This window comes from Paractinoplanes ovalisporus (genome assembly GCF_016834655.1).
GTDB lineage: Bacteria > Actinomycetota > Actinomycetes > Mycobacteriales > Micromonosporaceae > Actinoplanes > Actinoplanes ovalisporus.
This window is the reverse complement of the sequence record NZ_JAENHP010000008.1, coordinates 112,974-169,469: the sequence shown is the minus strand read 5'-3', so window position 1 is coordinate 169,469 and position 56,496 is coordinate 112,974. Positions and strand designations below refer to the sequence as shown.

Below are 56,496 nucleotides of genomic sequence, written 5' to 3'. Positions count from 1 at the left end.
GACGGCTTCGCGGCCACGGGCGGCGGCACGACCGGCGGCGCCGGCGGCACCACGGTCACGGTCAGCAACCTGGCCGACCTCACCAAGTACGTCACGGCGACCGAGCCGTACGTCATCAGGGTCTCCGGCGCCATCACCGTCACGCCCAAGGGAACCGAGCTCAAGGTCAAGTCGAACAAGACGATCGTGGGCGTCGGCACGAGCGGGCACATCGTTGGCGGCGGCTTCTTCCTGGGCGAGGGCGTACGCAACGTCATCATCCGCAACCTGACCATCCGTGACACCGCGATGACCGACGACGACCCGGACGACAAGGTCTACGACTACGACGGCATCCAGATGGACACGGCCGACCACATCTGGATCGACCACAACACCATCACGCGCATGAACGACGGCTCGATCGACAGCCGCAAGGACACGACCTATCTGACCGTGTCGTGGAACGTGCTGTCGAACAACAACAAGTCGTTCGGCATCGGCTGGACCGACAACGTGACCGCGCGGATGACGATCCACCACAACTGGCTGCACGACACCAACCAGCGCAACCCCAGCGTCGACAACGTCGCCTACGCGCACCTCTACAACAACTATCTGCAGAACATCACGTCGTACGGGAATCTCTCGCGCGGCAGCACCAAGCTGGTGCTCGAGAACAGCTACTTCGACAACGTGAAGAACCCGTACTACAACGACACCTCGGCCGCCCAGCTCAAGCAGAGCGGCAGCATCGTCGTGAACAGTTCGGGCAAGCAGCAGACCAACGGTTCCGCCTTCACGCCGAGCAGCTTCTACTCGTACACCCTCGACCCCGCCGCCGACGTCCCGAGCCTGCTCAAGACGTACGCCGGACCGCAGGCGAACATCGGCCTGTGACGAGACGGCCGGCCGGGGTCGGGGAGCTCCGGCCGGCTTCTCTCGCATACGGCCGTCGGGTGAGCACCCGGCACAGGAATAACCGCAAAAGCGACGTAAGCTCACCTTTTCCGGCATAACTTCCTGGGGTGAGCTTTGCCCGGCGGATCCGACCATGGCGCGGCCTGCTCGCCCGCGTCGCGGCCGTGGCCGTGCTCACCGGGATGTGCCTGCTCCTGCCGGCGGCCCTCCCGGGCGCGGGGCCGGTGGCGACCGCGGCCACCGCCTGTCCCACGCCGGTCGCCCTGGTCAACGGCGACTTCGAGCTGCCGGTCATCAACGCGGCCTCGATGTCGCTGATCAACGAGACGAACATGCCGGGCTGGAAGACAACCGCGCCCGACAAGGTCTTCGAGCTGTGGCGGCAGGTCCGCCAGGGCGTCGACGCCGGCTCCCGCGAGCAGTTCGTCGAGCTCAACGCCAACTACGTGTCCACCCTCTATCAGGACGTCGCCACCACACCCGGGCAGGTGCTGCGCTGGCAGCTCAGGCACCGCGGCCGCCTCGGCACCGACGTCATGGCGGTCAACATCGGGCCGGCGAGCGGTGTGCAGGTGCGGCAGCGGACGATCTCGGACGGGCAGGCCTGGGGCACCTACGGCGGCAACTATACCGTGCCCGCGGGGCAGACGAACACCCGCTTCGCGTTCGAGTCGATCTCGGCGGCGCAGAACATGCCGACCCACGGCAACTTCCTCGACGGGATCTCGTTCGGCACCTCGGCCTGCCTGTTCACGACGACCACGGTCTCGCAGGCCATGGCCACCGTGGGCGATGTGGTGACGTACACCGTGACCGCTCGTAACGACGGTGGCAACCCGGCGCAGCTCAGCGTGCTCAGCGACGACCTGCCGACCGGCCTGACCTTCGTGCCCGGCTCGATCCGCTCGATCAACGGCTCGGCCACCACCACGGTCAGCGACGCGGCCGACAGCGACACCGGCGAATATGCGGCCTCGACGCGTACGGTCAGCGTCCGGACCGGATCCGGCGCGGGCTCGTCGAGCGGCGGCACGATCCCGGTCGGGGAGAGCCGTTCGTTCAGCTACCAGGCCCGGGTGACCTCGGCCGTGGCCGCCACGACGGTCGGCAACGACTCGGCCGCCACCTATACCGACGACCTGGCCGGCACCCGGCCCACCGCCACCTCCGACCCGGCCTCGACCGTCGTCGCCGCGGCGGCCGACCTGGCGGTCTCGGGCACGGTCGCGGCGCCGGGCGTGGTCGCGGGCCGCCGGGCCACCACGAACTTGACGGTCACCAACGGCGGGCCCAATTCCGCGGGCGCCGTGCAGGTCACCGCTACCGCCCCGGCCGGCATCACCAACGTCTCCGCGACCACGCCGCAGGGCACCTGCACGGTCTCCGGCTCGACGGCCGTCTGCGACGTCGGATCGCTCACCACCTCGGGCACGGCGACCGTGGCCGTGTCGGGTGACGTTCCCGCTGCCGCCACCCCGGGCGCCCAGGCCACGCTCACCGCTTCGGTCGCGAGCGGCACGTACGAGCTCAATCAGGCCGACAACGCGACGTCGATCAGTGCCACGGTCGCGACCCAGGCCGACCTCGATGTCGCGCTGACGTACACGCCGTCGACCCCGGTGGCCGGCGGCACGGTGACCTACACGGCCACCGTCGCCAACTCCGGGCCGTCCACCGCCCGTACGGTGGTGCTCACCGACCCGGTCGCCACCGGCTCGACCTTCGTCAGCGCCTCCACCCCGGGCGGTTCCTGCTCGTTCAGCTCGACCCGGACCGTCGAGTGCACGCTGCCCGACCTGAACCCGGGCGCGACGCAGGCGGTCACGATCGTCGTGCAGCTCGATCCGGGCGGCTCCGGGGCGATCAACAACGCCGTCTCGGTCAGTGCGTCCACGCCCGACCCGGTGGTGGGCAACAACAACAGGTCGGTGCAGTCGTCCGGGACCTCGGTCGCCGACGTCGGGGTGAGCCTCACCCTCGGCGCGAGCTCGGCCCAGCCCGGCGACACCGTGCCGTTCACGCTGGTGGTGACCAACCACGGTCCGTCCACGGCGACCAACGTCTCGTTCAACACGGTCGTGCCGCCCGGCATCACGGTGATCCGGCCCAGCAGCCCGTACTGCACCGCCACCGCCTGCACCTTCCCGGGACTGGCCCCGGGGCAGGTCGTGACCATTCCCGGCACCACCCGGGTCGAGGCCGACGCGGCGGCCGGGGTGCAGCAGGGCAGCACGACGGTCATCTCGCCGACCACCGACAACAACCCGGCCAACGACACCGACACCGTCACGTTCACGATCCTGCTGCGGGCCGACCTCGCCGTCACCCAGAGCCTCACCGACTCCGGCGGCTCGCCGACCCTGGTGGCCGGGCGCACCGTCCGCGGCGTCGTGACCGTCACCAACAACGGCCCGACCCGCGCCGACGGCGTGTCGTTGCGGCAACCCGTCCCGGCCGGCCGCACGATTCCGGTCGCGACGATCTCGGGCGGTGGTTCCTGCACGTTCCAGGGCACCGGCAGCCCTGGCTCGGTGACCCCGGACGGTGGCATTTACCTGTGCACGGTCGCGTCGCTGGCCGGTTCGGCGACGTGGACGATCACGTTCGCCGACGTGCCCCTGCCACCGGGATATCAGGGCACAACCTTCGCCCGTACGGCGTCGGTGTCGTCCTCCGCCCCCGACCCGGACCCGGCCAACGACAGCGTGACCACCACCGCCACGGTCGAGCACCGCGCCGACCTGCGCGTCACCATGACGACGTCGACGCCCACGGCCGTGCAGACGGGACCGGTCGCCTTCCGCGCCACCGTGGAGAACCTCGGCCCCTCCGACGCGGCGTCGGTGGTGATGCGCGAGGACACGTCCGGCGGCCTCACGCTGACCACGGGAACACCCACTTCCGGCGCGTACGACCCCACGGCGCGCACCTGGACGCTCGGCTCGCTCGCCGTGGCGGCCACCGAGCGGCTCGACCTGGCCGGTCAGGCCCAGTCGGCCGGCAGCCACACCGCCACCACCCAGATCGTCTCCTCGGCGAGCACCGACAGCGGCTCCTCGAACGACAGCGACTCGGCCACGGTCACGGTCGCGGCGGCCGCGCCCTCGCTCGGGCTCGAGGTCACCACCACGGTCGCGCCCGGGTCGGCCTCCGGTGCGGGTGCGGGCGACACCATCACGTACACGTACCGCGTCACGAACACCGGCAACCTGCCGATGAGCCAGCTCGTCGTGTCCGGCTCCCGTGGCGGGCCCGGCACCTGCGGCACGACCGTGCTGGCGCCCGGCGCCGTGACCACCTGCCCGGCCGGCAGCTATCAGGTGACCTCGGCCGACGTCACCGCCGGGCAGCCGATCGCGGACGTGGTGACGGCCGACGCGGAGAACTCGGCCACCACCGGTCCGGTGCAGTACGCCAAAGTGACCGCCAAGAACCCGGTCGCGGCGGCCCACCCGTCGCTGGTCGTCGTGGTGTGGCCGACGGTCAGCACGGCCGGTCGGCAGAACGCGGCCGCGGTGGGGGACCGCATCGACTACGCGTACGAGATCGTCAACAACGGCAACGTGGCCATGGAGTTCATCGGCCTCACCGACACCCGGGCGAGCGGCATCTCGTGCCCGGCCACGACGCTGGCCATCGGCGCCTCGATGATCTGCACGGCGGCGTCCGGCTACGTCGTCACCCAGTCCGACCTCGACGTGGGCGGTCCGGTCAGCGACGCCGTCACCGTCAGCGCCCGGCCCGCCGGCCTGACAACCGCCTCGACGTACGGGCCCTTCCACGCCGACATCTCCGTGGCCGCGCCCGTCCCGGCGCTCGAGATGCTGGTCACCGCCGACCGTTCGGCGCCGGCCGGGGCCGGCGACGTGATCGGCTACGACTACGCGGTGACCAACGTCGGCAATGTGACCGTCGGGCAGATCGACGTCACCGACGAACTGATCGACGTCATCGACTGCCCGGCGCCCACGGTGGCGGTCGGCGCCACGATGACCTGTACGTCGGACGGCGGCTACGCGGTCACCCAGGACGACGTCGACGCGGGCGTGAACATCGAGGACGACGCGGTGGTCATCGGTCAGGGTGTCGCGCCCGGCAGCGCGGTCGTGACGGCCGAGGGCTACGACCCGGTGCCGGTTGTGGCCGCGGCGCGGGCGATGAGCATCGCGGTCACGCCGACCGTGACGCCCAGCAGCCACGCGAGCGGGCTCACGCTGGGCGACCGGATCGCGTACGCCTACACGGTGCGCAACACCGGCAACGTCACCGCGCGCACGGTCACCGTGACCGACTCCCGCTTCGGCACCGCCTCGTGCCCGTCGGCCACGGTCGCGGTCGGCGCCACGATGGCGTGCACGGCCGGCGCGGCCTACACGGTCACCCAGGACGACGTGGACACCGGCGGCTCGATCGCGCTCACCGCCCGGGTGCGGGCCGGGACCACCGTGCTCGACTCCGCGACGACCGGTCTGCCCCTCGCCTCGGCCCGGGGCTCGCTGACCCTCACCGTGACGCCGGTCGTGGCCCCGGCCTCGCACAGCGCCGCGGTCGAGGCCGGCGACACCATCGGCTACAGCTACCGGGTCGTCAACGCCGGCCTGGTCACCATGCGCGGCGTCGCCGTCGACGACGACACCCTGGGCGCGGCCGCCTGCGACGCGACCACGCTGACTCCCGGCGCGTCCACCCGGTGCACGTCGCCGCGTTCCTACACGGTCACGGCCCAGGACATCGACGACGGCGAGGCGATCACCACCGAGGCCTACGTCTCGGGGCGGCTCCCCGGCGGCGCGACGGTGACCTTCGGCCCGGCCACGGCCGGCGTCGCCGTGCTCGCGCCCGCCCCCGGCCTGTCGGTGCTGGCGACCGCCACCGTGACCCCGGCCGCCCACCAGTATGCGGCCCAGCCCGGAGACACCGTCGCGTACACCTTCGCGGTCGCGAACACCGGGAACCGTGCGCTGACCGGAATCGTCGTCACCGCGACCCGATCCGGAGTGGCCCGCTGCCCCGCCGCCACCCTGGCCGTCCGCGCGACGATGACCTGCACGGGCCTGCGCGAGGTGACCGTCGGCCAGCCCGACCTGGACGCGGGCGGCCCGCTGATCGAATCGGTCCGGGCCACCGCCGGGGCGCTCGCCTTCGGCCCGTTCACGGTCGCCACCCCGCTCGAGCGGCCGGCGCCCACCCTGCAGATCGTGGCCGCGACCACGGTCACTCCCGCCGCGCACCGGTCGGGCGTGACGGCCGCCGACTCGATCGCCGTCGCCTACCGCGTCACCAACACCGGCAACGTCTCGATGACCGCCCTGACCGTGTCATCGGCGACCTGCCCGGTCCCGGCTCTCCGCCCCGGCGCGGTGGTCACCTGTCCCGTGCCCGCGGCCTACGCCGTGACCCAGGCCGATGTCGACCGCAACCAACCGCTGTCGTTCCAGGCCTCCGCGACCGCGACGTGGTCGGGGCGTGCGTTCACCTTCGGCCCGGCGGCGGCCACGGTGCCCGTCGCGGCCCCGCGCCCCCGGGTGACCGCGGTCCAGACAGCCACCTGGACGGACCGCGACGGCGACGGCCGGCTGGGTGTGGCCGACGACGTGGTGTCCACGTTCCAGGTCACCAACACCGGCAACGTCACCCTGGTCAACGTCCGGGTCACGGGCCTGCCCGCCGCCGTGACCTGCACCCCGGCCCGGCTGGCGCCCGGTGCCCGCGCGACCTGTGTGTCGGCGCCCTACCACCTGACGGCCGCGGACCTCGCGGCCGGCGAACGCACCAGCGAGGCCATCGTGACCGGTGACGTGGAGTCGATGGGCCGCCCGGCCCGGGCCGCCGCCCCGTCCACAGTGGTTGTCCCGGCCGACTCTCCGGACGCACCCGGCACCGTTCCGGTGACCGGTCCCGCGGCGGCCCGGATGGCCCTGACCGGTGGCGCGCTGCTGGCCCTGGGGGTGGCCCTGATGCTGTTGCTGACCGTGACCCCGGAGGGCGAGACCCGGCGGACGCCGGTGCGCCTGCCCGGCCGCCACCGTCGATAACGGCTGCCTTCGTCAGTGACGGCCGCCCTTGGTCAGTGACGGCCGCTCTGAAGGATGTCCAGGGCGACGGCGACCGCCGCTTCGGGATCGGCCGACTCGGCATCGGCCGACGCGGCGACCTGGAACGTCGTCAGCGCCATCCGCACCCGCAGGCGCTCCTCCGGCCCGGCGTCCCCCGGCGCGAGCGCCTGGACGAGCGACCGGGTGGCGTCGCGGACCTCGGCTCCGATCGGCAGGTCGCGGATCTCGGCGTAGTTCTGACGCACCAGCAGGACGAAGCCGGAACCCCACTGCTCCTGGAACGCGGCGTAGCGGCGCAGCAGCTCCTCCTGGTCGTCCGCGGTCAGCGGCTGCCTGACCGCGGCGTCGGCGGCCAGCGCGGCGACACCGTCGGCGTAGCCGCGCAGGAGAGCGGTGAGGATCTCCGGTTTGGTGCGGAAGTGGAAGTACACCGCGGCCTTGGTGACCCCGAGCCGCTCGGCGATCTCGCGCAGCGACGTGACCTGGTAGCCCTGGCCGGCGAAGAGATCCAGGGCGACGGCGAGGATGCGCTCCCGGGTGTCGGTGCGCCGGTTGTCCATCGGGACCCTCTCTCGGGGACGACCTACGGGATCAGGACGTGCTTGCCGCGGGCCTGTCCCGAGCGGCTGACCGCCACGGGTTCCCGCCAGTGCTCCAGAGGGTAGGTGGCGGCGACCGGCATGGTGAACTGCCCCCGGGCCGCCAGCTCGGCGTGTTCGCCGAGCACGTCATAGCGCATGTCCATGCCGGTGCTGCGCACGCCGAACTCCCGCAGCGCGGCGAAGTCGGTCGCGGTGACGATGTGGGTGGGGTCGGTGACGGTGGTCAGCAGCTCCGGCATGGTCCCGGCGGGCGCGCTGTCGAAGACGAGGTCGACCGGTCCGCCGGCCCAGGACGTCACCCGCTCGCCCAGGCCCTCGCCGTATGCGACGACCTCGGCCCCGGCCTTGTTCAGCAGGCCGGCGAAGGTGGTGCCGGCGCTGGCGACGACCCGGGCGCCGAGCCGCACGGCGATCTGGGCGGCGGCGAGACCGATCGTGGTGCCGGCCCCGCTGATCAGCACCTTCCGGCCGGCGACGTCACCCAGGGCGGCGATGCCGCGGTAGGCGGTCTCGACCGCCATCGGCAGTGCGGCCGCCTCCGCCGCGCCCAACCCGGCCGGTCGCGGGAACCAGGCGGCCATCAGGGCCTGGTCGGCGGCGCCGGCCGAGGGGCCGGTGTAGACGGAGGGGCCGAGGACGGGGTCGCCGAGCCGGACATCGGTGACGCCGGGGCCGATCGCATCGACGGTGCCGGAGACCTCGAGGCCGATGCCGCGGGGCAGGACCCCGGTGTGCAGGCCGCCGCAGATGGCCCAGTCGGCCGGGGTCAGCCCGCAGGCCTCGACTGTGATCCGGATCTGGCCGGGGCCGGGCTCGGGGGCCGTCACCTGGTCGAGCTGGAGGACGTCGGCCGGATCGCCGTAGGAGTGGAATCGGAGTGCTCGCATACAACTAGCTTGCCGACCGGCTAGCTATCTCGTCAAGGTGATGGGGGTTACGGGAGCACCCGGTGCATCGCGCTCAGCAGGTGGTCGGTCTGGAACGGCTTGTGCAGCAGCGGGGCGTCGGCCGGCAGCTCCTGGCCGCCCGGGGCCGGGCCGCTCGTGTAGCCCGACATGAACAGCACCGGCAGGTCGGGGCGGGAACGGCGCAGTTCCGCGGCGAGCTGGGTGCCCGACATGCCGGGCATGATGATGTCGGTGACCAGCACGTCCATCGTCAGGTTCTCCTCGCGGCACAGGCGTAGTGCCTCGGCCGGGTCGGCCGCGGTCACCACCTCGTAGCCGGCCCGGCGCAGGATGCGGCCGACGATGTCGCGGACGCCGTCCTCGTCCTCGACCACCAGCACCTTGCCGCCGTGCGAACGGCGACGGACCAGAGTGGACGGTCGCGCGACCAGCTCGGCCGGGGGCAGGCTGATCCGCAGGGTCGTGCCGGCGCCGACGGTCGAGTCGAGGGAGATGGTGCCGCCGGCGTCGGTCACCACGCCGTACGCGGTGGCCAGGCCCAGACCCGTACCCCGGCCCCGGCCCTTGGTGGTGAAGAACGGCTCGAACGCCCGCGCCGCGACGGAAGCCTCCATGCCGCAGCCGGTGTCGGTCATGGACAGACCGACCTGGCCGGTGGTGCGCTCGACCTCGGTGGTCAGGGTCAGACGGCCGCCGTCGGGCATGGCGGCCCGGGCGTTCATGGCGGCGTTCATGACGACCTGTTCGAGCTTGTTGCGGTCCATCCGGACCGGCGGCAGGTCGAGCGACAGCATGGTGGTCAGCTCGATGTCGTCGCCCAGGGTGCGCGACAGCAGGCGCTGCATGTCGGTGGCGACCGCGTTCAGGTCCAGGGGTTCGGGGCGCGACGGTTCGAGACCGCTGAAGATGAGCAGCTGGCGGGTCAGGCCGCTGCCCCGGGCGGCCGCCTGTTCGATGGCCCGGGCGTCGGCGTGCAGCACGTGGTCGGAGCCCAGCTCCTCGGTGAGCATCACCGCGTACCCGGAGATGACGGCCAGGATGTTGTTGAAGTCGTGGGCGATGCCGCCGGCCAGCCGGCCCAGCGAGTCGAGCCGCTCGGCCTGGCGCAGCTGCTCCTCCATGCGCACCCGTTCGGTGATGTCGCGCAGGATCCCCTCGACCGCGACCGGCCGCCCGTCCGGCCCGGCGACCGCGTTGGCCCGCTGCTCGACCCAGGCCGGCCCGCCGGAGCGGTGCCGCCAGCGGATCGTCAGCGTGCCGGGCTGCTCGGACTGCCACGACCGTTCCAGCAGCGGGCGGTCCTCCGGCTCGACCAGCCGGAAGATCAGGGCCGGGTCGGCGTAGAACTCCTCGGGGGCGTGCCCGGTGATCGCCTCGACGGCCGAGCTGACGTACTCCATCGCGGGTTCGGGGCGCAGCCGGAACCGGAAGATCACGTCGTGCGCGTGCTCGGCCAGCAGCCGCAGGGCCTGTTCGGAGCGGCGGTGCGCGCGGCGTTCGGCGGCCTCGTGCAGTTCGCGCTGCACGGCGGGGGCGAGCCGGGCCAGCCTGTCCTTGAGCACGAAGTCACGGGCGCCGGCGCGCATCAGGTCGACCGCCACCTCCTCGCCGACCTGGCCCGAGACCAGCACGAACGGGAGGTCGGAGTCGTGCTCGCGGACCTGGGCGAGCACATCCTCGGCCCGTACGGAGGGAAGGTTGTAATCGCAGATGACCACATCGACGTGGTCCTCGGCGAGCGCCCGGGTCACCCCCTCGGCCGTCTCCTCGCGCGTCACCCGCACCCGCAGGCCGGCCCGGGTCAGGGAATGGCCGATCAGCACGGCGTCGTCGTCGTTGTCGTCCACAACGAGCACGGACGTCGTCATCGCGGCCCCCGGTCGCCGAGGTTGAACCGGATCGCCGCGCCTGCTCCCGGCTCCCCGGCGGCGTCGATCCGGCCGCCGTGCCGGGCGACGATGCGCTGCACGATGGCCAGCCCGATGCCGGTGCCGCCGAACTCGCCCGCGGGGTGCAGCCGCTGGAACGGGTCGAACATCCGGTTCGCGTGGCGCATGTCGAAGCCGGCGCCGTTGTCGCGCACCACGAAGTCGTCGTTCTCGGCGGTCACGCTGATCACCGCGTCGGGCCGCTTTGAGGTGAACTTGTACGCGTTGCCCAGCAGGTTCTGCAGCACCAGCCGGATCAGGTGCGGGTCGCCGTGCGCGAGCAGCCCGTCGGCGATGTCGAACCGCACGTCCCGGCCCGGACCGGAGGCGACCAGGTCGGCCGCCACCTCGCGGGCCAGGGCGCTCACGTCGGCCGGTTCCCGGCGCAGCTGCGACCGGTCGGCCCGGGACAGCTCCAGCAGCGCGTCGAACATGTGGGTCATCCGCTCGACGTTGGCCTGGATGCGCTCGAGGTAGCGGCGGGCCTCCTCGCTCAGGCCGTCGGCGTGCTCCTCGAGCAGGATCTGGCTGTAGCCGTCGAGGCTGCGCAGCGGCGCGCGCAGGTCGTGCGAGACCGAGTAGGACAGCGCGTCCAGCTCCTCGGCCCGCCTGCGCTCGCTGTCGTCCAGGGAGAAGCCGCCGACCGCGTACGCCCGTCCGTCGTCGCCCCGCAGCGGGAACTTCACGGTGCTGCCACCGGCGACCCGCTCGTCCACCCGGATCGGCTCGCCGCGCTCGAGCGCCGCCAGGTCGTCGGCGCGCAACTGGTCGGCCACCGGCGCCGGGAACAGGTCGTGGTCGGTGCGTCCCACGACCTCGTCGCGCCGCCGGCCGGTCTGGCGCTCGAACTCGTGGTTGACCAGCAGGTAGCGCCCCTGGCGGTCGCGCAGCGAGATCGCCGCGGGGAAGTGGTCGACGAGCGCCATGAGCTGCTCGGGCCCGGCCGTGGTGCCGGTGCTCATCGTGACCTCACCGCTCCGACCGTACTGAACAAACGCCCCAAATGTGAGTGTTTTCCGGGTTGGGTGCTCAAGATGCGCGCGGGCGGCGGCGGGGCGACCATGGCGTTCCGGGCATCAAATATCGATCCTCCTGGATGGCGATCATGTTTGATCAGTTCCAGATCGTGACGGACCCCGTCGGTGACTCGGTCGCCGTCTCCGCCCTCTTCGCCGTGCTCCCGCTGCTCACCCTGTTCGTGCTGCTCGGTGTGCTGCGCATGCGGGCCTGGCTGGCGGGGGTGATCTCGCTCGCGGTGGCCCTGGTGGTGGCCGTCGCCGTCTATGCCATGCCGGCCGGTCAGGCCCTGCTCTCGGCCACCGAGGGCGCCGCCTTCGGCTTCTTCCCGATCCTGTGGATCGTCATCAACGCCATCTGGGTCTACAACCTGACCGTCGTCAGCGGCCACTTCGACGTGCTGCGCCGCTCGATGGAACGGGTCAGCCCCGACATGCGCGTCCAAGCCGTGATCGTCGCCTTCTGCTTCGGGGCGCTGCTGGAGGCGCTCGCGGGCTTCGGCACGCCGGTGGCGGTGACCGTGGTGATGCTGATGGCACTGGGCTTCCGGCCGATCAAGGCGGCGGCCGTGGCGCTCATCGCCAACACCGCGCCGGTCGCGTTCGGCGCCTTGGCCACCCCGATCACCACCCTCGGCACGGTGACCGCGGGCGCGGCCGACGATCCACGACTCAACACCGACACGCTCGGTGCGATGGTCGGGCGGCAGACCCCCGTCCTGGCCGTGGTCGTGCCCCTCGTCCTGGTCGCGGTGATCGACGGCAAGCGGGGCGTACGGCAGACCTGGCCGGTCGCTCTCGTGGCGGGCGTGGTCTTCGCGGGCGCGCAGTTCGCCGCGTCCAACTACATCTCGGTGCCGCTGACCGACATCATCGCGGCGCTGCTCGCGGCGGCCGCCGTCATGCTGCTGCTCCGCGGATGGCGGCCGGTCGAGACGCCCGATCTGTCCGCCCGGGCCGATACCGGGTCTTCGCCGGGCCGGGCCGATTCTTCACCGGGCCGGGCCGGCAACGAGCCGGGCCGGGCCGACAACGAGCCGGGCCGGGCCGACAACGAGCCGGGCCGGGCCGACGGCGAGCTGCCGAAACCGAGTGGCGTCGCGGTGGAGGCCCGGCGTGACACCGCGGCTGAGGTGCTGCGCGCCTACGCCCCGTACCTCGTCATCATCGTGATCTTCTCGATCGTGAACCTGGGCCCGGTCAAGGCCGCCCTGGCCGAAGAGCCGTGGACGGTGGCGTTCGGCTGGCCCGGCCTCGATGTGCTCGGCGCCAACGGCAAACCCCTGGCCTCCACCACGTTCACGCTCGGCTGGCTGCCGGCCGCGGGGACCTTGATGATCCTGGCCGGCATCCTCACCGCCGTCGTGCTGCGCGTCGCCCCGGGCCGGGCGGTGCGGGCCTACGGGCGTACGTACGTCGAACTGCGGCACGCCATCGTCACCGTGATGGCCGTGCTGGCCCTGGCCTACGTGCTCAACCAGTCGGGCCAGACCAACACGCTGGGCGAGTTCCTGGCCCAGGCCGGCGGCTTCTTCGTCTTCCTGGCCTCGATCCTGGGCTGGATCGGGGTCGCCGTGACCGGCTCCGACACCTCGGCCAACGCCCTGTTCGGGGCCCTGCAGGTGCAGACCGCGGCCAAGGCCGGGCTCGACCCGCTGCTGCTGGCCGCGGCCAACTCGTCGGGCGGCGTGCTCGGCAAGATGATCAGCCCGCAGAACCTGGCCATCGCCGCCTCGGCCGTCGGCATGGCCGGCAAGGAGGGCGACATCTTCCGCCGTGTGGTCGGCTGGAGCGTCGTCCTGCTGCTGGTCATGTGCGTTCTGGTGGCCCTGCAGGGAACGCCGGTGCTCGACTGGATGGTCCCGACAACGCCCTGAGCCGTTCCAGCAGCCGCGCGGCTTCGGCGGTCAGGTCGCCGCCGAAGCCCGGGAAATAGCCGTGCCCGGCCGTCCACCAGCGCAGGTAACGGCCGAACTGGCGGATCGTGGAGTCGACCGGGAACGGGTCGTCGGCCGGCCACTGGGCCCGGGTGCGGGTCACCAGCTCGGCCAGCTGCTCCTCGGCCTCGTCGAGGGCCCGGGTGCGCCCGGCGAACGGGGCCAGCAGCAGCAGCTCGGCCAGCGACCCGGGCGCCCAGGCGTCGTCGTCGGCCTCGGCGGCCTCGCGGGCGGCGTACCACTGGCCGACCCGTTCGATGCGACCGGTGAGTGCCGCCTCCAGCGACAGCGCCTGCACGCCGTGCCAGTGGTGGGACAGGTTGCGGGTGAAGCCCTGCAGATACCAGCGGCGGGCCTCGGACAGCTCGGCGCGGGCGGCGGCCTCCCACCGCTCACGGTCGGTCTCGCCGAGGCGGGCCCGGTGGAAAGCCAGCTCGGCGAACCTCTTCTGCGCGCTGCCGAGGATGCCGAGGTTCTCCAGACGGGCGGCGACGGCGGGCGCGGCCACCGTGCCCTCGACATAGCCCTTGAGCGACGCGATGCGCGAGCCCAGCTGCTCGGCCACCGTGTCGTACGCCCCGGCGTCGGTGATCCCCTCGTTGACGAGGCGGTCCGACCACAATTGCGCCGTACGCAACGAGGCCATCTCGGCCTGCATGGCGACCTCGTACAGCCGGTCCTGGTAATCCTCGGGCAGCTGCACATAGGCGACCAGGCTGGCCCAGTCGTGCGCGGTGTCGGCGCCCTCCCGATAGAGCTGGGTGCGCGTCGCGTGCAGCGCCTCCCGCACGTCGGCCCCGGCCAGCAGCGGGTGGTAGAAGCCCCGCGCGAACGTGTGCGACCCGGCGAAGGTCAGCGGGAACTGCGACGCCAGCACGACCGGCACCCCCGACACGTGCAGCGCGTGGGCCAGGCTGCCGCCGCCGGTGACGCTGTTCGACTCGTTGCCGCCGTCGCAGACCGCCAGCGTCACGACCACCGGGCTGGGCTCGATCGACTGGATCACCTCGCGCAGCATGTCGGGGGTGACCTCGGCCATCGACCGGTCGTCGTCGTCGAACAGGGCCACCCCGAACGCCGGCTCGAACCGGTCGCCGACGTCGCAGCCGTGGGCGAGCACGTGCAGATGGGTGTAGGGCCGGCCCTCGGCCGCGGCGGCCAGTGCGGCCGTGCGGATGCGGCTCAGGCTGGCCCGGTCGATCGTGGTGAGCATGCGGCGGTTGTCGCGTACGGCGTCGGCCAGCCCGGCCACCGGGAGCGGTTCGCTCCACGGTTTGAGCGCGTCGCGCAGCGCGGCCCGGTGCGCCTCGAGCGGCACCGGGCGGCCCGCGCCGGCCGGGGAGGCGGCCGCGAACAGCACCCGCGGTTTCGACCACCAGAGGTGACGCTCCCCGTGCAGGCCGGTGCGCACCCGGCGGGTCAGCACGAACGGCGGATCGGAGGCGGCGAAGACCGGCCGGCCCCCGGTGTCGACGGCCAGCTCGAACGGGAGCGCGCTGAGCTCGGCCGCGTTGGTCACCAGGTCGATCTGCACCGGTTCGGCCTCGGGCGCGCAGTCGCCGAGCACCTCGGTGACCACCCGGGAGAGCTGGTCGAGGGCGTCGTCGCGGCGGCCGGCGTCGTTCTCGACGGCGTAGCGCAGGTGGTCGAGCCGGCGCAGGAAGTCGCTGTGGGCGATCGGGATCCGCACCTCGGTGACCGGCTCGTTGCCGCGCGCCCGCAGGAACCGGTCGCCCCTCCGCAGCATGCCCGAGTTCTGGTCGTCGAAGCGGAAGAACTCGATCAGCTCGGAGCGCATCTCAGACGTCGTCCTCCAGATCGACCCCGGTATCGAACTCGACCTGGTCGTCCGTGCTGTCGGCCCGCAGCACGTCGGTGCTGCCGGTGAACAGCCGCAGCTTGAACAGCCGCAGCCCGACCACCCCGGACGCGCCGATCACCTCGAGCCCGGCCGCCCGCTCGCCCGAGAGCGTGATGCCGCCCTGCGCCTTGCCGAGCTCGAGCAGGTGCAGCACGTCGGCCGTGGCGCTCAGCTCGAACGCCGAATTCGCCTCGCGCGACGAGATGATGGTGCAGCCCTGACCCGCGTACGTCGAGAACACCACCCGGTATTTGCGGCGCCACCCCTCGGCTTTCCGGAGCGCCGCACCGACTCTGGCAACGTCCTCCATGGACTGGACGGTCAGCACGGGCGCGTCGATGTAGAACGAGTCCTTTGTGGAGAACTCGATGCGGATGGACGCCTCGAGGTCGACCTGCGGGATGTTCGGCACCTCGGCGCCGGCCAGGAAACGGGTGACACGCGTGCCGTCGGAACGGAAGCGCAGCTTGGTCGGCGCGCCGGTGGCGGGGGCGAACGTGACGCCGTACTCGGCGATGTTGCCCATCTTCACGAAGACGCCGTCGCTGATCACGCCGTAGTCGCCCAGCGCGAACGTGTTGGTCACGGGCATCCACGCGGCGTGCACGTCGAGCTCGGAATGCAGAACCTGGTTGAACTTCCGGGCCGTTCCCATGATCGCGCTCCCGCCCCCTCGGCCGATGTCGGTCCATGGTGGCCCGCGGAGGCAACCGGCACAACGGACCGTAGGTATGACCCGAATGCTATCGATTGACATCGATTAGTGGTGGTGCGAGGGTTCGGGCGTCGTCAGGTACCAGAAGGGACACCCCCATGCGCGTACGACGGTTCCTCGCAACCGCCGCGGCCACCTTCGCCGTCATCACCGGCGTCGCGGTCGCACCGGCCCCGGCCCAGGCGGTCGCCGCCACCACCCTCGCCAACACCATCGCGCTGAGCAACTGCTCGGCCTCGCTCGTGCGCTACCCGTCGTCGGTCAGCAGCGACCGGGCCATGATGCTCACCAACGGCCACTGCTACGAGGGCGGCTTTCTCAGCGCCGGCCAGGTGCTGCAGAACCGCACCTCGTCCCGCTCGGGCACGCTGCTCAACAGCACCGGCGGCGCCGTGGCCACGGTCCGGGCCGACCGCGTGCTCTACGCGACCATGACCGGCACCGACGTCACGCTCTACCGCCTGACGAGCACGTTCGCCACGCTGCAGAGCCGCTACGGCGCGACCGCGCTGACCATCGCGAGCAGCCGCCCGGCGGCCGGCACGACCATGTCGATCCCGTCCAGCTACTGGAAGCGGATCTGGAACTGCAAGATCGACGCTTTCGTCCCGCAGCTGCGCGAGGGCGAGTGGACGTGGAAGGACTCGATCCGCTACGACACCGCCTGCGACACCATCCACGGCACGTCCGGCTCCCCGATCGTCAGCGCCTCGACCGGCCAGATCATTGGGATCAACAACACCGGCAACGACGACGGCGAGCGCTGCACCCTCAACAACCCCTGTGAGGTCGCCGCTGACGGCACGATCACGGTTTCCCAGGGTCAGAGCTACGGCGAGCAGACCTACTGGTTCACAACGTGTCTGAGCGCCACGCGCACGATCGACCTGACGAAGTCGGGCTGCCTGCTCACCAAGCCCTGACCGGCGGCTAACTGTCTTCGGGGACAGCTGAGGCTTGGCCGGGGACAGATGGATGCGCAGGGTCGGTGGCGGCGGTCGAGGGGCCGCCGCCACCGACACCTGGAGGAACGCCCGATGAAGAGACGTACGTTGCTGACCGCGCCGCTGATCGGTGCGGCGGCCGGAGTCACCGGCGCGATCGCCACTGCGGCGCCGGCCTCCGCGGCCACCTACAAGGTCTCGGCCGTCTGGCAGGGGCAGCAGAACGGTTCCTGGTGCGGCCCGGCCGCCCTGCGCATGGCGATCTCGGTCCGCACCTCGTCGCTGCCCACGCAGAGCGCGATCGCATCCCGGATCGGCACCACGCTGTCGGCCGGCACCAACCGTTTCCAGATGCTCAACGGCATCAACCACTGGCTGGGCAGCCACCAGCTCGCGAACGTCGAGAGCCAGGGCGGTCTGAAGGCGTCGGTGGCGCTGCGGGAGCAGTACTGGCGGCGGCTCGAGAACAACATCGCCAACGGATTCGGCGTGCTCACCAACGTGGTCGTGCCGCGGAACAGCCCGTACAAGCCGCCGGGCTGGACCAACGACGACCCGGATCCGGTCGACCACTGGTTCATGGTCTACCGCGTCGAGACCACCCAGCGGATCGTCTACATCATCGACCCGGCGTCGGAGCGGCCCAAGTTCAACGCCAACCGTACGTACGGGATGCGCTTCGACCACCTGTGCCAGCTGGTGAACAAGGCCTATCTGTTCCGCTACTGATCGAGCCCGGTCAGGCGACGCAGAACTCGTTGCCCTCGGGGTCGAGCATCACCACGTTGCCCAGCTGGTCGCCGTAGTGCTCGGTGCGGACCTCGGTCGCGCCCGCGGCGACCAGCTCGGCCACCTTGGCGTGGATCAGGCGTTCGCGGTCGGCGGGATTCCACGGGGGCTCGCCGGCCACCCGGATGTCGATGTGCATGCGGTTCTTGGTCGTCTTGACCTCGGGCACCCGCAGGAAACCGATCGCCGGGCCGTGGCCCTCGGGGTCGACGATCGAGGCGCCGTCGGGCTCGTCGTAGCCGGGTTCCGGGACATAGCCCAGAGCCTGCGCCCAGAAGGCGGCCAGCCGGTGCGGATCGGAAGCGTCGCCGCCAAGCGTCCAGTGCATGGCCATACGCCGCACCTTAGTGCCAGACGGCGGCCACCGCAGGCTCGCTCGTGGCGGTCGTGACCGACATGCGGGCGGGCAGCAGGCGGCGGAGCTCGGCGGCGCGACCGGCCGCGATCCAGGACTCCTGGCGCAGGCTGTCGCTGGTGCGGCGGGCCAGCGTGGCGTCGTGCCGGGCGGCGGCCTCGGCCTCGACGGCCCGCTCGTAGCGGTCCCGCAGGTGGCCGGCCGCGGCCGTGAAGACCACCAGCTCCTGCTCCAGCGGGTGCAGGCGGGCGTCCCAGCCGGCCCGGCCGGCCAGCGCGTCGGCGACCGCGGCAGCCGGCAGCCAGCCGTTGTCGGCCGCGGTGCGGACGGCCTTGTGCAGGAAGCGTTCCCGGGCCGCGTACTCGGTCGGGGTCTGCGCGCTCCACGGGGTGCCGAAGACCGCCGCCGCGCGTCGCACCCGCAGCCGGGCGTCCGCGTCGAGCCACGCCTGCCACGCCTCGGTCACCTCGTCCGAGGCCGTCTCCCATCGCTCGTGCCACCGCCCGGCGGCCAGCGCGGCCCGGTCGGCGGCGACCCGCACCTCCTCGGCGAACTGGGTCGCGGCCAGCGCCTCCAGGGCGAGCTCGCGGCGCTTCTCACCCCGGCCGGCCGGCAGCCGCAGATAGCGGGCCAGCGTGCGCAGCAGTTCGCCCGGGTTGCGCATCGCCTCGGGGCTGGCCAGCAGCAGCACGGCCGGCAGGGTGAGGATCCACAGGGTGGCCCAGATGGCGGCGGGGGCGGGGGTTTCCAGCAGCATTTCGGCAACAACGTTCATCGTCAGGTGGTCCTGTTCGCTCGCAAAGTCCGCATGGGTGAAGGAGGACGGCGACCACCCGACGACCGGACGGTCGTCAGCGGATGGTCAGGCGAGAGCGAACGGCGGTGCGCGGGACCCGTGGATCCCGGCGGTGACCTGAGCGGAGAGGTTGCGGGTGCGGTCGGCGACAGGAACGCCGGGCGTACGCGCGGAGGCCGCGTCCGGCGACACGATGTCGTCCGGAGTGTCGGCAGTGGACCCTGCGGTGGCGGATGCCGTGGGGGAGCTGATGCTGTGGGTGACCCCGGCGGCGATCGGAACGGCGATCTGCTGGGGCGCGGCGAAACCGAGCGTCAGCAGCAGGAGCAGGGCAGGCAACGATCGCAGCAGAGCGCCGCGTAGAGAGATCGTTGCCATGTCGCTAATGTACAGATTTGGTAACGAAGGCCGGGGACGCCACTCCGGAGATCATTTTTCCTGCTTGTCGAGCACCTCGGGACACTCGTCGATCTCGAGGCAGCCCCAGACGACCTCCGAGACCCCGGACTGGACCTTGAGCTGGAAGGCCTCCTTGCTGTCGCGGGCGGCGCGCAGGAAGTCGGCGTCGGGCACGTACGCCTTGAACAGTTGCGGCATCGACTCGGGCCCGACGCTGGGCTTCTGCCCGATGGCCTTCTCGGCCTCGGCGTAGAACTCCTCGCGGGTCTGGAACTTCACGTTGACCACGTGCGGCACCCGCTTGATGTAGACCTCGGCCGCCGCCTTCTGCTGCTCGGTCGCGTCGACCTTCAGGATGACGATGAACCGGGGTTCCTTGTTGATCAGGGCGTCGAGGCGTTCCTGATCGGATTCGCCGAACAGGCCGCAGCCCGTGAGGCCGGTGACGAGGGACAGGGCGACGAGAGCGGGCACCAGACGACGCACGGGCCGGACTTTACAAGGCTCTGCCCGGCCCGTGTGTCCATCGATGCTCCTCAGGCCGCCCGGCAGCTCAGCGACGGCCACGTCCAGTTGCCGCCGTGCTGGATCGTGAAGCCGAACGTATTGCCGTTGCCGTTGGGGCGCGCGGTCATCACCAGGCCGGTGTTGTCCCAGCTCACCGACGTGTTCCAGGTCGCGATGACACGCTGCGGCGAGCGCAGGGTCACGGTGACGACCCAGTTGCTCGTGCCGCTCACGCTCACCGAGCCGTTGAAACGGTCGGCCCATTGCTGCCCGGCCGTGTAGGTCGTGGTGCACGAACCTCCGGTGGGCGGGGGAGTAGTGGTGCCGCCGGGGGCGACCGCCCGGCCGGTCGAGGCCGAGATCGTGCCGGCGCACAGGCCGCGCGAGGCCAGCCCGGCCGCGATCTGCGGGACGGCCGCGATGGTGGTCGCGTAGTTGTCGTGCATGAGGATCAGTTGCCCGTTGGTCAGCGTCGAGGCCGCCTGCACGATCTGCGCGGTGCTCGCGCCGTTCCAGTCCTGCGAGTCGACGTCCCAGGTCACGGTGCGCAACCCGAGCGCCGAGGCGGCCGACTGCAGGGTCGCGTTGGTTTCCCCGTACGGAGGCCGGAAGATCGTCGGTGTGCCGCCGCCCGCGTTGCGGATCGCCGTCTGGGTGCGCGACAGCTCGGACGACATCGCGGCCTGGCTCAGCGTGAGCATGTGCGGATGGGTGTAGCTGTGGTTCGCGATCCACATGCCGGCCGAGACCTGGGCCGCGACGAGGCCGGGATTGGCCGCCGCGTTCTGGCCGGTGTTGAACATCGTGGCCCGCAATCCGTTGCTGCGCAACGCGTTCAGCAGCTGATTGGTGGTGCTCGGGTTGGGCCCGTCGTCGTAGGTCAGGCCGACGTAGCCGTTGCTGCAGGCGGCGGGGGCGGCGCCGGCGGCCGGGGTCGTCAGGGGGAGCGCGATGGCGCCGGCCACGGCCACGAGCGCGGCCGTGGCGGTCAACAGGAGCGACTTCATGGGGATTCACCTTCACCTATGTCGGAGAGGGGGATCGCCCGCCGGTGGAAGCGGGCGCACGCTCCATATTGGGAGCGTTCCCAAGGTGAGTCAACCGCTAAGTTCCGGAAAACTTACGCCTGATGAAAGCGGCCTGTAAGGCACGCATTGCATCGAAACTTTCGGATCAGCGGACGGAAAGTATCTCGGTCAGACCGGCGACCGGAACGCGGCCGGCGAGGGCACCCGACGCGGCGTCCAGCCAGTACGCTTCGTCGGTGCCGCCCGCATAGAGGCGTGACCCGTCCGGGCTGAGCCGCAGCCCGCGCGCGGGCGAGGGCAGCGTCCACGTGCCGAGCACCTGGTCGGAGCCGCGGTCCAGCACGTGCACGGTGCCGCCGTCGGCCGCGAGCACCCGGCCGGGTGCGTCGAGGGCCAGGCTCGCGACCCCGCGACCGGCCGGGATCCGGGCTACCCGCTGCACCTCCAGCGTCTCGGCGTCCGCGTGCAGAACCGTGCCGGACGCGGTGTCCAGCACCGAGATCTGCGACCGGTCCACGGCCAGCGCATGCCCCTCGGCCGGCCCTTGGCCGAACGGGTCGGGCAGGTCGAGGCAGTACGCCCACCGCTCGCTCAGATGCAGCACGTGGACGAACGCGTGCACGTGGCTGCGGGTGCCGGTGAGCAGGTTGCGGGTGTGCTGGTGGTCGGGCTGGTGGGTGTAGAGCGTGTACAGCGTCTGCCGTTCCCGCGAGTAGACCGCCTGCCGGCCCCGCCCCCGCATCTGCTCCTCGGCCCCCGTCGGCACCGGCTGCTTGTCCCGCGTGAAGAGCGGATAGACCTGGCCGTCGTTGAGATCCAGCATCCGTACGCGATAGGTCTCGGGCGCCCCGGCCGGGAGCCAGTCGAGAACGAAGAGGCCCTGGCCGTCGGCGGTGAACGCGTCCGGCTCGACGCATCCCGGCAGATGGACCTTGCGCGGCCCGCCCGGCCCGATCACCAGCAGGGGCGACGTGGTGCGACCGGTGGGCGGCTCGGCCGGCGGGGTCGGCGCGAGCACGCACGCGTTTCCGGACTCGGCGACCACCCGGGGCACCCATCCATCCCCGATCACCTGTTTCACCAGGGGTGCCCCGGTCGTCGCGTCCACCCGGGCCAGGCCTTCGGCGCCGTCGAGGGCGTACGCGATCTGTCCGTCCCGGCTGAGCACCGACCGGGCGCCGAGGGGCCGCGACTCGGCGCCGGAGAGGCGGACGACACCGTTCGGGCCGGAGGCGAGCAGCACGTCGGGAACCGTGGCGGTCACGGCGGCGGCCTTCGGTTCGCGGCAACCGGCCAGGGCGGAGGCGGCGAGCACGCCACCGGAGAGGGCGAGGAACGAGCGGCGTGTGGTCATGCTCTGGTGACACCGTGGATCCGGGACAGGTTCCGGGAACCTTTCCGCGCCGGACGGTGTCAGTGCAGTGTCGGTGCGGAGGTAAGGGAGCCGGGGCTGAGAAGGGCCATCGAGATCGACGACGCGACGGCGGTGAGCCGGGCACGGCAGGGCGACCGGGAGGCGTACGAAACCCTGGTCGCTCGCTACACCGTGCCCGCGCACCGGGCCGCCGTGCTGCTCGGCGCGGGGGACGACGCCGACGACGTGGTGCAGGAGGCGTTGGTGAAGGCGTACCGGCAGTTGTCGCGCTACCGCGGCGAGTCCGGCTTCCGCCCGTGGCTGCTCGCCATCGTGGCCAACGAGACCCGCAACCTGCACCGCTCACGGCGCCGCCGGGACGGTCTGGCCCTGCGCGCCGCCGTGGCGACCGAACCCCTTCCCGACGAGCCCGACCCGGCCGACACCGTGATGGCCCACGAGCGCCGGCAACGCCTGGTCGACCAGCTGCGGCTGCTCGGCGAGCGCGACCGCGACGTGCTGGTCTGCCGCTTCCTGCTCGACCTGAGCGAGCAGGAGACGGCGGCGGCGCTGGGCGTGCCCAAGGGGACCGTGAAGTCGCGGACGGCGCGGGCGCTGGCCCGGCTGCGGGAACAGCTGCGAGCCGAGGAGGTGCCGGGTGTCTGACCGCGACGACGACCTGGTCACCGAGCTACGCGACCTCGGCGCCTGGCTGTCCGTGCCCGCGGCGGCCGACCAGCGCGCCGCCGTGCGTGCCCGGATCGCTTCCCCCGTACCGCGTAAGCCCCGCTGGCGCCTCTGGCTGGCCTCGGCCCTGGCGGCGCTGGCCGTGACCGTGACCGCCGTCGAACCGGCCCGCGCCGCCGTCGTCGACGCGGTCGTGCAGGTGCTCCAGGTGGCCGGCATCGAGGTGCGCCGGTCCGCCCAGCCGGCCCCGCCCGCCCCGACTCCGAGCCCGCTTCCGTCGACCGGGTCGGTCACGTTGGAGCAGGCACGGCAGCGCGCGCCTTTCGCCGTACGGATGCCGGCCACGCTCGGCCCGCCCGAACGTGTGGAGATCGCCGATCCGGATCCGTCCGGCGTGCCCCGGGTGGTCAGCGCGGTCTATCGCGGCGGCGCGGTGCGGTTCGACCAGTTCGCGGGCTCCGCGGCCATGTATTTCAAGCAGGCCACCGATGCCCAGTGGGTCGACCTCGGCGGCGACATGGCCATCTGGCTGCCGGAACCGCACACGTTGACCTACATCGACCGGGCCGGCGAGGAGCGTGCGGCCACGGCCCGGCTCGCCACACCCACGTTGCTCTGGGAGCGCGGCTCGGTGACCTACCGGCTCGAGGGGTTCACCAGTCTCGAGGAGGCGAAGGCAACAGCCCTGTCACTCGGCTGAAATCGACGCCTGTCCACATCGCGCCATGTCGCCTCTGCGGCACGGCGAACATCTCCCGGCCGTCCATCGACCGACTTCAGAATGCGTTCACCCGCGAACGTGAAGGAGTCGGCCTTGACGCCACGTAAAAGCCTGACCGGTGCGCTGGCCGGCCTCCTGATCGGAGCCGGCAGCGTCGCCGTGACCCCGCCAGGTCCGGCCGGCGCTGCCGTCCCGGCCGCACCGAAGACCACCACGCAGTCGATCACGCTGATCACCGGTGACGTCGTCCAGCTCGATCCGTCGGGCGACGGCCGGGTGGCGGCGTCGGTGCGGCCGGGGCCCGGGCGGGAACGCATGTCGTTCTCGACCGTCGAGACCACCGAGGGCGTACGGGTCGTGCCCGCCGACGCCGTGCCGCTGCTCGCCGCCGGGCGCGTCGACGCCGAACTGTTCGACGTCCAGCACCTGATCGCGCAGGGCTACGGCGACGCCGCCCGCGACACCCTGCCGCTGATCGTGAAGTCGGCGCAGGCCACGGAGACGGCCCGCACCCTGGGCGCCCCCGCCGGCACCGCGCTGCCCAGCCTCGGCGCCGTGGCCGTGCGCGCCGACAAGGACTCGCTCGCGGACTTCTGGCGTACGCGGGCCTCGAGCGCAAGCGGAGCACGGACCGCGACCACCGACCGCATCTGGCTCGACGGCAAGGTCAAGCCGGCGCTCGACCGCAGCACCGCCCAGATCGGCGCGCCCGAGGCGTGGAAGGCCGGGCTGGACGGCACGGGCGTCACGGTGGCCGTGCTCGACACCGGCGCCGACGCGACCCACCCCGACCTGGCCGGTCGCATCGCCGAGGCCCGCGACTTCAGCGGCAGCCCCGACACCACCGACCACTTCGGACACGGCACCCACGTGGCGGCCACGGTCGCCGGCTCGGGCGCGGGATCCGGCGGCGCCCGCAAGGGTGTCGCCCCGGGCGCGAAACTGCTGATCGGCAAGGTTCTCGACGACAGCGGCACCGGCTACGAGAGCGGGATCATCGCCGGCATGGAATGGGCCGCCGGCGCCGGGGCCAAGGTCGTCAACATGAGCCTGGGTGGCAGCGCGACCGACGGCACCGACCCGATGAGCGCCGCCGTCAACGAGCTCAGCGCCTCGACCGGCGCGCTGTTCGTGGTGGCGGCCGGCAATGAGGGCGAGAGCTACTCGGTCGGCACGCCGGGCGCCGCCCCCTCGGCCCTGACCGTCGGCGCGGTCGACCGGGAGAACCGGATGGCCGACTTCTCCAGCCGGGGCCCGCGCTTCGGCGACGAGGGCCTCAAGCCGGAGATCACCGCGCCCGGCGTCGGCATCGTGGCCGCCCGGGCCGCCGGCACGTCGATGGGGGAGCCGGTCGACGAGCTCTACACCGCGGCCAACGGCACCTCGATGGCCACCCCGCACGTGGCCGGCGCCGCCGCGATCATCGCGCAGCAGCACCCGGACTGGACCGGCGCGCGGATCAAGGACGAACTGGTCAGCACGGCCGTCACCACTCCCGATACCCCGGTCTATGCCCAGGGCGCGGGCCGGGTCGACCTGGCGCGTGCGGTGACCCAGACTGTCGCGGGCACCGGCGTGGCCGACTTCGGGCTGCACGCGCTCGGCGACCCGGCGGCGACGCGCACGGTGACCTACACCAACGCCGGCAGCGTCCCGGTCACGCTGACGCTGAAGTCGTCGCTGTCCGCAATCACTGCCTCGGCACCGACGGTCATCGTGCCCGCCGGGGGCCACGCCGACGTGACCCTGCGGTGGGACATGGTGTCGCCCGGGCAGCTCAGCGGCTGGCTCACGGCGACCGCGCCCGGTGGCGTGCTCGTCACCACCGCGCTCGGCGGAACGCTCGACAAGCAACGCCACCTGGTGACGTTCAAGGCGGTCGACCGGGCCGGGCAGCCGGCCGGGGTGCCGGTGCTCCAGGCGTTCGGCGACGACCAGCGGTTCGACGTGCTCAACTTCCTCGGCCGGGGCGAGGAGAAGACCTTCCAGCTGGCCGAGGGCGACTACCTGGTCGACGCCTCGATCCCCGACGGTGGGCCCCTCGACGAACAGGACACCCTGGTCACCATCCCCGAGCTGAAGGTCGACCGGGACCTGACGGTGCTGCTCGACGCCCGTACGGCCAAGCCGATCCGGATCGAGACACCCAAGCCGGCCGAGCAGCAGACGGTGGAGAGCTATTACGTACGCCGGGTCACCGGCACCGGACGCGGCATCATCAACGGCTTCATGAACTTCAGTGCCGTCCAGAAGATCAACGTGACCCCGACCGCCAAGCTCCGCAAGGGCAGCTACGAGTTCTCGTCGCGGTGGCAACTGGTCGCTCCGATGGTTCAGGCGAGCATTCCGGGCCTCACCGGCGAGCTCGACATCAACCTGTGCGTCTACTCACCGGCGTACGAGGGAACTCGCCGTTTTGATCTGGTCAAGGGCCTCGGCGGGAACGTGCGCGGCAAGGCGGTGGTGATCGAGGCCGACAACCCGGACGAGGCGTCGGAGCAGGCCGCGGCGGCCGGAGCGGCGGTGGTGCTGGTCGTGCTGCCGGCCGATCGCAGCGCCTGGCAGCCGTGGGACCCGAGCGGCGAGGTGCGGATGCCGATCCCGAGCGCGCTCGTGCCGAACGACGACGGCCTACGGATCCTGGCCCGGGCGGCCAAGCCGGGTGCGAGCATCGCCCTGACGCTCACCCCGAACAGCCCTTACCTGTACGACGTCTTCCAGGTCACCAGGGACAGGGTGCCCAGTCAGATCGTGCACAAGGTGACGGCGGCCAACTCGTACCGGATCACCACCCGCTATCCGGACAACGGCGGCTTCGACTGGATCCGGGAACAGCGGTTCGGCTGGCGGCCCTACCAGGAGTACTCGTGGAACGACACGCAGCGCAACGTGCGGACGCCGTCCGTGCGCGAGGAGTGGGTGTCGACCGGTGACACCGTGTGGCAGCACCAGGTGCACCACGCCTTCCCGTGGAGCAACCTGGGCGGCCAGCTGCAGGGCGGCATCACCGAGGACCCGGTCACCTACGCCCGGGCCGGGAGCTCGTCCGAGACCTGGTACGCGCCGGTCGTGCGGCCGGCCACCCCGACCGGTCACACCAGCACCCGCGCCGGCAACACGCTCAAGCTGCGGGTCGCGTCCTTCGTGGACAGCACGGACGAGCACTACCTGATCAGCGACGCCCCGGCCACGCTCACCCGCAACGGGGCCGTCGTCGCCGAGCTGCCCGACGGGTGGCGGGACGTGCCGGTGCCGGCCGGCGCCGCGACCTACCGGCTGGCGATGACGACCGCTCGGCAGAGCGACGACTGGATCTATGGGACGTCGACCTCGACGGCGTGGACCTTCAAGTCCGGGTCGGACGGGACGCTTCCGCTGCTCCAGATCTCGTACTCGGTCGTGCTGTCGAGCCTGCTGACCGTGCGGGTGCCGGGAGCACAGCGGGTCTCCGTCTCGGTCTCGACCGACGACGGGAAGACCTGGAAGCCGTCGGCCATCGTGGTACCCGTGGGTATTAAGCCGGTGTCGCTGCGGGTCACCGCTTCCGACAAGTCCGGCAATTCGGTCGAGCAGACCGTGATCCGGGCGTACGGGCGATCATGAGGCCGCTCGTCGAGGACCGCTGGCCCGCTCGCACCCAGCCGCGCCGACCTGATTACAGCCAGCCCCGCCGTGCGGCCTGGAAGGCCAGGCCGGCCCGGGTGTCCACACCGGCCGCCTCCATCAGCCGGTCGAGGCGGCGCTGGACGGTGCGGCGGCTCACCCCGAGCTGGGTGGCGATGGACTTGTCGGGCAGCCCGGCCACGAACAGCGACAACAGCAGCTTGTCGGGCTCCTCCTCGCTGCCGTCGGGCAGCAGCGGGGTGGCGCGCACCCAGTAGCTCTCGAAGAGGGCGACCAGGGCGTCGAGGAGCTCACTGGGGCGGATCAGCGCCGCGGTGGGCTCCCCGACGCCACGCGCCGCGTCGGGCACGAGCGGGCAGATGGCGAGACTGCGGTCGGCGATCGCCAGCCGTACGGGAAGGGCCGGCAGCGTACGGGAGAGCTCGCCCAGCTTCATCGCCTCGACGATGCTGTCCAGCTCGCCCGGCTTCTCGAGCAGTTCCCGCTCATAGATCGCGCGGTAGCGGACGCCGCGTTCCAGGGCCGAGGTCTCCTCGGTGTTCTCGGGGCCCTGCATCGCTATCGGGTTGGCCCGGCAGAACCAGAGGATCTCGTCGCGGGCCGAATCCTGCATCTCGCGCAGCCGCTCGCGCAGGGCGGCCGCGCCGACCACGATCTCGACGAGGTGGTCGGGGTTCCGGCGGCGGGTGTTGGTGCGGTATTCGTCGCTGAGCGAGGCCACCATCTGGCGGGCCGACTCGAGGGCCCTCTGCTCGCGCAGCAGCGTGTCGCCGAGCGCGACATCGGCCGGCAGGGCGTGGAAGACGGGTCCGGCGGTGGCCAGGCCCTTGCGGTGCAGGGCCTCGAGCCGGGCCTCGGCCTCCGCCGGCGAGACCCCGGCCTGCTTGGCGAGGTCGTCCGGCGTCGCTCCGGCCATCCGCACCAGCAGGCGGTAGACGTGCTGCTCCGGGGTGGAGGGCAGGTCGGTCCGATCATGCACGGCGCAATCTTGTCACTCTCCGGCAACGACGCAACGCATTGACGGAAGTACTCTGAGTGGCAATCGTCGCCTACCCGCCGAGGTCGTTGCCCCGTCACCGATGAGGACACCGAAGCCATGACAGTGACCGCAGATGCCGCACAGCTCTTGTCGGCCGCCCTCGACCAGACACCCTGCCTGGTCATCGACATCGGGGTGGCCCGCACCCAGTACGACCGGATCGCGAGCGCGTTTGCCGGCGCCGGCATCCACTACGCCGTGAAAGCCAACCCCGAACTGCCCCTCCTGAAAGCGCTGGTCGAGGCCGGATGCCGGTTCGATGTGGCCAGTCGGGCCGAGATCGACCTCTGCCTCGCGGCCGGAGCCTCCCCCGACGACCTCAGTTACGGGCATCCGATCAAGAAGAGCGAGGACATCGCGTACGCGTACGCCCGTGGGGTCCGCATGTTCGCCTTCGACAGTGAGGGGGAGCTCGACAAGATCGTCCAGCATGCGCCCGGCTCCTCGGTGCTGTGCCGGGTGCTGGCGTCGAGTGACGGCGCCCGGTGGCCGCTCTCCCGCAAGTTCGGGTGCGTGCCCGAGATGGCCGTCGAGCTGATGAAGGTGGCCGCGTTGCGCGGGCTCGACCCGGCCGGCATCGCCTTCCACGTCGGGTCGCAGCAGCTGCACCCCGACCGGTGGGAACCCTCGGTCGCGACCGCCGCCTGGATCTTCAAGGTGCTCGACCAGTCGGGCATCCCGCTGCGGATCCTGAACGCGGGCGGCGGCTTCCCGGTTCCGTACCGCTCCGAGGTGGCGCCGATCTCCGCGTTCGCATCGGCGATCTACGCGGCGATCGGACGGCATTTCGGCCGCCGCACGCCGTCGCTCATGATCGAGCCGGGGCGTTACATCGCGGCGCCTGCCGGGGTGCTGCACACCCAGGTCGTGCTGGTCGCCCGCAAGTCCTACGACGAGGAGCCGCGTTGGGTCTACCTCGACGTGGGACGCTTCGGCGGGCTGGCCGAGACCGAGGACGAAGCCATCCAGTACGAGCTGGCGACGACCCGCGGCGGCCCGGCCGGCCCGGTGATCCTGGCCGGTCCGACCTGCGACAGCGTCGACATCCTCTATCAGCACGCGCCCTACGATCTCCCGCTGGACCTGGCGGCCGGCGAGGTGATCCGCATTCTGGGCACGGGTGCGTACACGGCGACCTATTCGGCGGTGGGCTTCAACGGGCTGCCACCGCTGCGGACGGTGGTCAAGTCTTAGGTCTTCCCCGGGCCGGCCGATAACCGGTTCATGCGTTTCCTCCCCGTCGCGGCCCTGGCCGTCGCCGTGCTGCTGCCCGGCACGGCCCAGGCCGCGACGCCGGCCCCGGTCACCCGCACCTATTCCTACGCCGCCTCGGCCGACGTGTTCGCGAACCCCGGGCGCGGCTTCTTCACGTACACGGAAACGCATCTGGGGTCTTCGTTCGAGCCGCTGGTGGTGGCCGACCTCGCCCGGGCCCGCACCACGTCGGCCCAGAGCCTGGTCTACCGGCACTACTACCTCGACAAGTACGTGGGCGCCGACCAGATCACCGACCTCGCGCAGGTCAGCGCCGACCTGGCCGCCGTCCGGGCCGCCGGTGTCAAGATCGTGCTCCGCTTCTCGTACACCGGCTCGTCATCGGCCGACGCCCCCGTGGCCCGCGTCCTGAAGCACATCGCCCAGCTGGGCCCGGTGTGGAAGGTGAACGCGGATGTGATCGCCGCGCTCCAGGCGGGTTTCATCGGCCAGTGGGGCGAGTGGTACTACAGCGACCACTTCTCGTCCTCGCCGGGCGTGCTGACCGCCCAGAACCAGGCCGACCGCAAGGCCGTGCTGGCCGCGCTGCTCGCCGCGACCGCGCCCACCACCCAGATCCAGGTGCGGACCCCGTCGTACAAGCGCTCGACCTTCCCCGCGGTGGCCCGCATCGGCCTGCACAACGACTGCTTCCTGGCCGGCGACGACGACTACGGCACGTTCACCGCCCCCGACGACGCCAAGTGGCTGGCCGCCTCGACAACCACCCTGGTCGGCGGCGAGACCTGCGACGTCTCCAGCCGCTCGACCTGGCCCAACGCCCGCGCCGAGATGGCCCGCTACCACTGGACATACCTGAACCCGTCCTTCAACGCCGACGTCCTGACCTCGTGGGGCGCCACGGGCCGGGCCGAGGCCGCCCGCCGCCTGGGCTACCGCTTGCGCCTGGTCCGCGCGACACTGCCCACCACCGCCCGCCGGGGTGCCAAGCTGACGGCCCAGCTGACCCTGACCAACGACGGCTACGCGGCTCCGGCCGACAACCGCCCGGTCGCGCTGACCCTGACCGCGGGCACCCGCACCCAGACCGTCCGCCTGCCCGCCGACCTGCGCACCCTGACCCCCGGCCGGACGGTCACGCTGAAGGCCACGTTCACCACGCCGGCGGCCGGCACCTACCGCTTGTCCGTCGGCCTGCCCGACCCGTCCCCGCGCCTGGCCACCACCCCGGCGTACGCGATCCGCCTGGCCAACCCGTCGGTCTGGGACGCCGGCACGGGCCGCAACAACCTGAACGCCACCCTCAAGATCAGCTGACCCCGGCCCGCCGCAGCTCCAGCTCGATCGACTGCCCCTTGTGGTGCAGGCTCGCCGTGAGCGGCATCGGCCGTCCGCACTCGTAACCCTGGGCGAAGTCGACGCCGAAGGTCATCAGGAGGTCCACGGTCGGCCGGTCCTGCACGAACTCGGCCGCCACCCGAACACCGAGCTGGTGGCAGAGGTCGACCAGCATCGACACCATCGCCCGGTCGGCCGGCGACTTCCGGAGCCCGACGACGAACGTCCCGTCGATTTTGACCAGGTCGACCGGGAAGTGCTTGAGGTGGGCCAGGGCCGCGTTGCCGGTCCCGAAGTCGTCGAACGCGAGCTGACAGCCGATCTGCCGGATCCCGGTGGCGAACGCCAGGGCCGCGTTGCGGTTCTCCAGCAGAGCGGTCTCGGTGATCTCGAACGTCAGGCACTCGGGCCGCACCCCGTGCCGCTGGATCGCGTGGGACACGAAGCCCAGCAGGTCGGGGTCGGCGAGGGACTGGCCGGACACGTTGATCTGGTAGTGCGAGGTCTGTGCGCTCTGCCCGATCAGTTCGAGGGCGTGGTCGATCACCCACTTGTCGACCGCCAGGACCTCGCCGACCCGCTCGGCCATGTCGAGGAAGACCCAGGGTGCGGTGTGCTCGCCCGTCTCGCCGCGAACGCGCAGCAGGATCTCGTGCCGGGTGACCCGGTTGAGCGTGAGATCGACGATGGGTTGCGCGTAGAGGGCGAACCGGTCCGACGCCACCGCCTGCCGCACCCGGGCCCGGCAGCGGTCCATCCGTTCCCGGCTGCCGACCGGCTCGTCGAACACGTGGACGGCGACGCCCCGGCGACGGGCCTCGCGGGCCGCCTGCTCACCGTCGACGAGCAGGTCGAACCCGGTGTCCGGCACCCCACCGTCGAAGAGCACGACCCCGGCCCAGGTGTTGAGGCGCAGCGTCTCGCGTCCGACCGTGAACAGGTGCCGGCGGAGCGTGCCGGCGATCTGATCGGCCACCGCGCCGGGTGTTTCCGCTCCGTCGAGGAGCACGGCCCACAGGCCGGGGCCGGCGGGGCCACGGGTCACCTCCGTCCCGACGATCGTGCGCAGCCGACGGGCAACCGAGGCCGCCAGCTGATCGCGATCCTCGTCCGACGTCAGGCGTGTGGCCGGCTCGGCCGCCACCACGATCACGGCGCCACCGCGGGTGCGGCGGCCCCGGTCGACCTCGTCGATGAACCAGTCACGGGTCGGCAGCCCGGTGACGGGGTCCTGGGCCGCCAGGTCGTCGCAGAGCATGTCGCTGCGGGTGGCGAGCCGCCGGCGCTCCTGCCGGGCGAGTTCGAGGTCGGTCACGTCCTCCCCGGTGAGGATGACGCCGGCCGGTGCGCCGGCCCGGTCGAAGACCTCGATGCGGCACTGCAGATAACAGATGCTCCCGCCGGCCTGGACCACCCGGAAGGTGATCTCGTCGGGGTGCAGCCGTTCCCAGGCCGTTTCGACGGTCGCCCGGAACGACTCCAGATCCGACGGGTGGATGCGTTCGAGCAGGGCCACCGGGGTCGGGCTGAGCACCCCCGGCGCGTACCCGAAGAGCATCGCCATCTCGTCCGACCAGATCAGCTCGACGAACTCCCGGGCCTCTCCCGGCCCGGCGATCAGGGTGAGAGTGCCGAGCTTGGCCAGCTGGGCGGCGCGGGCGATGCGCGACCCTTCGTCGACGTCCGCGGTCAACGGGTCGACCACGTCGGTGTCGACGATGATCGCGCGCCCCTCGGCCAGCGCGGCGTCGTACTCGCGCTGAACGGTCCGCGCCAGCCGCCGGGCGCGGGCGAGCTCCAACGGGCTGGGCTCGTGCGACCCGGCCAGCGCCAGGATGTCATCGAGGTCCACGGTCGTCCCCCTCACGGTCGTCCCGGTCCGAAGTGGTGAACCCGTCCCGTTCGGCCAGCTCACGCAGTCTCTTGCGGGCTGCGGCCCGGTAGCACTGGACACTGCGCTCGGCGATGCCCAGCGTCATGGCGATCTCCCGGTCGGTGAAACCCTCGTGGGACATCTGGAAGACCTCGGCGTGGGTCGGCCGGATCTGCTGGAGCCAGGTGCGGAGGCTGTCCTGGACTCTCCAGACGTCAGCCACGTCGGCCTCCGACACGGCTGGCAGCTCGTCGGGTGCCGTGGCGGCTTCCCGCTGAGTCTTCTTGTACGCGTGGAAGATCCGGTAACGCGCGGTGGTGATCACCCAGGCGATCGGGTTCTCGTGGACCCGAACCTTTTCCCACCGCACAAGGGCCTGCAGGTAGGCGTCCTGAAGAGCATCCTGGACGGTCTCCCGGTGGGCCCAGCGGGCCCGGAGAACACGTTCCGCGATGTGATGGCTCACCTCGAAGAAGCGGTGGTATTCCGCGAGGTGCAGGGCCCGGAGGCGTTCCTCATCGGCCTTCCGCCGCGCTTCGTCGTCGGGTCCCGGCGTCAGCGCGGACGAGCCGCTCACCACGCTCATGCCGTCTCCTCGTTCCCGGTGACGACCGGCTGCTTCCGGCGGTTCAGCTCCACCTCGCGCTGCCCGTCCCGGTCCCGCTCCGAGATCCGCACGACCTCGTGGTGAGTTCCGGCCAGTCCCGCCCACCCGGTCATCCGGGCGGCCGTGCGGGCCGACATCTCCCGCTGCTCCAGCCGCCGTGTCCGATGCGCGATGCAGGTCCGGGCGAGTCCCGTCGCCGCTCCGGCCAGTCCGAGAGCCAGGGTGACCGCTCCGTAGTCGGAGAGCACCTCCGTCAGCATCCCGTGCACGTTTCCCCCTCGGTCAGTTCCACCCCAGATAACTACTGTCCGTGGGGAGGGGCAGATGTTGACGCCGGCACTGGCCGGTAACTTGGCGAAGATCGACGATCAGCACCATCAGCTCGTCAAACGTCCCAAAGTAGTGTCACGGAAACGGAGAGCCAGGAGTCGGCCCGGAGCCACTCACGGGATCCGCTGGAACACGGTGAGTAGTGCAGCCACGTCGTTGGTCCGGGGGTGGCGGCCGGCGACGCTCCGTTGTCGGGACACGTTCTGATAGGACTACCCGGTGTCTTCTCTTGGTGAGCTGACCGAGGCCGTGCGGGAGTTCGCGCGCGCCCGGGAGTGGGAGCGGTTTCATACGCCCAAGAACCTGGCCATGGCCCTGGCCGGGGAAGTGGGGGAGTTGCTGGCCGAGCTGCAGTGGCTCACGCCCGAGCAGGCGAGCGCCGTCATGAGCGATCCGGAGATCGGGCCCCGGGTGCGGGCCGAGATCGGGGACGTCACCATCTATCTCGTGCGGCTGGCCGACGTGCTCGGAATCGACCTGGTGACGGCGGCGGCCGACAAGCTGGAAGAGGCGGGGCGGCGCTACACGGTCGAGGCCGCCCGCGGGTCGGCCGGCAAGATCGCGGGCTGAGACCGGACAGGCGGACAGGCTGCCCTGCCATCGGCCCGTCACGTGGGGGACGGCATCTCGTCCCCGCGGCGACACCCTTCATTGAAATGGTGCTGCCGTGTTCAGAGATCACGCCGTGCCGGCGCGTGCCACGGGATTTGCCGGGTCCTGCCTCGTCGCCGTCGGCGGGCTCGGCGCGGGTGCGTTGCCGGTGGGGATCCCGTTCTTCGCGGGGCTCAAGCACGTGGGGATCGGGCTGGTCGGCGTCTACAGCGGCCTCGCCCTGCTGCTACTGGCCTGGTGGTGGTACGGGCGGATCATGAAATCCCGGGACCCGGGGCCGGTCTGGCCGACCCTCGCCCTCTGGGCCGCTCCGCTGCTGGTCGCGCCGCCGATGTTCAGCCGGGACGTCTACAGCTACATCGCCCAGGGCGTGATGCTCGGCGACGGCTACGACGTCTATCGGGCCGGGCCGTCGGCGCTGGGCGGGTTCTTCGCCGAGCAGGTGCCCGCGATCTGGCAGCACACCCCGAGCCCGTACGGGCCGGTCTTTCTGTTGATCTCGAACCTGGTCACCGCGCCGATCGGGGACCACCTGCTCACCGGTGTGATCCTGATGCGTCTGCTGGCCGTGGCGGGGCTGGCGCTGCTCGCGTACGTGATGCCGGTCCTGGCCCGGCCGGCGGGGATCGACCCGGCGTCCGCGCTGTGGCTGGCCGTGCTGAACCCGCTGGTGCTGATCCACTTCGTCGGCGGGGCCCACAACGACGCCCTGATGGTGGGCCTGCTGGCCGCCGGGCTGGCCGCCGCGATCCGCCGCCGGCCGATCGCGGCCACCCTGCTGGTCGTGGGGGCCGCCCTGGTCAAGGCCCCGGCGGCGCTCGGGCTGGTCGCGGTCGCGGTGATCTGGGCGTCGCAACTGACCGGCCGGCGGCCCCGGTTGCGGGCCTCGGCGGCGGTCGGTGCGACGGCGGCCGCCGCGACCGCGGTGCTCACGTTCGTCGCGGGAACCGGGTACGGCTGGATCTCGGCCCTGGACACCCCGATCTCGGCCGGCAACCTGTCGCTGACCAACGTGCTCGGCCGCTGGACCGCGGACATCCTGCGCGACGACGGCGTCGGCGACCTCTTCGTGATGAATCTGTGGCGCTGGATCGGTGTGCTGGCCACGCTGATCGTGGCCGGTCTCGTGGGGACCGGGCTGGGCCGGCTCGGCCCGCTCTACGGCCTCGGCATCGTGCTGGTCGCGGTCGTCGTGTTCGGCCCGGCGCTGCGCCCCTGGTATCTGATCTGGGGCCTGGTGCCGCTGGCGGCCGCGGCCGGGCAACGCTGGGTCCGTCACCTGCTGGCGGCCGCGTGCGCGGTGATGGTGCTGGTGGTGCTGCCGGACGGGTTCGCCGCCGACGCCGAGCGGTTCCTGCTGGCGACATCGGGCGCGCTGCTGGGCATCGCGGCCTTCTTCGCCGTACGGCTGGTGCTCGCCCCCGCCGTCCTCAAGGTCGCGGCGGTGTCCCGATGAGCGTTGTCACGACGAAGCGCGGCCTCAGCCCGTACGCGCAAGCCTTGATCGTGATTGTCGCGGCGATCGCCGTCGGCGTGTTCCTGGTGACGGTGCCGACCTTCCGGGAGTTCTTCGACCTCGGCGTCTATCGCGGCGCGGTGCGTTACTGGCTGCTCGACGGCGGCGAACTCTACGACTTCCTCTACAACGACACCGAGTACGGCTTCACCTATCCGCCGTTCGCCGCGCTCGTGTTCGGCCCGCTCGCCCTGACCGACTGGCCGGTCGCCGTGGCGTGCAGCATCGTCGTCAACGCCGCCGCCGTCGTGATGCTGCTGCGCTGGTTCCTGGTGCCGGTGATCCGGCGCCACGACTGGCCGATGTGGATGACCCTGTCGCTGGCGTTCCTCGCGGTGCTGGTGTTCGAGCCGGCCCGGGACAGTTTCAGCTTCGGCCAGGTCAACCTCGCGTTGCTGCTGCTCGTCTGCGCCGACCTGCGCCTGCTCCAGGCCCGATCGCGGTGGGCGGGCGTGTTCATCGGCGTGGCCTCCGCGATCAAACTGACGCCGGTGGTGTTCATCGGCTATCTGATCGTGACCAGGCAGTTCCGGGCGGCGGCGGTCGCGACCGGGACGGCGGCGGGCGCGACCCTGCTCGCGGTGGTCGTCGCGCCCGCGACCTCGGCCCAGTTCTGGCTGGGCGCCCTCTGGGACACCGACCGGGTCGGCCGCCTCGAATACGTCTCGAACCAGTCGCTGCGCGGTGTCATGGCCCGCCTCGACCTGCCGTCCGCGTGGTGGCTGGCGGCGGTCGCTCTGGTGGTGGCGGTGTGGTTCCTCCGCGTACGGGGAAATGACCGCGTACGGGGGACCGACCACGCCGCCGGTTTTGCGATCACCGGGATCGTGGCCTGCCTGATCAGCCCGGTCACCTGGGTGCACCATCTGGTCTGGCTGCTCCCGGCCCTGTTCCTGCTGGTCGACGACGCCCTGCGGGCGGGCGCGCGACACCGGCTGGCCGCGCTCTTCGCCGTCTACGTGGTGCTGAGCAGCAGCGTGGTGTGGCTCTGGTGGGCGGGAGCGGACGGTTTCCTGGCCGCGATCGGCAGCAACACCTACGTCTGGATCAGCTTCGGCCTGCTGACGGCCGTCCCGTTCCGGGCTGGGAGCGGCACTCCCAGGGTGGAATCCGGCCTGGTCGGAGCCGGTTGAGCGCCCGACGCTGGAGTCCATGAGCACACTCTTCACCGGCGGCGCCGTCGTCACCATGGACCCGCACCTCGGTGACCTGCCGCGAGGCGACGTCCTGGTCGACGGCGCCACGATCACCGCGGTCGGCGCCGATCTGAGCGGCCACCCTGGCGCGGCGGGGGCCACGATCGTCGACACGACGGGCCACATCGTCGCGCCCGGTTTTGTCGACACCCACCGGCACGCCTGGCAGGCGCAGATGCGGCGCACCATCCCCGACGTCGGTGACCTCGGCGCGTACGTGTCGTCGACGCTGGCCGGCGTCGCGCCCGCCTACACCCCGCACGACATGTATGTCGGCACCCGGCTCGCCGCCCTCACCGCGCTGGACGCCGGCATCACCACGATGCTCGACTTCTCGCACAACTCCCGCAGCGCGGCCCATTCCGAAGCCGCCGTACGCGGTCTGGCCGGCACCGGCATCCGCGGCGTGCACGCGTCGATGGCCCCACATTTCGGGTCGTGGGACCGGCAATGGCCGGCCGACCTGGCCCGCCTCCGTTCCACGCTGCCCGACCTGGCCCGCCTCCGTTCCACGCTGCCCGACCTGGCCCGCCTCCGATCCACGCTGCCCGACCTGGCCCGCTTCCCTTCCACGCCGCCCGATCTGGTCACGCTCCGGCTGGCGGCGCTCGCCACCGCCGAGGTCGCCGGTCCCGCCCTGGCCTACGGTCCCGAACTGGCCGCCGTGGCCCGCGATCTGGACATCGAGGTCAGCGTCGACGCCGTCTTCGGCGAGCCGTCGTCGCAGGCGATCCTCGGGTGGGAGAAGGAGGGCCTGCTGGGTCCCGGCCTCTGTCTGATCCACGCCACCGGGCTGAGCCGCGACGCGTGGCGGGCCATCGGCGACACCGGCACGGCCATCTCGCTGGCACCGACCTCGGACACCCAGATCGGGCTCGAGACCGGGATCCCGGCCGTCGACGAGGCCCTGGCGGCGGGAGTGCGTCCCGGGCTGAGCATCGATGTCGAGGTCGCCCTGGCTTCCGACATGGTCACTCAGATGCGGGTGCTGCTCGCCGTGCAGCGGATGCGGGCCGTCACGTCCGCGGGGCCGCGGATCACCACGCGGGACGTGCTGGGGTTCGCCACCATCGACGGCGCCCGCGCGATCGGCCTGGACGCGGTCACCGGTTCATTGACTCCCGGCAAGCAGGCCGACCTGCTGGTGGTCGAGGCCGAGGCGGTCAACACGATGCCCCTCAACGACGCGGTGGGCACGCTGGTGCTGGGCGCGGATGCCCGCAACATCGTGACCGTGCTGGTCGCCGGGCGCACCCTCAAGGCGTACGGGCGCCTGATCGATGTTGACCTCGACGAGCTGCGCCGCGAGGTCACCGCATCCCGCGACGCCGTCCTGGCCCGGGTTCGCGGCTGAAGCATCCCGCAGCGTCGTCCCGTGGCGCCGTCCGGCATTGACAGCTCAGGCGAGGGGCCGGTGGCCCGGCACGGGATCGGCGGGCGTGGACCCGGCCGGGTGGAGACCGTTCAGCCACTCGCGGTAGGCCAGCTGCGCCAGCGTCGGCAGCAGGTCGGTGGAGCGGCGCAGCAGCCACTGGTTGCCCTTGGTCGCCATCCACCAGGCCCGTTCGCCCAGCGACGGCACCGGGTTCGTGGCAGCGAGACCGGGCAGGTGGCGTACGGGATGCCCCGCCTCCAGAAGCGCCGAGGCGAACCGGTGGGCCAGGAAGCGGTGACCGACCTCGCTCGGGTGCAGCCGGTCCACGCTCCAGTGGGTGCGCGTGTAGGCCGACCCGCCGCCCAGGTCGACGTGGATCGTCGCGTAGCGCCGGGCGATCTCGTCGAGGGCCGTGTTGAGCTCGGTCATCCGCCGGCCCAGCGGGCGCGCGATCACGCCGGGCAGGCCGAACATCCGGCCCGGGTCGGGCAGGCGCCCGGTCAGCACGGTTGCGCCGGTCGCGGTCAGCGCCGCCACCACATCGGACAGCTGCCCGCCCAGCGTGACCGGGTCGAAGTCGCCGCGGAGGGTGTCGTTCATGCCGACCAGCACCGAGGCCAGGTGCGGCCGAAGGTCGAGGGCGGCCGGCAGCTGACGCTCGGCGACGTCGCCGATACGGGCGCCGCTGACGGCGAGGTTGTGGAAGTCGGTGTCCGGAAGGGCCTCGGCGAGCAGAGCCGCCCAGCCGCGCCAGCCGCCGCCGGGCATCGGATCGCCGTACCCGCTGGTGACCGAGTCACCGAGGGCCGCGAATCGGATCATGCGCTCACTGTGAACGGCCCGGTGATGCATCGGGTCACGCGGTCGTGTCCTCCTGGCGAAGAGCCAGGGCCTATCTGGTGGATCACGAGGGGCTGCGGCGTGGCCCAGGCGGCGCCTGACGGCGTCCGCGAAGCGCCCACATCCAACACCGGGATGCGGCCACTTCCCGGCCGACGCCAGCCACCACCTGAACCTCGCCTCACTCCCGCGTGATCCACCAGATAGGCCCTAACGAACGCCCATCAGGGCTTTCAATCCGCCGGTACGGTTCAGCTTCTGCCAGCCGAGGCGGAGGCCGGCCAGCGCCGACAGCATCGACTGGATCAGCACGAGATACATCAGCTGGCGGTAGACGAACTGCTGCAACGGCAGTCGCCACAGCGGTTTCAGCGACTCGCCGTCCAGCCGGAAGGCGTACAGCGTGCTGATCATCTGCACGGCCAGCACCGCGAACCAGGCGGCCACCGTGGCGACCGGGTCGAGGAAGATCAGGCCGTAGATCAGAAAGACGTCGATCAGCGGCGAGACCAGCGGCATCAGGGTCTGGAAGAGGGCCAGGTTGAGCAGGCCGCGGCGACCGAACCGGCCACCCGGGCCACGCTCGAGGACCGCCCCGCGGTGCTTCCACATCGCCTGCATGGTGCCGTAGCTCCAGCGGTAGCGCTGCCGCCACAGCTGCGACATCGTGGCCGGCGCCTCGGTCCAGGCCCGCGACCGGTCCTCATAGACGACCCGCCACCCGGCCCGGATGATCGCGATCGTCAGGTCGGTGTCCTCGGCCAGGGTGTCCTCGCTGAGCCCGTCGACCTGCCGCAGCGCCTCCTGACGGAACGCGCCGATCGCGCCCGGCACCGTGGCCATGCAGTGCAGGACGTCATACGCCCGGCGGTCGATGCTGAACCCGACCACGTACTCGATGTGCTGCCAGATCGGGATCATCCCGGTGCGGTTGGCGACCTTCGCGTTGCCGGCCACGGCGCCGATCTCTTTCGCGGCGAAGGGCTGGACCAGCAGCCGTACGGTGTCGGGCTCGAACACGGTGTCGCCGTCCATCATCACCACGACGTCGGTGCCGGCGTGCGCGACGCCGTTGTTGAGCGCCGCCGATTTTCCGCCGTTGGCCTGGCGCAGCACGGTGACGTTCGGGTGCCCGAGCGACTCGGCGATGTCGGCCGTCCCGTCGGTCGAGCCGTCGTCGACCACGATGATCCGGATCGGATGGGTGCTCGCGACCAGCGACGCCAGCGTCTCGGCGATGATCTCCTTCTCGTTGTACGCGGGCACGATCACGGTCACCGGCTCGGTGTAGGGCCCACCCCAGTCCGGCCGCCGGCGCGCGTGCCGCCGGGCCAGCAAGACCATCAGGAGCAGCCGCGCGATCATCAGTACGCCGAGAACCAGCAGCAGGGCGGCGAAGGCGTCGGTCACCGTACGGGCCACCTGCACCGCCCCCACGATGCCCCACCCGAACACGCGCTCGTCCGTGGTCGCGGCCGGGTTCACGGTCTCCATCCCGGTCAGCCCGGCGATGGTGGTGAACGTGTAGCCCTCGTCCTGGAGTTTCGGGATGACCGTCTCGAGCGCCGTCGCCGTCTTCGACCGGTCCCCGCCGCCGTCGTGGAAGAGCACGATCGCCCCGGCGTCGTCCTCCGGCAGCACCGCGTCGACGATGTCGGCCGTCGTGGTCTTCGCCTCCCAGTCCCGGCTGTCGAGGTTGTTGACCACGGTCAGGTAGCCGTGCCCACCCATCTCCGAGATGACTTTCCAGTTGCTGTTGTCGAGCGCGTCGACGGTCGAGGAGTAGGGCGGCCGGAAGATCAGGCTGTCCCGCCCGGTCGCCCCGGCCAGCGCGAACTGGGTCTCCGACATCTCGACCTCGCGCCGCCACTCGCTCTTGGTCGACATCTCGGGATGGGTGAACGTGTGGATGCCGATCTCGTGGCCGGCGTCGCGGACGTCGCGCACGATCCCCGGATACTTGCTGATCTCCGAGCCGATCATGAAGAAGACGGCCGGGACGTCGTACTTGCTGAGCACGTCGAGGATCTCGGGGGTGTACTCCGGGCTCGGGCCGTCGTCGAAGGTCAGCACGATCTCTTTGTCCGGCACGCTCATGGTCGACGTCTCGGAGCCGCCGGTCTGGATCACCGGGCCGCCGTTGCGGGCGGCGGCCGGCACCTGGTCGGTGTCGGCGGTCGACTCGGCCGCGCCGTCCTGCGTGAACTCGCCCTCGACCAGACCGTTGACCAGCAGGATGCCGGCGAACAGGGCGAGCACCACGGCCAGCACGATCCACCGGGGCCGCGGCACCGGAAGCCGCCGCCGCACGGGAGCTTCGACGGTCACCTGTACCTATCGGCATCGTGAGCGGCGGACTGAGCGATTTTTCCCGTACGTCCGGTTGGCGGCTGGCACAGTGGGGTCATGCGCTGGCTCGTCGCCGTGGCTCTCGTCCTGCTGACCGGGGCGTGCACCGGCGGCAGTGACGACACCCCGTCGGAGACGACACCGCCCGTGACCCCGTTGCCGGTCGTCGCGCCCTACATCGACATCGTCAGCGGCACGGTCGACATCGCCGCCGTCGCCGCGGCCACCGGCCAGAAGAGCTACACGCTGGCCTTCGTGCTGGCCGACAGCGCCGGCTCGTGCACCGCGACCTGGGGCGGCACGACCGCGCTGGACGACCGCACGGTCCAGGCCGAGATCGCCAAGATCGATTCCGTGGGCGGCACACCCGTCGTCTCCACCGGCGGCGCGAGCGGCACCTACCTCGAGAGCGTCTGCTCGGCCGACGAGCTGGCCACGCAATATGCCCGGGCGCTGGACGCGGCCGGCAGCAACCACCTCGACGTCGACATCGAGCAGACGGTCGCGCCGGCCACGGTCGTCGAGGGGCTGACCAAACTGCAGAAGGACCGTGCCGCCACGATCACCCTGACCGTGCCCGTCGGCGGCACCGAACTCGGCCTCACCGACGCCAGCGTCGCGTTGCTGCGGGCGGCCGAGCAGGCCGGGCTCGACGTCACGGTCAACGCGATGACCATGAACTTCGACGCGTCGGGCGACTGGGGCACGGCGATGACCACGGCCACCGAGGCGGTCCGGGACGACGTCGCGGCGGTCTGGTCCGATCTCGACGACGCCGCCGTGTACAAGATGCTCGGCGTCACCCCGATGATCGGTGTCAACGACACGGGCCCGGTCACCACGGCCGCGAACGTCACGACCCTTCTCTCGTACGCGGGAACCAAGGGTCTGGGTTTTGTCCGCTTCTGGTCGGTGAACCGTGACAACGGCGGTTGCACCGACGGCTCGGTCAGCCCCACGTGCAGCGGCATCGCGCAGACCGAATATCAGTTCACGAAACAGTTCGCGGCCTACACCGGCTGAGGTCAGTCCGCGCTCGCGCTCGCGGACGGTGTCGCCGAAATGGTCGCCCTGGTGCTCAGCCCCGCGTCCGCGGCCTGCACGACGCTGGCGCCGACCACGGTCAGATAAAGCGTGGCGAAGAGCGCGACGACAAAGCCGAGAAACGCGACGAGCCGTTTCCGGCGGCCACTCGAATCGACGAATACCTGGCTGCTCGGCTCGGCCGGTAATGCGTTACGCGGTGTCATTCCCGGAAAGCTAGGGGCCCACTCTGAGGAATTCCGGGCTGCTTTCTGTGCGGGGCTTATGTGTCGCACATCAACATTACCCGGAGTGTTCACCTGAACGGCGTACGTGATCACCTCGGGCTGTCCGCTACCGTCGCGACATGACCGTGGGTGACTTCTGGACCTCCTTGCCGACCAAACTGATCGGCGCCGGCGCGCTGCTCACCGACGATTCCGGCCGTTTCCTGATAGTCGAGCCCACCTACAAGGACCACTGGGAGATCCCCGGCGGAGTGGTCGAATCCGGTGAATCCCCGCGAACCGGGGTCCAGCGCGAACTGACGGAGGAACTGGGCCTGGCCGTCCCCGTGACCGACCTGCTGGTCATCGACTGGTCCCCGCCCTTTCCCGACCAGCCCGGCCGCCCCGACGGCCTGATGCTGGTCTTCGACGCCGGCACCCTCACGCCCGACCAGGCCGCCGGCATCATCCTTCCCGCCGACGAGCTGCGCAGTCATCGCTGGTGCACCGACGCCGAGGCGGCCCCGCTGCTCTCCCCACGCCTGGCCCGCCGCATGACCGCGGCCCAGAAGGCCCGGGCCGCCGGCACCCCGAGCTACCTCGAGGACGGCGCCTGAGATGCGCCTGGCCCTGGTGACCTCGACCCGCCTCCCGGAAGCCCACTGGAGAGACGTCGACGCCGAGCCGCTGACGGCCGCCCTCACCGCCGAGGGCGTGACCGTCGACCAGGTGCCCTGGGACGGTGACAACCCCGTCGACTGGTCCGCCTACGACGTGCTGGTCGTCCAGTCGCCGTGGAGCATGTGGGTGCGGATGGCCGAGTTCGAGGCTTGGCTCGGCATCGGCGAGTTCCCGGAAGACCGGCTGGAGGCAGCCGTCGCGCACGCCCGGTCCATTCTCGACACTGGGCTCGGCGTGCTCGTGCAGCCCTATGTCGCCGCCATCGACACCCATCGTGAGCTTGCCGTGGTCATGCTCGACGGGCGGGTGTCGCACGCGATCACGAAAGCGGCGATCCTGCGACCGGGCACCGCGGAACGCGCGTTCCACCCCGACCCGCGGGTTTACGAGCTGAGCGCGCGGCAGATCGAGGTGGCGCTCACGGCGTACGGGAAATTCCTGTCCCTGCGCCCGCCGGGTGGGCCGCCGGTCTATTCGGTACGGCTCGACTTCCTCATCGACCCGGACACCGCGCCCGGCCTCCGGCTGCTGGAGGTCGAGGCGGTGGCGCCGGTCAAGTTCCTGTCGCTCGTGCCGGAGCGGGTGGTGGCTTTCGCACGGGTGCTCGGTTCCACCAGAGGCTGAGGCCGACCGCCGTGACGACCAGCAGCGACGCGGCCAGCACGAACCAGAACGTGATCTCGACGTCCTGCTTGCGCAGGTTGAACTCGCGGGGCAGGTCGGTCAGCACGTCCACCAGCTGGTCGGCGTCCTCGGCCCGGAAGTAGCGCCCGCCCGTCGTGTCGGCCACCTGGGTCAGGGCCTGCTCGTCGATCTCCTGGTTGCGCCCGCCGCCGCGCCCGCCGCCCCAGCCGCGGCCGCCGCCGAACGGGGAGTCGCCGCCGATCTGGTCGGCCGTGCACACCATCGGCGCCGGCTCGGTCGTGCCGAAACCGATCGTGTAGACCCGCAACCGCCGGGCCGCCGCCTGCTCGGCCGCGGTCACCGGGTCGACGCCGGTGGTGTTGGAGCCGTCGGTCAGCACGACGATCGTGTCGGGCTCGTAGTCGCCCAGCTGCCCGGGCGAGGTCAGCTCGACACCCGTCTTGGCGACCCGCGGGTTGCTCTCCGCGATCGCGTCGATCGACGTGAGGATGGCCTGCCCGATGGCCGTGCCCCGGGCCGTCCGGAGGGTGTCGATCGCGTCGAGCAGCGCGTTCTTGTCGGTGGTGGGCGCGACCAGCAGACCCGCGATGCCCGAGAACGCGACCAGCCCGATCCGGGTGCCGTCCTGCTGCTCGCGGATGAACTTGCGGGCGGCGTCGGTCGCCACCGTGAACCGGTTGGGCTGCACGTCGGTCGAGCACATCGAGCCCGACACGTCGATCGCCAGCAGCACCGACGTGCTGTTCGAGGGCACCGACACCGACGCCTCCGGCCGGGCCAGGGCGAACCCGAGCGACAGCAGCCCGGCCAGGAACAGGAAGACCGGGATGCGCCGGCGCCACGAGCTGCGCCCGGGCAGCGCGGCCCGGATCAGCGCCACGCTCGACACCGTGATCGCCGACCGCTTGCGCCGCCGGTTGAGCCACCAGCGGATCGCCAGCAGCAGCGGCACCGCGAGCAGCGCGGTCAGGGCCCACGGCCAGCTGAACGACATCAGACGATCCTTCCGTGCCAGCGGGTGCCGAGCACGGCCCCCAGCATGAGCAGCAGCAGGGCGGCACCGGCGAACGGCGCGGTCAGCTCCAGCGGCTCCTTCTTGGCGGTCAGCCGCAGGTCGATCGCCTTCGTGCTGTTGTTCAGCGTGTCCGGGTCCCCGGCCGGCAGGTAGGAGCCGCCGGTGGTCTTCGCGACTGCCGTGAGAAGCGACGCGTCGAGGGCCGTGCCGAGCTGGAAGCCGTCCACCTCGACGGTGGCCCCGCGTTCGGTGCCGACCCCGACCGCCTGGATGCGGACGCCCGCGGCGGCGGCCAGCTCGGCGGCGGCCTCCACGTCGGGCCCGCCGGTCTCCTGCCCGTCCGAGAAAACCACGATCGTCGCCGACGGCCAGTAGCCCAGGTCGGGGGCCGGTGCACCCTCCTCGGGCAGCGCCACCGGCCGGCCGGTGATGGTGCCCAGCCCGACCAGGATGGCCTGCCCGAGCGAGGTGCCGCCGCTGGCCGACAGCCGCCCGATCGCGGCCAGTGCGGCGTCGTGCTCGGCGGTCGGGGCCTGGGTGAGCAGCGCCTGGTCGCCGAAGACGAGCACCCCGACGTCCACCGTGTCCGGTTGCTCCTCGACGAACTGTTTCGCGGCCTCCTGCGCGGCGGCGAGCCGGCTCGGGGCGACGTCGGTGGCCCGCATGCTGTTCGACACGTCGAAGGCGAGCAGCACGGTCCCGGACACGCGGGGCATGCTGACCTCCGCCTGCGGCCGGGCCAGACCGACGAGCAGGATCGGAAGGGCGAGCAGGATCAGCCCGTACGGGAGATGGCGTCTGATCCTCGAGGGTGGCGCGAACCCGGCCTGACGCAGCGCCACCGTGCGTCTCTTCTGCAGATTGAGGTACGCCGCCACGGCCGCGACCGTGACGAGCGCGGCGACCGCGAGCAGGGCCGGATAGAGGAAGCTCACCTATCGCCCCCGGCCCGATCGGCTGACCAAGTCGACCAGCACCGACAACATGTCCTGGTCGGTGGTGATGCGCTGGGCGCTGACCCCGGCCCGGCGCATGCCCGCGGCCAGTTCGTCCTCGCGGGCCCCGGCCTGTTCGGCCAGCCGGTCGCGCAGCAGCGGATCACTCGTGTCGACCAGCAGCTGCTCGCCGGTTTCGGCGTCCTCAACCAGGATCACGCCGAGGTCGGGCAACTCCACCTCGGCCGGGTCGACCACCCGGATCACCACGACCTCGTGCCGGTGGGTGAGCCGGGCCAGCGGCCGGTCCCACTCCGGGTCGCCGATGAAGTCGCTCATCACGAAGACGAGGCTGCGGCGCTTGGCCGTGGTGGCCGCGGCCAGCCGCAGCATCGCGGCCAGATCGGTCGTCTTACCGGGCTTGCCCTTGGGGGCGGGCCGCAGCAGCTCGCGGGTGATCCGCAGAACCTGGTCACGCCCGCCGCGCGGCGGGATCACCTGGTGGCTCAGGTTGTCGAAGAGGATCGCGCCGACCCGGTTGCCGCCCCGCGAGATCAGTCGCGCGATGCTGACCGCGAGCTCGGTGGCGGTGGATTCCTTCCCGGCGCCTTGGCCGAATCGCATGGAGGCTGACCGGTCGATGACCAGCCACGCGGTCAGTTCCCGGTCCTCGGTGTACTGCCGCACGTACGGCTCGTCAAGCCGCGCGGTGACATTCCAGTCGATGTGCCGTACGTCGTCCTCGGCCGAATACACCCGCAGGTCGGTGAAGTCGATGCCGGCCCCGTGCCACACCGTTCGGTAGTTGCCCTGCAGCCGCCCGTCCAGGCGGCGTCCCAGCCGCCACTCCAGGCGCCTGAGCAGCCGGTCCGGTGCCGACGTCATGATCAGCGGCCTCGGCCCGCGGGCTCCGGGACGGCCACGTTGGCCAGCACCTTCTGCAGGATCACATCGGCCGTCACGTCGTCCGACAGCGCCTCGTACGACAGCACCAGCCGATGCCGCATCACGTCCAGGGCCAAATCGGTCAGATCTTCCGGTACGACGTATTCCCGTCCCCGGATGAACGCGAGCGCCCGGGCCGCGAGCACCAGGCTGATCGACGACCGGGGACTGGCCCCGAACGTCACGTAGCGGGCCAGGTCGGTCAGGCCGATGCGCGACGGTTCCCGGGTGGCGTGGGCGAGCTGCACCGCGAACTCGATCAGCGACGGGTCGACGTACACCTGGTCGGCCTGTTGCTGCAGCCCGACCAGCTTGTCGGGGTCGATGATGCGCTGGATGACCGCGGCCGCGCCGAGCGCCCGCTCGACGACGACGAATTCTTCCGTGGTGCTGGGGTATCCGACGATCACCTTCATCATGAAGCGGTCGGTCTGGGCCTCGGGCAATGGGTAGGTGCCCTCGGTCTCGATCGGGTTCTGGGTGGCCATGACCAGGAACGGGTTGGGCACCTTGTGGGTCTCACGGCCGATCGTGACCTGCCGTTCCTGCATCACCTCGAGCAGCGCCGACTGCACCTTGGCCGGGGCCCGGTTGATCTCGTCGGCCAGCAGCAGGTTCGTGAAGACCGGCCCCAGCTGCACCTGGAACTCGCCGGTGGGCTGGTGATAGACGCGGGTGCCGACGATGTCGGCCGGTACCAGGTCGGGCGTGAACTGCACCCGGTGGAAGTCGCCGCCGATCGCCTCCGCGAGGGACTTGACGGCCAGGGTCTTGGCCAGGCCCGGCACGCCCTCGACGAGGATGTGCCCGCGCGCCAGCAACGCCACCAGCAGCCGCTCCAGCAGCATGTCCTGGCCCACGATGGTCTTCTTGACCTCGTAGAGCACCTTCTCGATCGGCCCGGCCGAGGCGGGCGGGGCGTCGCTCCAGTTGTACGCGTTCATGCGTCCCGTCCCTTTTCTGTCTTTACAGCGGTGGGTTCTGGCCGTCACCCTCGCCGGCGCCGAGGGCGGCGCCGATCGGGACGGCGAAGCCGATGCCGATGAAGGTGCCGGCGTCCGTCGGGTTGGCCAGCGCGATCACGATGCCGATCACCTGGCCCTGGTCGTTGATGAGCGGCCCGCCCGAACTGCCCGGGTTGACCGCCGCGTCGAACTGGATGAGCCCCGCGATCGGCCCGCCCTTCTCACGGTCGAGCGTGCGTTCCAGCCCCGAGACAACACCGCTGGTCGTGGTCCCGGTGAGGCCGAGCGGGTTGCCGATGGCCACCACGTCGTCGCCGATCCCCGCCCCGCCCCCGAGCACGGCCGGCACGAGCGTCTCGGGCAGCTTCTCCGGCGTGAGGGTGGCGATGTCCTGAGCGGCGCTGGCGTCGGCAACCTCGGCCGGCGATTCGGTCCCGTCGGCATAGGTGACGGTGATGCTCGCGCCCCCGTCGATCACGTGGTTGGCGGTGAGAATCGTGCCGTCGGCGTTGACGATCACCCCGGTCCCCGTGTCGGAGCCCGCCTTGATCAGCACAACCGAGGGCCGCAGCGCCTCATACACCTGCGGCACGGTGAGCGGCCCGTCCGACGCCGAGGGAGAGGCCGAGGGCAGGGCCGCGGCCGGCGCGTCGTCACCCCCGCGGAACAGCACGACACCGGTGATGGCAACCGCCCAGACGACAACCGCGCCGATGAGGATCTTCCGCCGCAGATCCGCCCTTTTCCACCAGGGAGGCGGCCCCGGCTCCTCGTCCATGGCCGGCGTCCGCGCGGCGCCCGAGGGGCGGAGCACCTCCATCTCCATCCATCGACTGTAGGAGCGAAATCTCAAAACTCCATCAACGAGTGCCGTTTGTGCACGTCTGCGAACCCTGTCGGCTGTGCTGGCGGGGGCGCACGCAGCCGGAAACCATCGGGCCGACGGCCAAGGCGGTCGGGCCGGTGAACGGATGCCTCGGGCAGTCCGGTCGGCCCGAAAATGCGACAAGACCCACCTGAGAGGACTTCGTCGTGCCGCGTCGTTTCTGTGCCGCAGTCCTGGCCCTGACCACCTTGGCGTCCGTGACCTCGTGCAGCTGGTTCTACGACGACGGGCACGAAGTCAGCAGGTCCGGTGGCAGCGTCTCTTCCGGCGACGGGAAGGTGCGCGTCACCTTCACTTCCGGGCAGCTGTCCGAAAATACGAAGGTCACCATCGCTCAGGATGAGGAGGGCCCGGCCCCGGTGCCCGGGTTCGTGCCGCTGAACCGTCCCTTCGATGTCGCCTTGGACCACCCCGCGCGTGGTGGCACGGTCACCGTGTCCTATCGGCCACCGTCCGGCGTCACGGTCGACCCGAGCCGGGTGGCCATGTTCATCGAGGAGAACGGCAGTTGGGTGCTGGTGCCGGCCATCGTCGACCCGGCCAAGCACACGGTCAGCGGGTCATGGCCGCATTTCTCGAAAGGGCACGTCGCCTTCTTCAATCCCTTGGCCGCGGCCGGCGACGCCGCGGCATGGTCCTGGGACAAGGTCAAGGACGGGGGCGGCTGGCTCGTCGACCGCAGCGGCGACGTTGTCAAGGGCATCGCCGCGGGCGCGGTGGGCCTGACCGGCGGGACCACCGACACGGCACGTTGCGTGTCGAAGGCCAAGGAGTGGACGGTCAAGAACAGCACCGGCATGACCGGTTGCGTCTCGGCCCGCGACGAGCACGGTATGTGGCCGGCCAGGGTCAACGACCGCTACCCCTACCCGCTGGTTGTCGACCTGCCCGACGGCGCGGACAGATCGGCGCCGAGCAGTTCTTCAAGACGGTCTACCACGACATCACCGGCGACGAGGTCCCGGACTCGTTCGTCGTGCTCAACTGTGTTGTCGGCGCCGGCCGTTCAACCGACTACCTTCTGATTTTCGACGGCGCGTCCGATCCGGCCAGGCCGCGGCTGCTCGGCCAACGCCCGACCAACATACCCGGGCCGAACTTCACCGGCGGCTGCCTGCAGTTCGACGGCAAGGTGGTCACGATGCTCTCGCGGGAGTACGCGGCGACCGATCCGAGCAGTTCGCCGACTATCGGAGTCAAGGTCCTGGCGATGTGGACCGGTAGCCGGTTCGACTACGGCTCCGCGATCCAGTTCCCGAACCGCCCTGACCGACCGGTGAAGGGCTGCACGACGACGATGCAGCCACGGCGCTGACCACCCGCCGCTGCGCAAGCGGGCAGGAAGGCGGAACCCGTCACTGATGAGGCCCCGTAGGCCACCCTGCGCCCGTGAGGATCTCCACGGCGACCTCCTCCGGGGCGCGGTCGTTGGCGACGGCGAAGTCCTCCGGCGACAGTCGGCGACGCGAGTCGAGTGCGCTGAGGTGCCGCTCGAGCCTGGCCCCGGTGTCCCGCCGCCGCAGGCGATCGCGTACGACCTCGTCGGCCGCGGTCAGCCGCACCAGCACGACCTCGCAGCCGGCCAGACTCTCCGCATACCGCTCCCGCCGGGCGAGGCTGTCGACGACCGCGGCGACCACGATGAACCGCGCCCCGGCGGCCTGGAAAGTGGCCCACAGCGCCGCGAGGTTGGCGCACTTGATCTCGTCGTAGGGGGCCGGCGGCGGCCCGAACTGGGCCAGCGCGTCGGTGTCGACGACGGCGGTGGCGAAGCCCGCGGTAGTCAGGATGCTTCCGGCCGCGTCGGCCACGGTGCTCTTTCCGACGCCCGCGACGCCGGTGAGGAGCAAAGCTCGGGCGCGTGATGCGGTGATGGCTGACCTCCGGCCGTACGTTGATGTGAGTTCAGCACGGAAGGCACGAAAGGAAGGACTCGCGATGGCCGCCGGACCGCTCGACATCACCTTTACCGCGACGCTTGGCAAGGTCAATGAGGGGGACACCTGGACCTGCGTGAAGCTGCCGGGCTCGGCCGAGATCTTCGGCACCCGGGGGCTGGTGAAGGTGGCCGGCACGGTCGACGGCGTGCCGTTCGAGGGTGCCTTCATGGCCCTCGGCGACGGCACCCACAAGCTGCCGGTCAACGGCACGGTCCGTAAGGCGATCGGCAAGACCGACGGCGACGAGGTGGTCGTGCACCTGACCCGCCGCCGCAACTAAGCGCGGCGGGCCAGCAGCAGGGTCGTGTGGATGGCCAGCGGCACCTCGTCGTCGAACAAGGCCTCCAGCGCGGCCAGCAGAGGCCGGCGGGTCGACGGCGGCAGCATCCGGTACTGCGACCTGGTCCGGGTCAGGTCCAGATAGTCCGTGCTCGGCATGTTCCGCGGTGACCGGTAATGGCGGCTCACAAGTCCCTCGAATGCGGACTGGCCGGACAGTTCGTCGCCGGGCCACCGCTGCCACACCTGGTCGGCGGCCACCGGTTCATCGTTGATGACGACCGATGGGGCGTGCCGCGCGAAGACCTCGAGCATGGCGGTTCGCAGGGCCGGGTCGGCGACCCGCTCGGTGTTCCAGAACAGCGCCAGCGTCGCCCCGCCGGCGAGCGCGCCGGCGGCCTGCGCCCACCGTGTCCGGGGTTCGGTCCAGTGCCACGCCTCGGCGCTGAACAGCAGCCCGAACCTCTCGTCGCTCCGGAACTCCTCGAACCGTCCGCGTATCAACTGGACATCGGGAGCGTGGCCCACGCGCCGGACGAGGACGTCCGCCATCGCGTCGTCCGGCTCCACCGCCACCACCGGCACGCCTCGCGCGGCGAACGCCTCGGTGGCCCGGCCGGTGCCCGCCCCGACCTCCAGCGCCCGGCGGCCGCCGATGCCGGGCGGACCGTAGTCGAGCACGTCGTCGTACAGGGCCGTGGGGTACGCCGGGCGGACGCGGTCGTAGTCGTCGGCTACTTCACCGAATGTCTGAGCGGGATTCCTGCCCTCCATGGGGGCAGCATAGGAGTCAGCTGGGTTCGGGGCGGGGCTGATATTGATCGACCAGGGTGCGTACGTCGTCGACCGGCTCGTCGATCGCGGCCCACTTCGCGCGGATGCGGGTCAGGTAGGAGCGGACGGTCGGAATGGTCACGCCCATGCGGCGGGCCGTGGCGGCCAGGGTGCTGCCGGTGCCGTAGAGGTAAAGCGCCCGCGCCTCCTGCGGCGACAGCTCCGGCGGATCGTCGTTGATGATGGTCATCAGCTCGGCCGTGAACGCCGGTTGGCCGTCGTGGACGTTGCGGATGGCGTCGGTCAGTTTGGCCGCGTCGTCGTCCTTGACCAGGTAGCCACCGGCGCCGGCCCGGACGGTGGCGCGCACGTGTCGGCGGTCGCCGTGCACCGAGAAGACCAGGACCCGTACGCCCGTACGCCGCAGCCGGGCGACGTTGGCCGCCGCCTCGGTGCCGTCCTCGAGCCGCAAGTCGAGCAGCACGACATCGGCCTCGGGCGCGGCCGCGAGGTGGTCGCCGACGGTGGTGGCGGCGTGCACGACCCGGATGTCACCGGTCTCGGCCAGCAGGGCCCGCAGCCCGGCCGGCACCAGCTTGTCGTTGTCGATGACGGCGACCCGGATCATGCCGGCCACCGCAGGTCGACCCGGGTGCCCTGGCCGGGGTGGCTGTCCACGCCGGCCGCGCCGCCGACCTCGTGCATGCGGGCCGTGATGGAGTGCCGGATGCCGTAACCGAACGGCGTCGTCTCGGGGTCGAAGCCCTTGCCCTGGTCGACGACCGCGACCGTGACGGTCGGGACCGCCTGCCGGTCGGAGAGGGCGGTCAGCCGTACCCGGCTGCTGCCGGCGTGCCGGGCGACGTTGGCCAGCGCCTCCGCGGCGGCCTGCCGGAACGCGTGCAGCACCTCGGACGGCAACGTGTCGGGCAGGTTGGCGAAGTGGTACTCCACACGCAGGCCTTGGGCGGCGCTGTCGTTGCCGGCCTCGATCAGGGCCAGGGAGAGTTCGGTGAGCGTGCCGTCGGGGTCGTCAGGCGTGGTGCCGCGCAGCACGTTGGCGCTGATCGCGGCCTGGCCGCGGACCCGGGGGTCGGGGTGCCCGGCCGGGCCCTGGCCGGCGATCGCGGTGAGCAGGCGCAGCGGGCCGTCGTGCAGCGCGCGGTGCCGCAGCAGCTGCTCCTGGAAGTGACGCATCCGCTCCTCGTCCTGGCTGCGCCGGGCGGCGACGCGTTCCCGGGCGGCGATCACCTGGTCGGTGGCCAGGTCGACCGCGTCCGCGACCGCCCGCAGCCGCCGGATGAACAGGCAGCAGCAGGCGGCCGTGACCACCTGCCAGCCGATGATGTTGGCGGTGGAGGCCACCTCGAAGTAGGCCGGTGACGCGAGCTGGGCCACGAAGTAGGCCACGGCCAGGGCCAGACCGCCGGCTGCGGTGGCCCACCAGGACGCGGTCGCCAGGGCCACGGCGACCGCGGTCGAGACGCCGACCGGCTCGAAGTCGGGCACGGCCGCCGTGGCGAACGCCTCCTCGGTCAGGCTCCACGGCAGTACCGCGGCCGCGGCCGACGTGACCGCGACGTCGATCGCCAGCACCGGGCGGGGGATCGGGTCGCGTCTCGCGACAACCGGCAGAAAGACCACGCTCCACACCGCGACCGTGAGATAGGTGGCCGTCGCCAGCGGCTTGTTCGTGTAGCCGTCGAGCCGGGCCAGCGCCACGATGCTCAGACCGACCATGACCAGCGTGCCGACGCGGGACAGCAGGATCACGCCGGTGGTGATCGCCTGGATCCGCTGGTGCAGGTCAACGCCCCGGAGCAGGTCCACGCCCGCAGTTTGGCACGCACCCCGCCCCCGGTCCATGCCGCACCGGTGCGGCATGGAGAGGCCCGTCGGAACGATTCACACTCATCGACATGAGCTCGCACTGACCACTGTCGACGGTTGTCCAGGAGGAGGCGTTCCCGTTGTACGAAGCCGACGTCCAGAGTTATCCCGAACCCACCCGGCCGGTGCGGCCCCGCAAGGCGAAGATGCTGGCCTTCCTGCTCGGCGGGTTCGGGGTCCTGGGCTTTCTGCTCTCCATCGTCCTGCTCGGCACGGTCACCGACTCGCACGGCATGCGGGTTCCGGCCGTGGTCTACGTCCTGGTCTACGCGCAATTCGTGCTCTCCGCGACGCAGGCGGTGTGCGGGGTGTTCATCTGGCAGGGTCGCTCGTGGGCCCGCAGTGTGGCGATCGGACTGTCCGTGATCAACCTGCTCGGCGCCGTCGTGAACCTGTTCACCGGCGCGATCTTCCCGGCGATCACCGCCTTCGCCGTCAATGCCGCGCTGATCCGCCTGCTCAACGACGACGAGGTCAAAGAGTGGTGTGGCAACTGACTTCCGATCAGTGGTGGCTGGGCCGGCCGAGGTGATGTTTCGTTTCGGACGGTCCAGTTCGGGAACTCTCATCTCATGAGCCAAGCCGCGCTTCCGCTGCCCACGCCCCACCGGCACCGCTGGCTGGCGCTGGCCGGGTTCGGACTGGCCGTCTTCGTGGCGGCCGCGATCGGTGGGCTGGGTGTGGCCGGCACCAGCGCCGAGTACAACGGCCTCGAGCAGCCGGCCTGGGCGCCGCCGTCCTGGCTGTTCGGCCCGGTCTGGACCGTGCTCTACGTGATGATCGCTGTCGCGGGCTGGCTGGCCTGGCAGCGCGTCGGCTTCACCTGGCCGCTCTGGCTCTATGCGGCCCAGCTGGTGCTCAACGCGATCTGGACCCCGCTGTTCTTCGGCGCCGGCCAGTACGGTCTGGCCTTCGCCGACATCGTCGTGCTGTGGCTGCTGATCGGCGCCACGACGGTCGCCTTCTGGCGGGTCCGCCGCGGCGCCGCGTTGCTGCTGCTCCCGTACTGGGCCTGGGTCTCCTACGCGACGGCGCTCAACCTGGCCATCTGGCAGCTGAACACCTGATCACCTGAGCAGGATGGCCGCGCCGTCCTGGGCCAGCGCGTCGAAGTCGTCCTGGACGTCGGCCCACGTGAGCTTCCCATCCCGTACGGCCTGGTAGCGCACCATCGTCCAGACGAAGACGTCGAGGTTGTCGAAGCGGGTGTGGCCCTCGACCACCTCCTCCTCGTGGAACCAGGTGGCGACCTGCCCATTGGTGAGCACGACGTAGTAGCTGCCGCTGCCGTCGGCGGCCACCGCGTACAGGTCGTCGTCGGTCAGCTCGGTCGCGTAGTCGGAGTCGAGGATGCCGCAGCCGTTGGCGGCGAAGTCAAAACCGTAGACCCAGTCGGCGATGTCCAGGAATGCGGGCATTGTGCCGGAACGTACCCGGCGGTCGAAGGCGGCCAGGGCGGCGGCGTCGGCCGGTGCGAGCCGGGCCAGGAACGGCTCGACCGGGCGGACGTCGCCGTCGAGCGTGATCGGCTCGGTGCCGGCGAACCAGCGGGCAAGATCGGTGTCGAGGTCCCGGTCGACGTATCCGGCCAGGTCGGCGGGGCTGAGAGGCATCCGGGGACCCTAAGTGTCGGCATCGGAACAGATGCCAACTTCGCTCTGTGTCTTCCCATGTGGACCCCCGTCACCGCATGATGATCGCGGGGACACTATGAGTGATACTGGACTACCGCAGAGTGTGCTGACCGAGATCGGCAGTCCGATCCGGGAGTCCCGGCTGACCGGGGTCGACGGATTGGCCAGGCTGGCGTGGGGTGCCGACCTCGCGATGGCCGCTGCCGCACGACATGCCCTCCAGCAGATGATGGAGGACGACAGCCGTAGCGTGTCCGCCGCCGCGGCCGCCGCGCTCGAACGGACCGCCGTACGGCTGGAACCCGAACGCGTCGATTTCGGCACGGTCGCCGCCGAGACGCCGCGCCTGGTCGCCGACATCCGGGTCGAGGGGCCGCCGCTGGCCGTCGCCGGCGCCACCGTGACCGTCTCCGGGCCGGGCCTGCGGGCCATGCTCAACGACCGGACGCTGCGCATCATGTGGCTGCCACGCTCCGATTGGCTCGACGGCTCGGTCACCGTACGGGGTCCAGCGGGCTGGGCCGACGTCCGCGTCACCGGCCAGGTCGCGAACGCGGTCGCCCCGCAGAACGGCGGCGGCACCTGGGACGGTGTTCCCCAAGGCGGCACCTGGGACGGAGTTCCCCAAGGCGGCACCTGGGACGGAGTTCCCCAAGGCGGCACCTGGGACGGAGTTCCCCAGGGCGGCACGTGGGACGGGATTCCGCAAGGCGCAGCTACGGCCGCACCTGCTCCCGCTGTCGCCGGGGCCTACGCCGCCCGTGACTACGGCACCTCCCGCGGCGGCGAACCGGAAGGCCTGCGGACGTACGACGGAGGGATGGTCGCCGGCGGCTACGGTCCCGCCCGCGTCACCGTCCTGCCCGCCCCGCCCCCACCGGCCCGCCGCCAGATCGGCACCACGGTCCTGGTCGCGATCCTCACGACGCTGGTCGTCCTGGGCGGTGCCGGCGTGGCGATGACCCTGCTCGACGGCCGCCGTCAGCCCTCCTCCAACGCCGTGGCCGGTCCGCAGGCCACCCAGCAGCCGAGCGCCGAACTCAAGGAGACGGTGGCCCCCGAGGTCACGCGGGTCCCGCTGGCCGCCGAACGGGTCCAGAGCGTCGCCCGCCCCACGGTGGTCGGCACGATCCGGGTCGGCGCCGAGCCCGAGGGCGTGATCGTCTCGCCCGACGGCCGCACGATCTACGTCGCCAATCAGAACAGCCGCGTCCTCTCGGTGGTCGACGCCCGTACGCGC

General features: G+C 71.3%; 52 protein-coding genes (2 of these 52 running past the window's edge). 23 read left to right on the top strand and 29 right to left on the bottom strand.

Features of this window, described 5'->3' with window-relative positions:
• A protein-coding gene (locus JIG36_RS25015; RefSeq protein WP_203378835.1) for an RICIN domain-containing protein crosses the window boundary here: on the top strand, positions 1-879 show its 3' portion. Its footprint begins 555 nt before the window's first position; the window shows 879 of its 1,434 coding nt (coding positions 556-1,434); the start codon falls outside the window, past its left edge; it ends in the stop codon at positions 877-879.
• Positions 880-1,007: 128 nt separating this feature from the next.
• On the top strand, positions 1,008-6,935 hold the full coding sequence (locus tag JIG36_RS25010; RefSeq protein ID WP_203378834.1) for a CLIPPER-2 domain-containing protein: 5,928 nt from the start codon (positions 1,008-1,010) through the stop codon (positions 6,933-6,935).
• A gap of 32 nt (positions 6,936-6,967) precedes the next feature.
• On the opposite strand, the gene JIG36_RS25005 is transcribed toward JIG36_RS25010, so the two are convergent.
• Genes JIG36_RS25005 through JIG36_RS24990 form a run of 4 tightly spaced genes read right to left on the bottom strand, consistent with a single transcriptional unit; the run spans position 6,968 to position 11,356 of the window.
• The gene (locus JIG36_RS25005) at positions 6,968-7,516 is read right to left on the bottom strand and encodes a TetR/AcrR family transcriptional regulator (protein WP_203378833.1); all 549 of its coding nucleotides are present in this window, start codon (positions 7,514-7,516) and stop codon (positions 6,968-6,970) included.
• Between the two features lie 23 nt (positions 7,517-7,539).
• A complete protein-coding gene (locus JIG36_RS25000) occupies positions 7,540-8,445 on the bottom strand; it encodes an NADP-dependent oxidoreductase (protein ID WP_203378832.1) in 906 nt (301 codons plus the stop codon).
• A gap of 47 nt (positions 8,446-8,492) precedes the next feature.
• A complete protein-coding gene (locus tag JIG36_RS24995; RefSeq protein ID WP_203378831.1) occupies positions 8,493-10,334 on the bottom strand; it encodes a PAS domain-containing hybrid sensor histidine kinase/response regulator in 1,842 nt (613 codons plus the stop codon).
• Positions 10,331-11,356, bottom strand: a complete 1,026-nt coding sequence (locus tag JIG36_RS24990) for a PAS domain-containing sensor histidine kinase (protein ID WP_203378830.1) — start codon at positions 11,354-11,356, stop codon at positions 10,331-10,333. The genes JIG36_RS24995 and JIG36_RS24990 overlap by 4 nt, the downstream gene beginning before the upstream one ends.
• Before the next feature lie 143 nt (positions 11,357-11,499).
• On the opposite strand from JIG36_RS24990, the gene JIG36_RS24985 reads away from it, so the two are divergent.
• Positions 11,500-13,287 carry an L-lactate permease gene (locus JIG36_RS24985; protein ID WP_203378829.1) on the top strand — a complete coding sequence of 596 codons (1,788 nt, stop codon included), beginning with the start codon at positions 11,500-11,502 and terminating at the stop codon, positions 13,285-13,287.
• Here the strand turns inward: JIG36_RS24985 and JIG36_RS24980 are convergent.
• Both JIG36_RS24980 and JIG36_RS24975 read right to left on the bottom strand, forming a co-directional pair.
• Positions 13,220-15,145: a CHAT domain-containing protein gene (locus JIG36_RS24980; RefSeq protein WP_203378828.1), complete on the bottom strand. Its 1,926-nt coding sequence runs from the start codon at positions 15,143-15,145 to the stop codon at positions 13,220-13,222. The genes JIG36_RS24985 and JIG36_RS24980 overlap by 68 nt on opposite strands.
• A gap of 1 nt (position 15,146) precedes the next feature.
• The gene (locus tag JIG36_RS24975) at positions 15,147-15,863 is read right to left on the bottom strand and encodes a hypothetical protein (protein ID WP_203378827.1); all 717 of its coding nucleotides are present in this window, start codon (positions 15,861-15,863) and stop codon (positions 15,147-15,149) included.
• Positions 15,864-16,021: 158 nt separating this feature from the next.
• Here JIG36_RS24975 and JIG36_RS24970 point away from each other — a divergent pair, with 158 nt between their 5' ends.
• The gene (locus tag JIG36_RS24970; protein ID WP_203378826.1) at positions 16,022-16,846 is read left to right on the top strand and encodes a S1 family peptidase; all 825 of its coding nucleotides are present in this window, start codon (positions 16,022-16,024) and stop codon (positions 16,844-16,846) included.
• Positions 16,847-16,960: 114 nt separating this feature from the next.
• Positions 16,961-17,596 carry a C39 family peptidase gene (locus tag JIG36_RS24965; RefSeq protein WP_203378825.1) on the top strand — a complete coding sequence of 212 codons (636 nt, stop codon included), beginning with the start codon at positions 16,961-16,963 and terminating at the stop codon, positions 17,594-17,596.
• A 10-nt stretch (positions 17,597-17,606) separates the two neighbouring features.
• Here JIG36_RS24965 and JIG36_RS24960 read toward each other — a convergent pair whose 3' ends face one another.
• From JIG36_RS24960 to JIG36_RS24935, 6 genes are all read right to left on the bottom strand, one after another.
• Positions 17,607-17,990 (bottom strand): VOC family protein, encoded by a 384-nt coding sequence (locus JIG36_RS24960; protein WP_203378824.1) that lies wholly within the window; start codon positions 17,988-17,990, stop codon positions 17,607-17,609.
• Between the two features lie 10 nt (positions 17,991-18,000).
• A complete protein-coding gene (locus JIG36_RS24955) occupies positions 18,001-18,786 on the bottom strand; it encodes a hypothetical protein (protein WP_203378823.1) in 786 nt (261 codons plus the stop codon).
• Positions 18,787-18,873: 87 nt separating this feature from the next.
• Positions 18,874-19,185 carry a hypothetical protein gene (locus tag JIG36_RS24950; RefSeq protein WP_203378822.1) on the bottom strand — a complete coding sequence of 104 codons (312 nt, stop codon included), beginning with the start codon at positions 19,183-19,185 and terminating at the stop codon, positions 18,874-18,876.
• A 51-nt stretch (positions 19,186-19,236) separates the two neighbouring features.
• The gene (locus tag JIG36_RS24945) at positions 19,237-19,692 is read right to left on the bottom strand and encodes a permease-like cell division protein FtsX (RefSeq protein WP_203378821.1); all 456 of its coding nucleotides are present in this window, start codon (positions 19,690-19,692) and stop codon (positions 19,237-19,239) included.
• 50 nt (positions 19,693-19,742) lie between these two features.
• Positions 19,743-20,720, bottom strand: coding sequence for a polysaccharide deacetylase family protein (locus tag JIG36_RS24940; RefSeq protein WP_203378820.1), 978 nt, complete (start codon positions 20,718-20,720; stop codon positions 19,743-19,745).
• A 166-nt stretch (positions 20,721-20,886) separates the two neighbouring features.
• Complete coding sequence (locus JIG36_RS24935) at positions 20,887-22,095, bottom strand: YncE family protein (protein ID WP_236048204.1); 1,209 nt, start codon at positions 22,093-22,095, stop codon at positions 20,887-20,889.
• A gap of 132 nt (positions 22,096-22,227) precedes the next feature.
• Between JIG36_RS24935 and JIG36_RS52195 the strand changes: the two genes are divergently transcribed.
• The 3 genes from JIG36_RS52195 (at position 22,228) to JIG36_RS24920 (ending at position 27,106) form a co-directional block, all read left to right on the top strand.
• Positions 22,228-22,761 carry an RNA polymerase sigma factor gene (locus tag JIG36_RS52195; protein WP_307872905.1) on the top strand — a complete coding sequence of 178 codons (534 nt, stop codon included), beginning with the start codon at positions 22,228-22,230 and terminating at the stop codon, positions 22,759-22,761.
• Entirely contained in the window at positions 22,754-23,482 is a 729-nt protein-coding gene (locus JIG36_RS24925) for a hypothetical protein (protein WP_203378817.1), read from the top strand. The genes JIG36_RS52195 and JIG36_RS24925 overlap by 8 nt, the downstream gene beginning before the upstream one ends.
• 114 nt (positions 23,483-23,596) lie before the next feature.
• Entirely contained in the window at positions 23,597-27,106 is a 3,510-nt protein-coding gene (locus tag JIG36_RS24920; protein WP_236048203.1) for a S8 family serine peptidase, read from the top strand.
• 52 nt (positions 27,107-27,158) lie between these two features.
• On the opposite strand, the gene JIG36_RS24915 is transcribed toward JIG36_RS24920, so the two are convergent.
• The gene (locus JIG36_RS24915; protein WP_307872904.1) at positions 27,159-28,106 is read right to left on the bottom strand and encodes a helix-turn-helix domain-containing protein; all 948 of its coding nucleotides are present in this window, start codon (positions 28,104-28,106) and stop codon (positions 27,159-27,161) included.
• Between the two features lie 117 nt (positions 28,107-28,223).
• On the opposite strand from JIG36_RS24915, the gene JIG36_RS24910 reads away from it, so the two are divergent.
• Positions 28,224-29,360, top strand: a complete 1,137-nt coding sequence (locus tag JIG36_RS24910; protein ID WP_203378815.1) for a type III PLP-dependent enzyme — start codon at positions 28,224-28,226, stop codon at positions 29,358-29,360.
• Between the two features lie 30 nt (positions 29,361-29,390).
• Positions 29,391-30,698 carry a DUF4832 domain-containing protein gene (locus JIG36_RS24905; RefSeq protein WP_203378814.1) on the top strand — a complete coding sequence of 436 codons (1,308 nt, stop codon included), beginning with the start codon at positions 29,391-29,393 and terminating at the stop codon, positions 30,696-30,698.
• Here JIG36_RS24905 and JIG36_RS24900 read toward each other — a convergent pair.
• Genes JIG36_RS24900 through JIG36_RS24890 form a run of 3 tightly spaced genes read right to left on the bottom strand, consistent with a single transcriptional unit; the run spans position 30,691 to position 33,459 of the window.
• Positions 30,691-32,571, bottom strand: a complete 1,881-nt coding sequence (locus tag JIG36_RS24900) for an EAL domain-containing protein (RefSeq protein WP_203378813.1) — start codon at positions 32,569-32,571, stop codon at positions 30,691-30,693. The two genes, JIG36_RS24905 and JIG36_RS24900, sit on opposite strands and share 8 nt — an antisense overlap.
• On the bottom strand, positions 32,558-33,178 hold the full coding sequence (locus JIG36_RS24895) for an RNA polymerase sigma factor (protein ID WP_203378812.1): 621 nt from the start codon (positions 33,176-33,178) through the stop codon (positions 32,558-32,560). Before JIG36_RS24895 ends, JIG36_RS24900 begins: the two co-directional genes overlap by 14 nt.
• The gene (locus JIG36_RS24890; RefSeq protein ID WP_203378811.1) at positions 33,175-33,459 is read right to left on the bottom strand and encodes a hypothetical protein; all 285 of its coding nucleotides are present in this window, start codon (positions 33,457-33,459) and stop codon (positions 33,175-33,177) included. The genes JIG36_RS24895 and JIG36_RS24890 overlap by 4 nt, the downstream gene beginning before the upstream one ends.
• A 289-nt stretch (positions 33,460-33,748) precedes the next feature.
• Between JIG36_RS24890 and JIG36_RS24885 the strand changes: the two genes are divergently transcribed.
• From JIG36_RS24885 to JIG36_RS24870, 4 genes are all read left to right on the top strand, one after another.
• Positions 33,749-34,099, top strand: a complete 351-nt coding sequence (locus JIG36_RS24885; RefSeq protein WP_307872903.1) for a nucleotide pyrophosphohydrolase — start codon at positions 33,749-33,751, stop codon at positions 34,097-34,099.
• 97 nt (positions 34,100-34,196) lie between these two features.
• Entirely contained in the window at positions 34,197-35,597 is a 1,401-nt protein-coding gene (gene mptB, locus JIG36_RS24880) for a polyprenol phosphomannose-dependent alpha 1,6 mannosyltransferase MptB (protein WP_203378810.1), read from the top strand.
• On the top strand, positions 35,594-36,790 hold the full coding sequence (locus JIG36_RS24875; RefSeq protein ID WP_203378809.1) for a glycosyltransferase 87 family protein: 1,197 nt from the start codon (positions 35,594-35,596) through the stop codon (positions 36,788-36,790). The genes mptB and JIG36_RS24875 overlap by 4 nt, the downstream gene beginning before the upstream one ends.
• A gap of 19 nt (positions 36,791-36,809) precedes the next feature.
• Positions 36,810-38,207 carry an amidohydrolase family protein gene (locus JIG36_RS24870; protein WP_203378808.1) on the top strand — a complete coding sequence of 466 codons (1,398 nt, stop codon included), beginning with the start codon at positions 36,810-36,812 and terminating at the stop codon, positions 38,205-38,207.
• 45 nt (positions 38,208-38,252) lie between these two features.
• On the opposite strand, the gene JIG36_RS24865 is transcribed toward JIG36_RS24870, so the two are convergent.
• Both JIG36_RS24865 and JIG36_RS24860 read right to left on the bottom strand, forming a co-directional pair.
• Positions 38,253-39,050, bottom strand: coding sequence for an SGNH/GDSL hydrolase family protein (locus tag JIG36_RS24865; RefSeq protein WP_203378807.1), 798 nt, complete (start codon positions 39,048-39,050; stop codon positions 38,253-38,255).
• 228 nt (positions 39,051-39,278) lie between these two features.
• On the bottom strand, positions 39,279-41,396 hold the full coding sequence (locus JIG36_RS24860; protein WP_203378806.1) for a bifunctional polysaccharide deacetylase/glycosyltransferase family 2 protein: 2,118 nt from the start codon (positions 41,394-41,396) through the stop codon (positions 39,279-39,281).
• Positions 41,397-41,474: 78 nt separating this feature from the next.
• Here JIG36_RS24860 and JIG36_RS24855 point away from each other — a divergent pair, with 78 nt between their 5' ends.
• A complete protein-coding gene (locus JIG36_RS24855) occupies positions 41,475-42,440 on the top strand; it encodes a glycosyl hydrolase (RefSeq protein WP_203378805.1) in 966 nt (321 codons plus the stop codon).
• Positions 42,441-42,442: 2 nt separating this feature from the next.
• Here JIG36_RS24855 and JIG36_RS24850 read toward each other — a convergent pair whose 3' ends face one another.
• Positions 42,443-42,667 (bottom strand): hypothetical protein, encoded by a 225-nt coding sequence (locus JIG36_RS24850; RefSeq protein WP_203378804.1) that lies wholly within the window; start codon positions 42,665-42,667, stop codon positions 42,443-42,445.
• 140 nt (positions 42,668-42,807) lie between these two features.
• Here JIG36_RS24850 and JIG36_RS24845 point away from each other — a divergent pair, with 140 nt between their 5' ends.
• Both JIG36_RS24845 and JIG36_RS24840 read left to right on the top strand, forming a co-directional pair.
• Complete coding sequence (locus JIG36_RS24845; RefSeq protein WP_236048202.1) at positions 42,808-43,284, top strand: NUDIX domain-containing protein; 477 nt, start codon at positions 42,808-42,810, stop codon at positions 43,282-43,284.
• 1 nt (position 43,285) lies between these two features.
• Positions 43,286-43,972, top strand: a complete 687-nt coding sequence (locus JIG36_RS24840) for a DcsG N-terminal domain-containing protein (protein WP_203378803.1) — start codon at positions 43,286-43,288, stop codon at positions 43,970-43,972.
• On the opposite strand, the gene JIG36_RS24835 is transcribed toward JIG36_RS24840, so the two are convergent.
• From JIG36_RS24835 to JIG36_RS24815, 5 genes are read right to left on the bottom strand one after another with little or no spacing between them, the layout of a single operon-like run.
• Positions 43,902-44,987 carry a VWA domain-containing protein gene (locus tag JIG36_RS24835; protein WP_203378802.1) on the bottom strand — a complete coding sequence of 362 codons (1,086 nt, stop codon included), beginning with the start codon at positions 44,985-44,987 and terminating at the stop codon, positions 43,902-43,904. The genes JIG36_RS24840 and JIG36_RS24835 overlap by 71 nt on opposite strands.
• Positions 44,987-45,943, bottom strand: coding sequence for a VWA domain-containing protein (locus tag JIG36_RS24830; protein WP_203378801.1), 957 nt, complete (start codon positions 45,941-45,943; stop codon positions 44,987-44,989). The genes JIG36_RS24835 and JIG36_RS24830 overlap by 1 nt, the downstream gene beginning before the upstream one ends.
• Positions 45,944-46,828, bottom strand: coding sequence for a DUF58 domain-containing protein (locus JIG36_RS24825; RefSeq protein ID WP_203378800.1), 885 nt, complete (start codon positions 46,826-46,828; stop codon positions 45,944-45,946). It lies immediately after the preceding gene.
• A 2-nt stretch (positions 46,829-46,830) separates the two neighbouring features.
• A complete protein-coding gene (locus tag JIG36_RS24820; protein ID WP_203378799.1) occupies positions 46,831-47,832 on the bottom strand; it encodes an AAA family ATPase in 1,002 nt (333 codons plus the stop codon).
• Between the two features lie 22 nt (positions 47,833-47,854).
• Positions 47,855-48,679, bottom strand: coding sequence for a S1C family serine protease (locus JIG36_RS24815; protein ID WP_203378798.1), 825 nt, complete (start codon positions 48,677-48,679; stop codon positions 47,855-47,857).
• Positions 48,680-48,885: 206 nt separating this feature from the next.
• Between JIG36_RS24815 and JIG36_RS24810 the strand changes: the two genes are divergently transcribed.
• Entirely contained in the window at positions 48,886-49,764 is an 879-nt protein-coding gene (locus JIG36_RS24810) for a hypothetical protein (RefSeq protein ID WP_203378797.1), read from the top strand.
• 116 nt (positions 49,765-49,880) lie between these two features.
• Entirely contained in the window at positions 49,881-50,054 is a 174-nt protein-coding gene (locus JIG36_RS52190; protein ID WP_236048201.1) for a hypothetical protein, read from the top strand.
• A 40-nt stretch (positions 50,055-50,094) separates the two neighbouring features.
• On the opposite strand, the gene JIG36_RS24805 is transcribed toward JIG36_RS52190, so the two are convergent.
• Positions 50,095-50,550 carry a hypothetical protein gene (locus tag JIG36_RS24805; protein ID WP_203378796.1) on the bottom strand — a complete coding sequence of 152 codons (456 nt, stop codon included), beginning with the start codon at positions 50,548-50,550 and terminating at the stop codon, positions 50,095-50,097.
• Between the two features lie 127 nt (positions 50,551-50,677).
• Between JIG36_RS24805 and JIG36_RS24800 the strand changes: the two genes are divergently transcribed.
• Complete coding sequence (locus JIG36_RS24800; protein ID WP_203378795.1) at positions 50,678-50,959, top strand: DUF1905 domain-containing protein; 282 nt, start codon at positions 50,678-50,680, stop codon at positions 50,957-50,959.
• Here the strand turns inward: JIG36_RS24800 and JIG36_RS24795 are convergent.
• The 3 genes from JIG36_RS24795 to JIG36_RS24785 are packed head-to-tail and all read right to left on the bottom strand — an operon-like array spanning position 50,956 to position 53,562.
• Complete coding sequence (locus JIG36_RS24795; RefSeq protein ID WP_203378794.1) at positions 50,956-51,732, bottom strand: class I SAM-dependent methyltransferase; 777 nt, start codon at positions 51,730-51,732, stop codon at positions 50,956-50,958. The genes JIG36_RS24800 and JIG36_RS24795 overlap by 4 nt on opposite strands.
• A gap of 16 nt (positions 51,733-51,748) precedes the next feature.
• Positions 51,749-52,360, bottom strand: a complete 612-nt coding sequence (locus JIG36_RS24790; protein ID WP_203378793.1) for a response regulator transcription factor — start codon at positions 52,358-52,360, stop codon at positions 51,749-51,751.
• Positions 52,357-53,562, bottom strand: coding sequence for an ATP-binding protein (locus JIG36_RS24785; RefSeq protein ID WP_203378792.1), 1,206 nt, complete (start codon positions 53,560-53,562; stop codon positions 52,357-52,359). Before JIG36_RS24785 ends, JIG36_RS24790 begins: the two co-directional genes overlap by 4 nt.
• Positions 53,563-53,702: 140 nt before the next feature.
• Here JIG36_RS24785 and JIG36_RS24780 point away from each other — a divergent pair, with 140 nt between their 5' ends.
• Positions 53,703-54,119: a hypothetical protein gene (locus tag JIG36_RS24780; protein ID WP_203378791.1), complete on the top strand. Its 417-nt coding sequence runs from the start codon at positions 53,703-53,705 to the stop codon at positions 54,117-54,119.
• 75 nt (positions 54,120-54,194) lie between these two features.
• On the top strand, positions 54,195-54,689 hold the full coding sequence (locus JIG36_RS24775; RefSeq protein WP_203378790.1) for a TspO/MBR family protein: 495 nt from the start codon (positions 54,195-54,197) through the stop codon (positions 54,687-54,689).
• Here the strand turns inward: JIG36_RS24775 and JIG36_RS24770 are convergent, their stop codons facing one another.
• Positions 54,690-55,235, bottom strand: a complete 546-nt coding sequence (locus JIG36_RS24770) for a hypothetical protein (protein WP_203378789.1) — start codon at positions 55,233-55,235, stop codon at positions 54,690-54,692. It lies immediately after the preceding gene.
• A gap of 97 nt (positions 55,236-55,332) precedes the next feature.
• Between JIG36_RS24770 and JIG36_RS24765 the strand changes: the two genes are divergently transcribed.
• A protein-coding gene (locus JIG36_RS24765; RefSeq protein ID WP_236048200.1) for a YncE family protein crosses the window boundary here: on the top strand, positions 55,333-56,496 show its 5' portion. It continues 765 nt past the right edge of the window; the window shows 1,164 of its 1,929 coding nt (coding positions 1-1,164); its start codon is at positions 55,333-55,335; its stop codon lies beyond the right edge, outside the window.

Excerpts from the sequence above, each read along its gene's own strand:
- JIG36_RS24835 (WP_203378802.1), bottom strand. The coding sequence starts at position 44,987 with ATGTCGTTCAGCTGGCCGTGGGCCCTGACCGCGCTGCTCGCGGTGCCG.
- JIG36_RS24970 (WP_203378826.1), top strand. The coding sequence starts at position 16,022 with ATGCGCGTACGACGGTTCCTCGCAACCGCCGCGGCCACCTTCGCCGTC.
- JIG36_RS24950 (WP_203378822.1), bottom strand. The coding sequence starts at position 19,185 with ATGGCAACGATCTCTCTACGCGGCGCTCTGCTGCGATCGTTGCCTGCC.
- JIG36_RS25000 (WP_203378832.1), bottom strand. The coding sequence starts at position 8,445 with ATGCGAGCACTCCGATTCCACTCCTACGGCGATCCGGCCGACGTCCTC.
- JIG36_RS24770 (WP_203378789.1), bottom strand. The coding sequence starts at position 55,235 with ATGCCTCTCAGCCCCGCCGACCTGGCCGGATACGTCGACCGGGACCTC.
- JIG36_RS52190 (WP_236048201.1), top strand. The coding sequence starts at position 49,881 with ATGCTCTCGCGGGAGTACGCGGCGACCGATCCGAGCAGTTCGCCGACT.
- JIG36_RS24875 (WP_203378809.1), top strand. The coding sequence starts at position 35,594 with ATGAGCGTTGTCACGACGAAGCGCGGCCTCAGCCCGTACGCGCAAGCC.
- JIG36_RS24955 (WP_203378823.1), bottom strand. The coding sequence starts at position 18,786 with ATGAACGTTGTTGCCGAAATGCTGCTGGAAACCCCCGCCCCCGCCGCC.
- JIG36_RS24995 (WP_203378831.1), bottom strand. The coding sequence starts at position 10,334 with ATGACGACGTCCGTGCTCGTTGTGGACGACAACGACGACGACGCCGTG.
- JIG36_RS24845 (WP_236048202.1), top strand. The coding sequence starts at position 42,808 with ATGACCGTGGGTGACTTCTGGACCTCCTTGCCGACCAAACTGATCGGC.
- JIG36_RS24895 (WP_203378812.1), bottom strand. The coding sequence starts at position 33,178 with ATGAGCGTGGTGAGCGGCTCGTCCGCGCTGACGCCGGGACCCGACGAC.
- JIG36_RS24940 (WP_203378820.1), bottom strand. The coding sequence starts at position 20,720 with ATGAAGTCGCTCCTGTTGACCGCCACGGCCGCGCTCGTGGCCGTGGCC.
- JIG36_RS24985 (WP_203378829.1), top strand. The coding sequence starts at position 11,500 with ATGTTTGATCAGTTCCAGATCGTGACGGACCCCGTCGGTGACTCGGTC.
- JIG36_RS24960 (WP_203378824.1), bottom strand. The coding sequence starts at position 17,990 with ATGGCCATGCACTGGACGCTTGGCGGCGACGCTTCCGATCCGCACCGG.
- JIG36_RS24775 (WP_203378790.1), top strand. The coding sequence starts at position 54,195 with ATGAGCCAAGCCGCGCTTCCGCTGCCCACGCCCCACCGGCACCGCTGG.
- JIG36_RS24980 (WP_203378828.1), bottom strand. The coding sequence starts at position 15,145 with ATGCGCTCCGAGCTGATCGAGTTCTTCCGCTTCGACGACCAGAACTCG.
- JIG36_RS24820 (WP_203378799.1), bottom strand. The coding sequence starts at position 47,832 with ATGAACGCGTACAACTGGAGCGACGCCCCGCCCGCCTCGGCCGGGCCG.
- JIG36_RS24795 (WP_203378794.1), bottom strand. The coding sequence starts at position 51,732 with ATGGAGGGCAGGAATCCCGCTCAGACATTCGGTGAAGTAGCCGACGAC.
- JIG36_RS24935 (WP_236048204.1), bottom strand. The coding sequence starts at position 22,095 with ATGACCACACGCCGCTCGTTCCTCGCCCTCTCCGGTGGCGTGCTCGCC.
- JIG36_RS24790 (WP_203378793.1), bottom strand. The coding sequence starts at position 52,360 with ATGATCCGGGTCGCCGTCATCGACAACGACAAGCTGGTGCCGGCCGGG.
- JIG36_RS24910 (WP_203378815.1), top strand. The coding sequence starts at position 28,224 with ATGACAGTGACCGCAGATGCCGCACAGCTCTTGTCGGCCGCCCTCGAC.
- JIG36_RS24840 (WP_203378803.1), top strand. The coding sequence starts at position 43,286 with ATGCGCCTGGCCCTGGTGACCTCGACCCGCCTCCCGGAAGCCCACTGG.
- JIG36_RS25005 (WP_203378833.1), bottom strand. The coding sequence starts at position 7,516 with ATGGACAACCGGCGCACCGACACCCGGGAGCGCATCCTCGCCGTCGCC.
- JIG36_RS24890 (WP_203378811.1), bottom strand. The coding sequence starts at position 33,459 with ATGCTGACGGAGGTGCTCTCCGACTACGGAGCGGTCACCCTGGCTCTC.
- JIG36_RS24850 (WP_203378804.1), bottom strand. The coding sequence starts at position 42,667 with ATGACACCGCGTAACGCATTACCGGCCGAGCCGAGCAGCCAGGTATTC.
- JIG36_RS24990 (WP_203378830.1), bottom strand. The coding sequence starts at position 11,356 with ATGAGCACCGGCACCACGGCCGGGCCCGAGCAGCTCATGGCGCTCGTC.
- JIG36_RS24870 (WP_203378808.1), top strand. The coding sequence starts at position 36,810 with ATGAGCACACTCTTCACCGGCGGCGCCGTCGTCACCATGGACCCGCAC.
- JIG36_RS24800 (WP_203378795.1), top strand. The coding sequence starts at position 50,678 with ATGGCCGCCGGACCGCTCGACATCACCTTTACCGCGACGCTTGGCAAG.
- JIG36_RS24965 (WP_203378825.1), top strand. The coding sequence starts at position 16,961 with ATGAAGAGACGTACGTTGCTGACCGCGCCGCTGATCGGTGCGGCGGCC.
- JIG36_RS24975 (WP_203378827.1), bottom strand. The coding sequence starts at position 15,863 with ATGGGAACGGCCCGGAAGTTCAACCAGGTTCTGCATTCCGAGCTCGAC.
- JIG36_RS24825 (WP_203378800.1), bottom strand. The coding sequence starts at position 46,828 with ATGACGTCGGCACCGGACCGGCTGCTCAGGCGCCTGGAGTGGCGGCTG.
- JIG36_RS24905 (WP_203378814.1), top strand. The coding sequence starts at position 29,391 with ATGCGTTTCCTCCCCGTCGCGGCCCTGGCCGTCGCCGTGCTGCTGCCC.
- JIG36_RS24855 (WP_203378805.1), top strand. The coding sequence starts at position 41,475 with ATGCGCTGGCTCGTCGCCGTGGCTCTCGTCCTGCTGACCGGGGCGTGC.
- JIG36_RS24865 (WP_203378807.1), bottom strand. The coding sequence starts at position 39,050 with ATGATCCGATTCGCGGCCCTCGGTGACTCGGTCACCAGCGGGTACGGC.
- JIG36_RS24815 (WP_203378798.1), bottom strand. The coding sequence starts at position 48,679 with ATGGAGATGGAGGTGCTCCGCCCCTCGGGCGCCGCGCGGACGCCGGCC.